The 56,621-nt window shown below is 70.7% G+C and carries 49 protein-coding genes and 1 pseudogene (1 of these 50 running past the window's edge); 21 read left to right on the top strand and 29 right to left on the bottom strand.

Annotated elements, in window-relative coordinates:
* On the bottom strand, positions 1–1,476 hold the 5' portion of the coding sequence (gene cmdF, locus ACFYON_RS07640) for a tyrosine 2,3-aminomutase (protein WP_355047238.1). Its footprint begins 144 nt before the window's first position; the window shows 1,476 of its 1,620 coding nt (coding positions 1–1,476); it begins with the start codon at positions 1,474–1,476; its stop codon lies off the left edge, out of view.
* Between the two features lie 288 nt (positions 1,477–1,764).
* Here cmdF (ACFYON_RS07640) and ACFYON_RS07635 point away from each other — a divergent pair, with 288 nt between their 5' ends.
* Both ACFYON_RS07635 and ACFYON_RS07630 read left to right on the top strand, forming a co-directional pair.
* Complete coding sequence (locus tag ACFYON_RS07635) at positions 1,765–2,670, top strand: putative sugar O-methyltransferase (protein ID WP_354864352.1); 906 nt, start codon at positions 1,765–1,767, stop codon at positions 2,668–2,670.
* 11 nt (positions 2,671–2,681) lie between these two features.
* The gene (locus tag ACFYON_RS07630; RefSeq protein ID WP_354864354.1) at positions 2,682–3,635 is read left to right on the top strand and encodes an NAD-dependent epimerase/dehydratase family protein; all 954 of its coding nucleotides are present in this window, start codon (positions 2,682–2,684) and stop codon (positions 3,633–3,635) included.
* A 37-nt stretch (positions 3,636–3,672) separates the two neighbouring features.
* Here the strand turns inward: ACFYON_RS07630 and ACFYON_RS07625 are convergent, their stop codons facing one another.
* A complete protein-coding gene (locus ACFYON_RS07625) occupies positions 3,673–4,905 on the bottom strand; it encodes a cytochrome P450 (protein ID WP_354864356.1) in 1,233 nt (410 codons plus the stop codon).
* Between the two features lie 214 nt (positions 4,906–5,119).
* Between ACFYON_RS07625 and ACFYON_RS07620 the strand changes: the two genes are divergently transcribed.
* Genes ACFYON_RS07620 through ACFYON_RS07610 form a run of 3 tightly spaced genes read left to right on the top strand, consistent with a single transcriptional unit; the run spans position 5,120 to position 8,656 of the window.
* Positions 5,120–6,376 (top strand): class I SAM-dependent methyltransferase, encoded by a 1,257-nt coding sequence (locus tag ACFYON_RS07620; RefSeq protein ID WP_355093974.1) that lies wholly within the window; start codon positions 5,120–5,122, stop codon positions 6,374–6,376.
* Positions 6,376–7,719: an NDP-hexose 2,3-dehydratase family protein gene (locus ACFYON_RS07615; protein ID WP_355093976.1), complete on the top strand. Its 1,344-nt coding sequence runs from the start codon at positions 6,376–6,378 to the stop codon at positions 7,717–7,719. The genes ACFYON_RS07620 and ACFYON_RS07615 overlap by 1 nt, the downstream gene beginning before the upstream one ends.
* 7 nt (positions 7,720–7,726) lie before the next feature.
* Positions 7,727–8,656, top strand: coding sequence for a Gfo/Idh/MocA family oxidoreductase (locus tag ACFYON_RS07610; protein WP_354864362.1), 930 nt, complete (start codon positions 7,727–7,729; stop codon positions 8,654–8,656).
* Between the two features lie 27 nt (positions 8,657–8,683).
* Here ACFYON_RS07610 and ACFYON_RS07605 read toward each other — a convergent pair whose 3' ends face one another.
* Positions 8,684–9,277, bottom strand: a complete 594-nt coding sequence (locus tag ACFYON_RS07605; RefSeq protein WP_354864364.1) for a dihydrofolate reductase family protein — start codon at positions 9,275–9,277, stop codon at positions 8,684–8,686.
* 73 nt (positions 9,278–9,350) lie between these two features.
* Here ACFYON_RS07605 and ACFYON_RS07600 point away from each other — a divergent pair, with 73 nt between their 5' ends.
* Positions 9,351–9,875, top strand: coding sequence for a helix-turn-helix domain-containing protein (locus ACFYON_RS07600; protein WP_355047242.1), 525 nt, complete (start codon positions 9,351–9,353; stop codon positions 9,873–9,875).
* A gap of 180 nt (positions 9,876–10,055) precedes the next feature.
* Here the strand turns inward: ACFYON_RS07600 and ACFYON_RS07595 are convergent, their stop codons facing one another.
* The 4 genes from ACFYON_RS07595 to ACFYON_RS07580 are packed head-to-tail and all read right to left on the bottom strand — an operon-like array spanning position 10,056 to position 13,998.
* Entirely contained in the window at positions 10,056–10,937 is an 882-nt protein-coding gene (locus ACFYON_RS07595; RefSeq protein WP_354864368.1) for a phytanoyl-CoA dioxygenase family protein, read from the bottom strand.
* A 5-nt stretch (positions 10,938–10,942) separates the two neighbouring features.
* Positions 10,943–11,185 (bottom strand): phosphopantetheine-binding protein, encoded by a 243-nt coding sequence (locus ACFYON_RS07590; protein ID WP_354864370.1) that lies wholly within the window; start codon positions 11,183–11,185, stop codon positions 10,943–10,945.
* A gap of 21 nt (positions 11,186–11,206) precedes the next feature.
* A complete protein-coding gene (locus ACFYON_RS07585; protein WP_354864372.1) occupies positions 11,207–12,388 on the bottom strand; it encodes an acyl-CoA dehydrogenase family protein in 1,182 nt (393 codons plus the stop codon).
* 50 nt (positions 12,389–12,438) lie between these two features.
* On the bottom strand, positions 12,439–13,998 hold the full coding sequence (locus tag ACFYON_RS07580) for an amino acid adenylation domain-containing protein (RefSeq protein ID WP_354864374.1): 1,560 nt from the start codon (positions 13,996–13,998) through the stop codon (positions 12,439–12,441).
* Positions 13,999–14,188: 190 nt separating this feature from the next.
* Between ACFYON_RS07580 and ACFYON_RS07575 the strand changes: the two genes are divergently transcribed.
* Positions 14,189–15,568, top strand: a complete 1,380-nt coding sequence (locus ACFYON_RS07575) for an extracellular solute-binding protein (protein WP_354864376.1) — start codon at positions 14,189–14,191, stop codon at positions 15,566–15,568.
* A 276-nt stretch (positions 15,569–15,844) separates the two neighbouring features.
* On the opposite strand, the gene ACFYON_RS07570 is transcribed toward ACFYON_RS07575, so the two are convergent.
* The 4 genes from ACFYON_RS07570 to ACFYON_RS07555 form a co-directional block, all read right to left on the bottom strand.
* Positions 15,845–17,083, bottom strand: coding sequence for an acyl-CoA dehydrogenase family protein (locus ACFYON_RS07570; RefSeq protein ID WP_354864378.1), 1,239 nt, complete (start codon positions 17,081–17,083; stop codon positions 15,845–15,847).
* Between the two features lie 11 nt (positions 17,084–17,094).
* Positions 17,095–18,432: a condensation domain-containing protein gene (locus ACFYON_RS07565; RefSeq protein ID WP_354864380.1), complete on the bottom strand. Its 1,338-nt coding sequence runs from the start codon at positions 18,430–18,432 to the stop codon at positions 17,095–17,097.
* Positions 18,433–18,444: 12 nt separating this feature from the next.
* Positions 18,445–20,040 carry a tyrosine 2,3-aminomutase gene (gene cmdF, locus ACFYON_RS07560; RefSeq protein WP_354864382.1) on the bottom strand — a complete coding sequence of 532 codons (1,596 nt, stop codon included), beginning with the start codon at positions 20,038–20,040 and terminating at the stop codon, positions 18,445–18,447.
* Positions 20,041–20,120: 80 nt separating this feature from the next.
* Entirely contained in the window at positions 20,121–20,918 is a 798-nt protein-coding gene (locus tag ACFYON_RS07555; protein ID WP_354864384.1) for an AraC family transcriptional regulator, read from the bottom strand.
* A 1,219-nt stretch (positions 20,919–22,137) separates the two neighbouring features.
* On the opposite strand from ACFYON_RS07555, the gene ACFYON_RS07550 reads away from it, so the two are divergent.
* Positions 22,138–22,758, top strand: coding sequence for a MerR family transcriptional regulator (locus tag ACFYON_RS07550; RefSeq protein WP_354864386.1), 621 nt, complete (start codon positions 22,138–22,140; stop codon positions 22,756–22,758).
* Positions 22,759–22,848: 90 nt separating this feature from the next.
* On the opposite strand, the gene ACFYON_RS07545 is transcribed toward ACFYON_RS07550, so the two are convergent.
* Positions 22,849–24,450: an MFS transporter gene (locus ACFYON_RS07545; RefSeq protein WP_354864388.1), complete on the bottom strand. Its 1,602-nt coding sequence runs from the start codon at positions 24,448–24,450 to the stop codon at positions 22,849–22,851.
* 210 nt (positions 24,451–24,660) lie between these two features.
* On the opposite strand from ACFYON_RS07545, the gene ACFYON_RS07540 reads away from it, so the two are divergent.
* A complete protein-coding gene (locus ACFYON_RS07540; RefSeq protein ID WP_354864390.1) occupies positions 24,661–25,218 on the top strand; it encodes a dihydrofolate reductase family protein in 558 nt (185 codons plus the stop codon).
* 62 nt (positions 25,219–25,280) lie between these two features.
* On the opposite strand, the gene ACFYON_RS07535 is transcribed toward ACFYON_RS07540, so the two are convergent.
* A complete protein-coding gene (locus ACFYON_RS07535; protein WP_354864392.1) occupies positions 25,281–26,699 on the bottom strand; it encodes a class I SAM-dependent methyltransferase in 1,419 nt (472 codons plus the stop codon).
* Complete coding sequence (locus ACFYON_RS07530; RefSeq protein ID WP_354864394.1) at positions 26,696–29,818, bottom strand: amino acid adenylation domain-containing protein; 3,123 nt, start codon at positions 29,816–29,818, stop codon at positions 26,696–26,698. Before ACFYON_RS07530 ends, ACFYON_RS07535 begins: the two co-directional genes overlap by 4 nt.
* A 269-nt stretch (positions 29,819–30,087) precedes the next feature.
* Here ACFYON_RS07530 and mtnA point away from each other — a divergent pair, with 269 nt between their 5' ends.
* The 6 genes from mtnA to ACFYON_RS07500 are packed head-to-tail and all read left to right on the top strand — an operon-like array spanning position 30,088 to position 35,037.
* Positions 30,088–31,122 (top strand): S-methyl-5-thioribose-1-phosphate isomerase, encoded by a 1,035-nt coding sequence (gene mtnA / locus ACFYON_RS07525; RefSeq protein WP_354864396.1) that lies wholly within the window; start codon positions 30,088–30,090, stop codon positions 31,120–31,122.
* The gene (mtnB, locus tag ACFYON_RS07520) at positions 31,119–31,739 is read left to right on the top strand and encodes a methylthioribulose 1-phosphate dehydratase (RefSeq protein ID WP_354864398.1); all 621 of its coding nucleotides are present in this window, start codon (positions 31,119–31,121) and stop codon (positions 31,737–31,739) included. The genes mtnA and mtnB overlap by 4 nt, the downstream gene beginning before the upstream one ends.
* A 27-nt stretch (positions 31,740–31,766) precedes the next feature.
* Positions 31,767–32,351: a cupin gene (locus ACFYON_RS07515; RefSeq protein ID WP_354864399.1), complete on the top strand. Its 585-nt coding sequence runs from the start codon at positions 31,767–31,769 to the stop codon at positions 32,349–32,351.
* Entirely contained in the window at positions 32,348–33,034 is a 687-nt protein-coding gene (gene mtnC, locus ACFYON_RS07510; RefSeq protein WP_354864401.1) for an acireductone synthase, read from the top strand. The genes ACFYON_RS07515 and mtnC overlap by 4 nt, the downstream gene beginning before the upstream one ends.
* Positions 33,035–34,258, top strand: a complete 1,224-nt coding sequence (locus ACFYON_RS07505) for a pyridoxal phosphate-dependent aminotransferase (RefSeq protein ID WP_354864403.1) — start codon at positions 33,035–33,037, stop codon at positions 34,256–34,258. It begins immediately after the preceding gene.
* Entirely contained in the window at positions 34,231–35,037 is an 807-nt protein-coding gene (locus ACFYON_RS07500; RefSeq protein ID WP_354864405.1) for an S-methyl-5'-thioadenosine phosphorylase, read from the top strand. The genes ACFYON_RS07505 and ACFYON_RS07500 overlap by 28 nt, the downstream gene beginning before the upstream one ends.
* Before the next feature lie 79 nt (positions 35,038–35,116).
* On the opposite strand, the gene purD is transcribed toward ACFYON_RS07500, so the two are convergent.
* Positions 35,117–36,433 carry a phosphoribosylamine--glycine ligase gene (gene purD, locus ACFYON_RS07495; RefSeq protein WP_354864407.1) on the bottom strand — a complete coding sequence of 439 codons (1,317 nt, stop codon included), beginning with the start codon at positions 36,431–36,433 and terminating at the stop codon, positions 35,117–35,119.
* 25 nt (positions 36,434–36,458) lie between these two features.
* Positions 36,459–38,075 (bottom strand): PLP-dependent transferase, encoded by a 1,617-nt coding sequence (locus ACFYON_RS07490; RefSeq protein WP_355047434.1) that lies wholly within the window; start codon positions 38,073–38,075, stop codon positions 36,459–36,461.
* A gap of 209 nt (positions 38,076–38,284) precedes the next feature.
* On the opposite strand from ACFYON_RS07490, the gene ACFYON_RS07485 reads away from it, so the two are divergent.
* The gene (locus tag ACFYON_RS07485) at positions 38,285–39,559 is read left to right on the top strand and encodes an MFS transporter (protein ID WP_355047435.1); all 1,275 of its coding nucleotides are present in this window, start codon (positions 38,285–38,287) and stop codon (positions 39,557–39,559) included.
* Positions 39,560–39,569: 10 nt separating this feature from the next.
* A complete protein-coding gene (locus ACFYON_RS07480; protein ID WP_354864413.1) occupies positions 39,570–39,947 on the top strand; it encodes a RidA family protein in 378 nt (125 codons plus the stop codon).
* Between the two features lie 88 nt (positions 39,948–40,035).
* Here ACFYON_RS07480 and ACFYON_RS07475 read toward each other — a convergent pair whose 3' ends face one another.
* Positions 40,036–41,364: an FAD-binding oxidoreductase gene (locus tag ACFYON_RS07475; protein ID WP_354864415.1), complete on the bottom strand. Its 1,329-nt coding sequence runs from the start codon at positions 41,362–41,364 to the stop codon at positions 40,036–40,038.
* An 11-nt stretch (positions 41,365–41,375) separates the two neighbouring features.
* Entirely contained in the window at positions 41,376–42,977 is a 1,602-nt protein-coding gene (locus tag ACFYON_RS07470) for a PLP-dependent transferase (protein ID WP_354864417.1), read from the bottom strand.
* A gap of 162 nt (positions 42,978–43,139) precedes the next feature.
* Between ACFYON_RS07470 and ACFYON_RS07465 the strand changes: the two genes are divergently transcribed.
* The 3 genes from ACFYON_RS07465 to ACFYON_RS07455 all read left to right on the top strand — a co-directional run bounded on the left by ACFYON_RS07465 (position 43,140) and on the right by ACFYON_RS07455 (position 46,315).
* Complete coding sequence (locus tag ACFYON_RS07465; RefSeq protein WP_354864419.1) at positions 43,140–44,171, top strand: GNAT family N-acetyltransferase; 1,032 nt, start codon at positions 43,140–43,142, stop codon at positions 44,169–44,171.
* Positions 44,168–45,400 (top strand): MFS transporter, encoded by a 1,233-nt coding sequence (locus ACFYON_RS07460; RefSeq protein WP_357708359.1) that lies wholly within the window; start codon positions 44,168–44,170, stop codon positions 45,398–45,400. Before ACFYON_RS07465 ends, ACFYON_RS07460 begins: the two co-directional genes overlap by 4 nt.
* Positions 45,401–45,526: 126 nt before the next feature.
* The gene (locus ACFYON_RS07455) at positions 45,527–46,315 is read left to right on the top strand and encodes a methyltransferase domain-containing protein (RefSeq protein WP_354864423.1); all 789 of its coding nucleotides are present in this window, start codon (positions 45,527–45,529) and stop codon (positions 46,313–46,315) included.
* A gap of 54 nt (positions 46,316–46,369) precedes the next feature.
* Here ACFYON_RS07455 and ACFYON_RS07450 read toward each other — a convergent pair whose 3' ends face one another.
* From ACFYON_RS07450 to ACFYON_RS07410, 9 genes are all read right to left on the bottom strand, one after another.
* Positions 46,370–47,524 (bottom strand): aminotransferase class I/II-fold pyridoxal phosphate-dependent enzyme, encoded by a 1,155-nt coding sequence (locus ACFYON_RS07450; RefSeq protein ID WP_357708357.1) that lies wholly within the window; start codon positions 47,522–47,524, stop codon positions 46,370–46,372.
* A 240-nt stretch (positions 47,525–47,764) separates the two neighbouring features.
* Positions 47,765–48,478: a transglutaminase domain-containing protein gene (locus ACFYON_RS07445; protein WP_354864427.1), complete on the bottom strand. Its 714-nt coding sequence runs from the start codon at positions 48,476–48,478 to the stop codon at positions 47,765–47,767.
* Positions 48,475–49,656 carry an acyl-CoA dehydrogenase family protein gene (locus ACFYON_RS07440; RefSeq protein ID WP_354864429.1) on the bottom strand — a complete coding sequence of 394 codons (1,182 nt, stop codon included), beginning with the start codon at positions 49,654–49,656 and terminating at the stop codon, positions 48,475–48,477. The genes ACFYON_RS07445 and ACFYON_RS07440 overlap by 4 nt, the downstream gene beginning before the upstream one ends.
* An 11-nt stretch (positions 49,657–49,667) precedes the next feature.
* Positions 49,668–50,045 carry an ectoine synthase gene (locus ACFYON_RS07435; RefSeq protein ID WP_354864431.1) on the bottom strand — a complete coding sequence of 126 codons (378 nt, stop codon included), beginning with the start codon at positions 50,043–50,045 and terminating at the stop codon, positions 49,668–49,670.
* Positions 50,046–50,064: 19 nt separating this feature from the next.
* A complete protein-coding gene (locus ACFYON_RS07430) occupies positions 50,065–50,325 on the bottom strand; it encodes a phosphopantetheine-binding protein (protein WP_354864433.1) in 261 nt (86 codons plus the stop codon).
* Positions 50,322–51,785 carry an AMP-binding protein gene (locus tag ACFYON_RS07425; protein ID WP_387188724.1) on the bottom strand — a complete coding sequence of 488 codons (1,464 nt, stop codon included), beginning with the start codon at positions 51,783–51,785 and terminating at the stop codon, positions 50,322–50,324. The genes ACFYON_RS07430 and ACFYON_RS07425 overlap by 4 nt, the downstream gene beginning before the upstream one ends.
* 597 nt (positions 51,786–52,382) lie before the next feature.
* The gene (locus ACFYON_RS07420) at positions 52,383–52,682 is read right to left on the bottom strand and encodes a DUF2277 domain-containing protein (RefSeq protein WP_354864437.1); all 300 of its coding nucleotides are present in this window, start codon (positions 52,680–52,682) and stop codon (positions 52,383–52,385) included.
* Between the two features lie 632 nt (positions 52,683–53,314).
* On the bottom strand, positions 53,315–53,518 hold the full coding sequence (locus tag ACFYON_RS07415; RefSeq protein ID WP_016815249.1) for a cold-shock protein: 204 nt from the start codon (positions 53,516–53,518) through the stop codon (positions 53,315–53,317).
* A gap of 439 nt (positions 53,519–53,957) precedes the next feature.
* Positions 53,958–54,254 carry a helix-turn-helix domain-containing protein gene (locus ACFYON_RS07410; protein ID WP_354864439.1) on the bottom strand — a complete coding sequence of 99 codons (297 nt, stop codon included), beginning with the start codon at positions 54,252–54,254 and terminating at the stop codon, positions 53,958–53,960.
* 841 nt (positions 54,255–55,095) lie between these two features.
* Between ACFYON_RS07410 and ACFYON_RS07405 the strand changes: the two are divergent.
* A pseudogene (locus ACFYON_RS07405) lies at positions 55,096–55,212 on the top strand (RICIN domain-containing protein); the annotation flags it as partial.
* A gap of 98 nt (positions 55,213–55,310) precedes the next feature.
* Here ACFYON_RS07405 and ACFYON_RS07400 read toward each other — a convergent pair.
* The gene (locus tag ACFYON_RS07400) at positions 55,311–55,895 is read right to left on the bottom strand and encodes a hypothetical protein (protein ID WP_354864441.1); all 585 of its coding nucleotides are present in this window, start codon (positions 55,893–55,895) and stop codon (positions 55,311–55,313) included.
* 217 nt (positions 55,896–56,112) lie between these two features.
* Positions 56,113–56,621, bottom strand: a 509-nt coding sequence (locus ACFYON_RS07395) for a cellulose binding domain-containing protein (RefSeq protein ID WP_387320665.1), incomplete at its 5' end; no start/stop codon positions are given.

Genomic DNA, 56,621 nt, shown 5'->3' with positions numbered 1-56,621 from the left:
CCGGGCGGTCGGGCTGAGCCGGTCCCGGCGGCCGGACACGTCCACGGCCTGCGCGGCGGCGAGGAACTCCAGGGCCAGGATGATGTGGTTGTTCCGCAGCACCCGGCGTGCGTTGCGGGTGGCGATCAGGCCCATGCTGACCACGTCCTGGTTGTCGCCGTTGGACGGGACGCTCTGGGTGCTGGCGGGGCTGATCGTGCGGTTCTCCGCGACCAGCGCGGTGGCCGGGTACTGCGCGCCGGCGAAGCCGCTGTTGAGACCCGGCTCGCCCTTGACCAGGAACTCCGGCAGACCGTAGCTGAGGTGCCGGTTGAGCAGCCGGTTGCTGCGCCGCTCGGAAAGGACGCCGAGCTGGGTGAGCGCGATGGTCAGGAAGTCCATCACGAAGGCCACCGGCTGGCCGTGGAAGTTCGCCCCGTGGAAGATCTCCTTGCCGGTGAAGAACAGCGGGTTGTCGTTGGCCGAGTTCAGCTCGATCTCGAGCTTGAGCCGGGTGTGCGACAGGGTGTCCCGCACCGCGCCGATGACCTGCGGGATGGCCCGCAGCGAGTACGCCTTCTGGAGGTAGACGTCGGAGCGGTAGACGTTGCCGCCGTTGCCGTTGCCGTTCTCCTTGCTGGCGGCCACCTGCTTGCGCAGCTCGGCGTGCTCGACGGTGAGCTGGCTGCCGGCCATCAGCGCGCGCATGTTGGCGGCGCTCGCGATCTGCCCGGCGTGCGGCCGGGCGATGTCGTGGCCCTCCGGCTGGAACGGGCTCATCGAACCCTGCAACGTCTCGATGACCAGCGCGGCGGCGATCTCGGCGTGCCGGGCCTGGGCCAGCGCGTACTCGGCCAGCAGGGCGCCGACACCGGTCATCGCCGAGGTGCCGTTGATCAGGGCGAGGCCCTCCTTGAAGCGCAGCCGCAGCGGCTCGATGCCGAGTGAGCGCAGCACCGGCCCGGTCGGCGTCTTGACGCCGTCGCGCAGCAGGTAGCCCTCGCCGATCAGCGTGCTGGCGATGTGTGCCAGCGGGGCCAGGTCACCGCTCGCCCCCAGCGAGCCGATCTCCGGCACGGCAGGGGTGAGGCCCTCGTTGAGGTAGAGCGCGAGGCGCTCGAGCACCTCGGGACGGACCGCGGAGTGCCCCTTCGCCAGCGCGTTCAGCCGGGCGGCGACAATGGCGCGCGCCTCCGCCTCGGCGAACAGCGGGCCGACGCCGGCGCTGTGGCTACGGACCAGGTTGGTCTGGAGCTCGGTCTCCTTCTCGGTGTCCACCAGCATGTAGATCATCTCGCCGTAACCGGTGGTCACCCCGTACACCGGGATGTTCTGCCGGACGGTCTCCTCGAACTGTTCGCGGCTCTGCGCCGCGCGCCGCAGGACCTCGGGGCCGAGCCCCACCGGCGCGTGGTCCTCGGCGACCCGGCGGACGTCCGGTACGCCGAGCGTCTCGCCGTCGAACTCGACGCGAACATCGCTTCCGACCATGGTCATGTGCGCTCCCGAAGGGTGTGACGGCCTTTGCGCATCGATTCTCATCACCGGGCGGTGGGCCGCGGCACCTTCCTGGTTGCCCACCGCCCTCGCGGCACGGGCGGTGTCGCACGGCGGAAGACGCCGGCCCGCCGGAGCCGGAGCGCGACGGCGACCACGGGCCGGAGCCGAGCGGACCTCCCTCCCGCGGGCCGCAGCACCGTGGGAGATGACGTGCCGGTTCGCGGCGGGCAGCATTGACACGTCGGGGCGGTCGGCGGCCCGGCACCACATACCGAGGCGGGGCACATGGGGCAGCAGTACCGAGCCAGCCGGCAATGGGAACGGATCCAGGACCGTTGGATCACCGAGGAGGCGGCCGTCGATCTGACGAACCTCAAGTCCGATCCGAGGAACTTCAAACTGGCCCTGTGGGACCCGTCGGCGAACGGCGTGCGGTACCTGAAGGCGCTGATCTACCACCTGGGCATGGAGCTGGGCGACGAGGACCGGGAGCGGATCGCGCGGACACCCAACCGGGCGCTCGGCGACCCGATCTCGGTCCGGTGCCGGGGCGAACACCTGTCCCTGGACGACCTGCAGTCGACCTTCGAGCTCGGCGCCATCGAACGCGACGTCAGTCTCGACGGCGCCGACGTACTGGAGATCGGCGCCGGCTACGGGCGCACCTGCCACATGATCATGTCCAATCACGACGTGGCCACGTACCGCATCGTCGACCTGCGCAACACCCTGCGGCTGAGCCAGGCCTACCTGCGCGGGGCCCTCGGCGAGAAACAGTTCAACCGGATCCAGTTCGTCCAGGTCGACGAGGTGGAAGACGCCCTCGACGGCCAGCGCTTCGACCTGTGCATCAACATCCACTCGATGACCGAGATGAGCCCCGGCACCGCACGCGCCTACCTCGACCTGATCGACCGCACGTGCGCGGCGTTCTACGTGAAGAACCCGGTGGGAAAGTTCCTGGACGAGAGCCTGGATGGCACCGCCCCGAGTGAGGAGGCGGTACGGCTGGCGCTGGAGAACGGACCGCTCCGGCAGTTGGTCGACATCCACGACAGCCAGGCCGTCGAGGCTGCGGTGCCCGGTTTCCTGGAGGGCTACCGGCCGGGAGACGACTGGGAGTGCGTCAGCGACGGAAGGGCCCTGCCGTGGAGCTATTTGTGGCAGGCCGTGTACCGGAAGCGCCGGTAGGAGCGCTTGCCGTGCCGGCTGATCGACCTGCCGATCGGCCTCTTGCCGTCGTGCTCGGTGCGGCCGGGTTCGTGGGCGCCGCGGTCTCCGCGGCGCTCGCGTCCCGCTCGGCGCGGCTGCGCCTCGTCATCCACGAGCAGCGGCTCCCGTTGCCGCCGTCCGCGACCCACGTCGAGTTCCACGCCGCGGATCTGACCCGGGCGGACGAGGTGCGCGAGGCGGTCGCCGGCGCCGACGCCGTCATCCATGTGGCGGCCCAGATCGGCGGGCAGGCCGCCTGGCGGGTGCCGGGCAGCTCCTCCGAGCGGCTGGGCGCCGATCTCGTCGACACCGTCGCCGATGCCCTCCGGACCCCGCTCGCCCCGCCTCCCATCTTCATCCTGGCCAGCACGACTCAGCTGAACTCCGCGCACCGCGCCAACGAGTACGTACGGCACAAGGCCGCCGCCGAGGCATGCCTGCGTGAGTCGACCGAGAGAGGCTGGATTCGTGGCATCACGCTCCGGTTGCCCACCGTCTACGGGCAAAGTCCCCTGTCCGGCTCGGCCGGACGCGGCGTCATCGCGGCCCTGGCGCGCAAGGCGGTCGCGGGCGAGCCGATCACCATGTGGCACGACGGCTCGGTCCGCCGGGATCTGTTGCACGTCACCGACGTGGGGCTGGCCTTCGTCGCGGCGCTCGACCACGCCGACCTGCTGAGCGGTGGATGCTGGACCATCGGCACCGGGACGAATTCGCCACTCGGCGACGTGCTCCGTCGCCTGGCCCGGCGGGTGGCGGCACGCACCGGTACGCCGGCCGTGTCGGTCGTCTCGGTGCCCGCTCCGGAGTGGGCGGACGCCGGTGACTTCGACGACGCCCGCGTCGATCCGGCGGCCTTCGCGGCGGCCACCGGTTGGGCGTCCGACATCGGGCTGGAACGAGGGCTGGAGAGCGTCGTCGACGCCGTCCTGGCCGAGAGATGAACGGCGGCGGGCCGCGGGCCCGCCGCCGTGCCGGCGTTCAGAGGTGGACTGGCAGGGCGAGCCGGCCGTTCATGACGAACGTGCCCTGTCCGGCCAGTTCCTTCGGCTCGACCGCGAGCCGCAGCCCGGGAAAACGGGTGAACAGCGCCTGCACGGCGATGCGCCCCTCCATCCGGGAAAGGGCCGGGCCGACGCACCGGTGCACGCCGTGCCCGAACGCCAGGTGCCGCTTGTCCGCGCGTTCGACGTCGTACTCCCCCGCGGCGCTGCCGTGCAGCTCCGGATCCCGGCCGGTCGCGACGTAACCGACCAGCACCGGGTCACCCTTGGCGATGGTCACGCCGGCGACCGTGACGTCCTCGGTCGCGAAGCGGAACGGCAGGTGCGCGACCGGTGCGTCGGCGCGCAGCGTCTCCTCCACCACGTCGTCCCAGCCCACCCGGCCCTGCAGGGCCAGGGCCAGCTGGCTGGGCCGGGTGAGCAGCGCCGCCACCGTGTTCGTGATGAGGTTCCGGGCCGGCTCGGTGCCCGTGTTGAGCATCAACTGCGCCAGGCCGACCACCTCGGCATCCGATCCGGCGCCGGTGCCGGTCACCGGGCATCCGCCCGGCTGTGCCGCGACCAGATCGCTGATCAGATCCTCCCCCGGCTGCTGGCGCTTCACCGCGACCAGATCCTCGATCTTGCTCCGCAGGCGGGCGAACTCCTCAGCCGCCTTCTGCGGAGTCGACTCGATGTAGCCGGCGCGGTCCAGGATGCCGTCCGGGTCACCGTCGGGCACGCCGAGCAGTTCGCCGATCACCCGTGAGGCGACCCGGTGCGCGTAACGCTCCTTGAGGTCGACCGGTTCACCCCGCCGCTCGGCTGCGTGCGCGGCCAGGTGGTCCAGCGCCTCCTCGATGACCCGCTCCACCCGTGGCCGCAGCGCCGCGATGCGCTGCGGGCTGAACGCGCCGGCGACGAGCCGCCGTTGGCGGGCGTGCTGCTCACCGTCCGCGGTCGACATGTTGTCCATCCGGGCCCAGGCCATCAGCGGGAAGTTCGGGTCGAGGCTGCCGTCGATGTAGGCCGGCCAGTGCTGGCGGGCGTTCTTGGCGAACCGCTCGTCCGCCAGCACCTGCCGGGCAGCGTGGTAGCCGGTCACCGACCAGGCCGCCACCCCGCCGGGCAGCAGCACCCGGACCACCGGACCACGGGCCCGCAGCCGCGCCGCCTCGCCGTGGATGTCGGTACCAGCGGGATCGATGACAAACGGGGAACCATCGTCCACGTCTACCTCCTCTGAAGACAGATCGGTGCAGGTCGCTCCCATCGTCGCCAGCCACCACCGCCGCGGGCGTCTTCCACGGTGCGCTGCCCGCCGGCGGGCGGCGGCGCGGCCGTGCACGCAATCCAGGAGATGCCCGGGATCAGGCAGAACGCGAAGACTGACCCCGGAGCGTCCCGGGCCGCACCCGTCCCGATCGGACCCACTTGGAGGCGTAGTGACCATCCGCGGAGACATCGCCGTCGTCGAGTGCACCCAGTGTCGGATCTGCGGCAACCGCAGCCTGCTCCCGGTGCTCGACCTCGGCAGCCAGGCACTGACCGGGATCTTCCCCCGGCCGGGCGAGGACGTGCCGGTGGCGCCGCTGCAGCTCGTGCGGTGCAGCCCGGACGGGTGCGGGCTGGTGCAACTGCGGCACACGGCCGACCTGTCGCTCATGTACGGCGCGCACTACGGCTATCGTTCGAGCATCCGGCCGTTCATGATCAACCACCTGCACCGCAAGGTGAAGCAGCTCACCGGCACGGTGGATCTGAATTCCGGGGATCTGGTGCTGGACATCGGCAGCAACGACGCGACGCTGCTCAAGGCCTACCCGGCGGGGACCACCCGAGTCGGCGTCGACCCGACCGGCGAGAAGTGGCGCGAGTTCTACCCCGACGACGTAGACCTCATCGCCGACTTCTTCAGCGGTGCGGCCTTCACCGAGCGGTACGGCGACCGGAAGGCGAAGATCGTCACCGCGATCGCGATGTTCTACGACCTGCCCGACCCGCTGGGCTTCATGACCGAGGTGCGCGACATCCTGGCCGACGACGGCGTGTGGATGATCGAGATGAGCTACGCGCTGCCGCTGCTGGAGATCCCCGCTTACGACGCGATCTGCCACGAGCACCTGGAGTACTACCAGCTGCGCCAGATCGAGTGGATGGCGGCACGGGCCGGGCTCACCCTGACCACCGCCGAGATCACCGACGTGAACGGCGGCAGCCTCTGCGTCACCCTGGTCAAGGACCCGTCGAAGCACCGGATCGACCACGCCGGCATCGAGCGCGTACGGCAGCGTGAGGCGGCGCTGCGGCTCGACACCGACCAGCCGTACGAGACGTTCGCCCGCCGCGTCGCCGAGCACCGCGACCAGGTACGCGCGTTCTTCGACCGCTCGCGCCGGGCCGGCCTGCGCACCTTCGGGTACGGCGCGTCGACCAAGGGCAACGTGATCCTCCAGTACTGCGGTCTGACCACGGACGACCTGCCGTGCATCGGCGAGGTCAGCGAGGAGAAGCACGGCTCGGTCACCCCCGGCACCGGAATCCCGATCGTCTCCGAGGAGGAGGCCAAGGCCCGCCGCCCCGACCAGTTGTTCGTGCTGCCCTGGGTGCACCGGGAGGGCTTCCTCGAACGGGAGCACGAGTTCGTCGCCGCCGGCGGAAAGCTCGTCTTCCCGCTGCCGTCGCTGTCCGGGCCGGTCTGATGCAACCCGGGTTCCTCGCCTCGGCGCTCGTCACCGACGGGCCGGTCGACGCCGACCTGTTCCTCAAGCAACGGTCCGCCTCCGCCACGTACGACGTGACGGAGGTGCCGCTCTCGGCGCTGCCCGAATGGCGGCTGACGGACCGGCTGGCGCACACATCGGGTCGCTTCTTCAGCGTGGAGGGCCTGGCGGTCCGCACCAACTTCGGTCCCGTGCCCGCCTGGCACCAGCCGATCATCGTGCAGCCCGACATCGGCATCCTGGGCATCCTGGTCAAGCGGTTCCACGGCGTGCCGCACTTCCTCATGCAGGTCAAGATGGAGCCCGGCAACAGCAGCCTGGTGCAGTACGCCGCGACCGTGCAGGCCACGCAGAGCAACTACCAGCGCGTGCACGGTGGGCGGCCCACCCCGTACCTGGAACACTTCCTGCGCCCCTCGCGCGGCCGGGTGCTGGTCGACCGGCTGCTCTCCGAACACGCGTCGTGGTACCTGCACAAGCGGAACCGCAACATGATCGTCGAGATTCCGGCGGACGTGGACGTGCCGCGCCTCGACGACTTCGCCTGGCTCACCCTCGGGCAACTTCGGGAACAACTGGCCGCGGGCCACGTGAACATGAACGCCCGCACGGTGCTGGCCTGCATCTCCTACGCCGGCAACGGGCCGGACCCCGAGAACGACTTCCACGCGGCCGTGGTCGCCTCGCACCGCCGCAGCCGCTCGGACGCCGACCTGGCCGACGCCATGAGCTGGCTGATCGACCAGAAGGAGCTCTACACGCTCGACATCCGCCGCACCGCCCTCTCCGACCTGGACGGCTGGATCGCCGACGACGAGGGCATCCGGCACCGCGACGGCGGCTACTTCCGCGTCGTCGGCCTCAAGATCACCGCGACCAGCCGTGAGGTCACCAGCTGGACCCAGCCGATGCTGGAGCCGGTGCCCGGCAACCTGGTCGCGTTCCTCTGCCGGCGCCGGGACGGCGCGCTCGAGTTCCTGGTCCAGGCGTTGGTGCAGCCCGGCCTGACGGACCGGCTGGAGCTGGCCGCCAGCATCCAGCTGGCCCCCGGCTACTACCGCACCCCGTCCGATCTCCCCCCGCTGGTGGAGCATCTCTCCGCCCCGGCGTCACAGATCCGGCACAGCTCGGTGCAGTCGGAGGACGGCGGCCGCTTCCTGCGGGCCGACACCCGCCACGTGGTCATCGAACTGCGGCCCGGCCAGGAGGTGGACGTGCCGCCCACCCACCGCTGGATGACACTGGGCCTGCTCGACCGCCTGGTGTCGGCGGGCTACTACGTCAACGTCGAGGCCCGCAGCCTGATGGCCTGCCTTCTCTAGGAGTCGCGTGGACTTCCTCCTGATCGGCCGGTCGCGCTTCGCGCAGCGGCGGGTCCTGCCCGCCGCTGCGGCGCTTCCCTTCGACTCGATCACCGTGGCGAGCCGCCGGGACGGCACGGACTGGCGAAACCTGACCGGCCGCAGGCCCGGCCTGGTCTACGTCTCCCTGACCAACGGCGAGCACGCCGAGGCCGTCGCGTGGGCGTTGCGCTCGGGACACCATGTGGTGGTCGACAAGCCCGCGTTCCCGACCCTGACCGAGGCGAGGACGGCCGTCGCACTGGCCCGGCAGTCGTCGCTGGTCCTGGCCGAGGCGACCTGCTACTCGTACCATCCGATGTTCGCCTGGGCCGGCGCGCTGGACGCGACGTTTACCAAGGCCGTCGCGGTCTTCACCCCGCCGGTGCCCGCCACCGACTTCCGCCATGACCGTTCGCGGGGTGGCGGAGCCCTTCTGGACACCGGGCCCTACCTCGCGTCCCTGGGTCGGGTCCTGTGGGACGCCGAGCCGGACCGCCTCCAGGTCATCGTCGGCGACCGTGCTCCCGACGGCCTGGAACTCGCCTACAGCGTGCTGGCCGGTTATCCGGGCGACCGCACGGTCGTCGGCCAGTTCGGTTTCACGACGGGCTACCGTAACGCCCTTCACCTGCTGGGCCCCGACGTGGGTGTGGACTTCGAGCGCCCGTTCTCGGCGCCGCCCGACCTCGCCCCCACCGTGCGGGTGGACGCCGGGGGCACGTCCGAGTCGCACCGGCTCCCGCCCGCCGACAGCATGCTCCTGTTCCTGGACCGGGTGCTGGCGGCTGTCCGTTCGGGTTCCCGGGAGTTCGACGGGCCGCTTCTCAGCGACGCCCGGACCCGGGATCAGCTCACCCGCGCCGCCGACCTCGATCTCGCCACGAGAATGGTTCAGCCGGATGGAACGTGCGGTTGATCGACCGGCGGGCTCGGCGCAGCCCTGTCACGGACTCGTCTCGCTCGCGTCGCAGACGGCGTAGCGATGCATCGTGACGCCCTGCTTGAACGACTGCTGCTCGATCAGGTCGAGGTCGACGGGCATGTCGTAGTCGTCGAAGAGCGGCCGGCCGTAGCCGAGGATCGCCGGGTGGGTGAAGAGCAGCAACTCGTCGAGCAGCCTCGCCCGCAGCAGCTGGGTGGCCAGCGTCGCGCCGCCCACCCCGAGACTGCCGGCGGTGGTGGCGCGGAGGTCGGCGAGCTGCTCGATCGCGTCGTCACCGCCGATGATCCGGGTGCCGTGGTCGGCGTGGCGGCGGGTGCGGGAGACCAGCACCTTCGGCGCGGCGGTCCAGATCTCGCCGTACTCCCGCAGGAAGTCCGGCAGCGACTCGTCCCCCCGCGCGCGCGGCCAGTACTCCTCCATGATCTCGTACATGATGCGACCCTGGACCATGATCGAGAGGGCGCGCGCCCGCGCGTTGAACTCCCGGTGCAGCTCCTCGTCGATACGCAGCCACTCGCCGGCGCCGTTGTCACCCGGCACCTGCTCGATCCGCAGGTCGAGGGACACGTTCATCCAGTACACGAAGCGGCCCATATCGTCTCTTCCCGGTAGCGATTGCGTTCCGCAACCACTATATGTAGAGCGACACACCTGTCAAGGAGGAAGCGTGGAACAACGATCCGGGTGTCCGATCAACGCCGCCGTCGAGCTGCTCGGAGACCGGTGGTCGGTGCTCGTGCTTCGCGACATCATCTTCGGCGACCGACGTTACTTCCGAGGGCTGCTCACCGGATCGGTCGAGGGCATCGCGTCGAACATCCTCGCCGACCGCCTGGTGCGGCTGGTCGAGGCGGGGATCCTCACCCGCGGCACCGCGGCGCGGGGGCAGCGCGCTCTCTACAGCCTCACCGAGAGCGGCATCCAGACCCTGCCGATCCTCTACGCCCTCGGCGACTGGGGCCTCGACTGGCGCCCCGGCGACGACGCGCTCCGCAGCCGACAGCAGTTCATGCGCGACGCGGGCCCGGCGTTCCTCGACGAACTCATGGACGAGCTCCGGGTACGCCACCTGGGCGCGCCACCGAAGCAGCGGCGCGGCCCGGGCGCCTTCGAACGCCTCGACGCCGCGTACGCCGCCGAGCGGGAACGCACCGCGTGCGAGAGCGTGACGGGTACGCCGGCGGGCCGGTGAGCCGAGCCCCGCGAGCGGCCCCGTCCGACCCGTCGGGCGGGGCCGCGCCCGGCGGGATCCGCGGGCTCACACGCCGCAGCCGGTGCGCCTGCTCTCGCAGAGCGCACCGGCTGCGTCCGGTGACGCCACGGACCGGCTCATGTCCGGTACGCCACCGGTTCGGGTGGGACCCGTCCGGCCCTACATCAACGGATTCGCACCACGCGGCCGGGCCGTGAGCTCCTCCAGCGTCCGCCCCAGCAGCAGGTGCGGGTCCTGGGTCGCGACCTGGCCGAGACCCGGCGGGCAGCGGTCCCAGCCGAGCAGCCGCTGCACCTCCTCCGGCAGGGTCTGCACGGTCTCCCGCGGGACCGCGAGGTACTGGTTCTCCTCCTGCCGCAGGTTGCCCAGGTCGAGCGCGACGGAGAGGCTCATCCGCGAGGAGTCAGTGGTGTTGGCGCCGCCGCCGTGGTAGACGCCGCCCGGCCAGAGCAGCGCGGAACCGGCGGGCATGACGGCCGGGACCGTCTCGGCGTACGTCGGGGCCCGCTCGTCGTCCCAGTGGTGACTGCCGGGGATGACCAGGGTCGCGCCGTTCGCCGCGGTGAAGTCGGTCATGGCCAGCATCAGCTGCAGCCGGCACGGCGGGCCCGGATGCCGCCACAGATGCATCGCGTCGTCGCGGTGCAACGGCTGCCGGCCCTGCCCCGGATCGATGCGGATCGCCTGGGTGAAGCTGACCTGGATGTTCGGCGTCACCTCCATCCGGACCTTGCCGATCCACATGTGCGTGGGCTGTTGCAGCAGGCGCCGGGCCGCACCGAGAAACTGCGGCTGGGTGACCACCGTGGACATGTGACGCGGCGACCAGTGGAACAGGCTGGACAGCCGCTTGGTCTTCTGCCCGTCGTAACCACTCTCGCTGTAGCCGGCCGCGTCGAGGCCGGACTCGAGGTCCGCCCGGAGCCCGGCGAGGGTCTCGCCGTCGACGAAGTCTTCGACGATCACCGCCCCGTCGCGTTCCAGGACCGCCACGACGTCGTCCAGCGGAGCGGCCGGGGTGACATGGGTCAGGTCGGCCATTCCAGTCACCCCTCGACGCGGGCCAGGATGTTACGGGTCAGGGTCTCCAGATCCGGGTCCTCGAACAGGTCACCGATGTCGAGAGTGACCCCGAGCTGCTCCTCGACCGCCGCGGCGATCTGCACGGCGGCGATGGACTGCCCGTTGAGCTCGAAGAACGTGCCGGACCGATCGCCCAGGACATCCGTCCAGATGGCCGCGACCCGTTCGGTGACGTCCGCGGTGGCCGGCTGCTGCTGAGTGGTCATGTCGCTCCTCCTGGCAGGAGATCAGAGGTACTGGGTGTTGGGGGCGAGCCCGCAGGCCACCCGCCCGTACAGTTCGAAGTTGGTGTCGGGGTGCATGATCGCGTGCAGGTTCAGCGCCTTGATGTCGCGCTCGATGCGCTGGATCGGCACGTCGAGCTGGAGCGAGCTGCCGCCGCTCGCACCGGCCAGCAGGTCGACGGCCTCCTTGGCGCGCAGGCACGCGGCGCCCAGGTCGAGCCGGGCGAGGACTCGCTCCTCGATCGTCCACGGTTCGCCGGTGGCCGCCTTCGCGTCGATCCGGTCGGCGGTCCGCAGGATGTGGAAGCCGGCCTCGTCCACCCGGAGCGTCGCGCCGGCCACCTGGAGGTGGGTCAGCGGCGCGGCGCTCTGCTCGTCGTAGTCGGTGTAGGTGATCTTGCGGCCCGGCAACCGGGTGAGGAACGCGTCCCGTGCCGCCTGCGCCAGCCCGTAGGCGACTGCGCCCACCGTCATGCAGGCGATCGGCATGAACGGCGCCCGCCACATGGGCGCCGAGGGGTCCTGCTGCAGCGGGTGCGCCCCGCCGATCACCGGACCCATCGGCAGCACCCGGTCCTCGGGCACGAAGACGTTGTCCGCCACCGTGGAGACGCTGCCCGAACCGCGCATGCCGGTGGTGTGCCAGTCGTCGATGACCTGCAGGTCACTCATCGGGACGAGGACCATGACGGGCTCGAACTGGCCGTCCGGGGTGGGCCGGACAGCGGCGTTGACGTTCCAGTCGCTCTGCAGGCAGCCCGTGTTGAACGACCACTTGCCGTTGACCCGGTAGCCACCGTCGACCGGCGTTGCCATGGCGGTCGGGCTGAGGATGCCGCTGATCCGCACGTCCGGATCGGCGAACACCTCCTCGCGCACCGAATCGGGGAACAGGCCGACCATCCAGCTGCTGATCAGCCAGACGGACGCGGTCCAGGCCGCGGAGCCGTCGCCGCGTGCGAGTTCGGCCAGCACCTCGGCGACGGTCCGCATGTCGGACTCGTAGCCGCCGTAGCTCCGCGGGACCCGCATACGCAGCAGGCCGGAGCCGCCCAACGCTTCGAGCGTCTCGATGCTGAGCCGCCGCTGCTCCTCCGACGCCTGCGCGTTGTTGCGCAGCAGCGGGCCGAGCTCGGCCGCGCGCCGCAGCAGCTCCGCTCGTGGCAGCGTGGTGACTGTGTCCATTGATTCTCCTCGAGTCCGAACGCCGTTATGTGTGACTCTGGCCGCTCAGGTCACCGCGACGCATCTCCTGAGCTGCTGTCTCGTCCGTCGGCCGGCGCCGGCGGCTGGTCCGGTCCGGTCAGCCGGCGGCGGTCGACCTTGCCCGTCTCGTTACGGGGCAGCGCGTCCGGCACGACCCGGAAGATCATCGGGAGCATCACGTCACCGAAGCGCTGCCGCATGTGTGCGCGCCACTGCGCCGGGCTCGGCTCCCCACGCGGCACCACGTACGCGGCCAGCTTGGTGACGATGCCGTCGGGGCCGGTCACGGCGAGCACGGCGCACTCGGCGATGGAGCCGTGCTCGATCAGCATCGACTCGATCTCGGCCAGTTCCAGCCGATGCCCCTGGATCTTCACCTGCTGGTCGCGGCGGCCCCGGAACTCCAGCAGCCCGTCATCGCGGCGCAGGCCCAGGTCGCCGGTCCGGTACCAGGGCCCGGGACCACGGCCGGGCACGGCGCGGAAGGCCGGCCCACCGGGGTCGTCGCCGAGATAGCCCGGCGTCACGTACGGGCTGCCGACCACGATCTCGCCCACCACGCCGGGCGGGCAGTCGCGGTCGCGTTCGTCGAGGACCAGCACGTCCCGGCCGGGAATCGGCCGCCCGATGGGTACGGTGCCCCGGAACCCGCGCGGAATCCGGTGCCAGGTCGCGGCAACCGTCTCGGTCGGGCCGTAGATGTTGGCCAGGTCCATCCCGGGCGCCGCGGCCTGGAGCCCCTGGACCAGGCTCTCGGGCACGGCCTCGCCCATGAGCAGCAGGCGGCGCAGGAGCAGGGGCACCCGGGACCGTTCGGTGCTCTCGGTCAGCAACTGCCGGGCGAAGCTGGGCACGGTCTGCAGGACGTCGATCCGCTCCGCCGCCAGCCAGGCGAGCAGGCGGCCGGGATGGGCCCGGACCGGGTCGGGCACCGGGCAGAGGACCGCGCCGGCCACCAGCGTCGCGAACGTCTCGCACAGCGCGGGGTCGTGGTCCGGGGCCACCCACTGCGCCACCCGTACGCCGGGCGCCAGCCCGAACTCGCTGGCGAACCAGGTACTGAACTGTGCCAGTGCGGCATGCGTCTGGGGCACGCCCTTGGGCCGGCCGGTCGAGCCCGAGGTGTGCGCGAGGTAGGCCCACGCGTCGGGCGGAACGGACGGCTCGGTCCCGGTCGCGTCGGGCAGGGCTGTCACATCGATCTGCGGAACGCCGGTGCGCCCGGCGTGCCAGTCGCTCAGCTCGTCACCGGCGCCGCCGGTCAGCACGGCGGCCGGGCGCACCGCGTCGAGGATGGCGCGACCGCGCTCGCCGGCCGCCCCGGTGCCGGACCACAGCAGGACGGCGCCGGCGCGCAGCACCCCGAGCAGCGCCGCGTACCGGTCCGGTCCGGCGGGCACCCGTACGGCGATCGGGCGGCCGGAGAAGCCGGCCAGCGCGGCGGCGATCCGTGCGGCGTGCCGGTCGAGGTCGCGCGCGGAGACGGCGGCGTCTCCCCAGGAGACGGCGGTGGCTTCCGGCGCGGCCTCGGCGCGGCGCCTGACGAGCAGGTGCACCGGCGCGCCGGGCGCGAGAACGGGTGCGGTCATGGCGGACTCCTCCACTTCAGGTCCGGCCTCCGGATCTGAAGTCTGGCCCGCCGTGCCGGGGAGGGTCCTCTTCCCGCGTGCCCGCCTGCGGACGACCCGGGGCAAGCGAGGAGATGCGACAGGCTGCCGACGGCGCAGAGCATGAGAACCCTATGAATATCCCCGGCGCCGACCTGAGGTGGCAGGACTGATGCATGAATCAGCCGACAAGATCACGATCAAGCTCTGGCTGAACCGCTGGCCGATGTGGCAACAGCTCGTCGACCCGATCCGGAGACAGACGGAGGAGTTCAACCGCAGGCACCCGCAGTACCGGGCCGTCGTGGAGGCCGTCAACGTTGGCGCCTTCCCCCGGGAGATGGCCCGGGCCGCACGCGAGGGCACGGCGCCGCACATCGCCTCGTACCAGTACACGTATCTCCGGGAGGTCCAGGACCTCCGCGACCCGGAGGGCCGGCCGTTCTTCACCTCGGTGACCGAGGCGGTGGGCGGGCGGGACGAGATCCTCGGCGAGCCCGTGGTCCTCGACGACATTGTGGCCAACATGCGGGCGTACCACACGTTCGGCGGTGAGCTGCGGTCGATGCCACGCAACACGTCCACCCTGCTGCTGTTCTCCAACATGGACGCGCTGCGCGCCGCCGGGATCACCGAGCCGCCGGCCACCTGGTCGGAGGTGGAGGCCGCGTGCGCCGCCGTGGCCGGCCGCGTCGGCGCCCGCCGCGGCGGGATCACCTGGCCCAATTTCGGTTGGCTGTTCCAGCAGTCCGTGGCCCAGCAGGGCGGGCTGATCGCCGACCACGACAACGGGCGGTCGGGCCGCAGCGAGAAGATGCACTACACGTCCCCGGAGATGCTGGCCTACGCGACCTGGTGGCGGGACCTGCACCGGGCCGGCCACTACCTCTACACCGGCAAGTCGTCGGACTGGTGGGGCTGCATGGAGACGTTCGCCGCCGGGGACACGGCGATGCTGGTCAGCACCTCGGTCGAGGCCGGTCCCATCGTGCGGGCGGCCCGGAGGGCCGGCTTCCACGTGCAGGCGAGCCCGATGCCGTACAACGACGGGGCCGGCTACGCGGGGAGCGTGATCGCCGGTGAGTCGCTGTGGCTGCGCGACGGGCTGGACGAACGGACCCGGGACGGCGCGCTGGCCCTCATGCAGTTCCTGAACAACCCGCGCAACGCCCGGGCCGTCTACGACCACGGGCGGGCGTTCATCCCCTCCACCGAGGCGTCGATCGCCCTGCTCGCCAGCGAGGGCTGGTACGACCGGAACCCACACGAGCGGGCCGCCGTCGACCAGCTCCGCAGCAGTCTCGACTCCCCCGCCACGCGCGGGGCGGTGCTGGGCAACTTCCTGCCCATCCAGAGCGCGGCCGTGCAGGCCATGCACGACGTACTGGTCGGCGGCGCGGACCTGGTCGCGCGATTCAGCCAGGCCAACGACCAGGCCCAGCAACTGCTCGACGAGTACGCGCGTCGCGTGGATGCGGGCGCCGCCAATGACGGCCAGGCCCCGCAGGTGCTGCTGCAGTCGGAGCCGGAGCGGCTCCGGCTCGGCGCCTGACCGACCGTCACGGTCGGCCCGAACCGGCCGCTGCCTTCCTGACTGGAAGGCAGCGGCCGGCGCCTTTTCCGGCCGGTGCGCCGGCTCTCGGCAAGGGGCACCCCCTGAGACGCACACCACGGCTGGGCCGCGCCGTCCGACCGGGGAAACGGGGGCGCACCGGGCGATGACACGAATCCGTGTCACCGACCCGGTGCGCCCCGGCCGGTCGCCGTCAGCCGGCGGACGGTGTCCGCGGCCGGCGACGCCGGCCTGGCCCCAGCGCCGCGATCACCGTCACCCGCGCTCGCGCTGCAGCCGCATCTGCGTGTACGCGCGGTTGGCCATTGTGGTGAGCAGCACGGCGGAACTGACGTGCGTGCGACCGGTGGAGAGGTCCCGCCAGACCCGTTCGAGGCGCTCCCCCTCCCGTACGGACGTGCTGCCGCCGGTCGGCTGGATGATCTCGTCGACGGCCCGCCAGGCCAGTGCCGTGGCCTCTCGGCAGGTCAACGCGATCCGCAGGTCCTCCTCGGCGGTGAACGCGCCGAGCGGCTGCTCGGACAGTTCGTGCCAGCGCCGCGCCGTGGCGAGCACGAGCGTCTCGGCCGCGTCGATCATGCTGCTGGCCTGCCCGTACCAGAGCTGGAAGTCCGGGTCCTCCACCCGGGGTGGGAACGGCGGCAGGATCGTGGGACGGGAGAACATCAACTCCGTGTACGCGTCGAGCGCGCCCTGACACATGCCGACCGCGATGTGTGCACCCTCCAGGGCCATCGAGCTGGCCGGCGCGCCGCCGTACTGCGGGTGCTCGTGCAGGTCACGCCCGGGGGTGCCACCGGTAACCGAGATCTCGTTGAAGTCCAGCTCCAGACCGAAGTGGCCGGGGATCCGCCCGTCGGAGATCCGGATGCTGTGCGACCCGCTGCCCTTGAGGCCGAGCTGCCAGCCCCAGTCGTCGAGCATCTCCCACTGGTCGCGGGGCGCGATGAACAGCAGCGGGCGCGGCGGCTGCCCGTCCTCGACGATCATCGTGTTGCCGATGAGGTGGGTCGCGTACGGCGCGCCGGAGCAGTACTTCCAGACGCCGTTCAGGATCCAGCCGCCGTCCGCCGCGCGCCGGGCCGTGCCGTGCGGGGCGTTGACGAGCGGTGCGATGAAGTCACCGCCCTTGAAGATCTCGGCCTGCGCCTTCTCCCCGAACATGGTGCCGACGAACAGCGAGTGCGCCGCGCCCAGGCAGTACATCCAACCGGTCGACGCGCAGGCCCGGGTCAGGATCATCACGACCTGCAGGAAGGTGTCGAAGCCGAACTCGTAGCCGCCGTAGCGCTTGGGCACCGTGATGCGGTAGAGGCCCGCGTCCCGGAACGCCCGGTGGGTGTCCTCGGCGTAGTACGTCCGCTCCTCGGTCTCCCGCTGGCGGGCCACCAGGGTGGACGCCAGCGCCCTGGCCCGCTCGATCAGCACGGCCGGGGTGACGTCGGACTCGGATGACAGGGCCACGCCCTGCACGTCGTTTGCGGTGACGGTCATGGGTCAACCTCTCAGATCGCCGCGTCCGGGTCGGCCGCCATCTCGCCGATCACACCGAGATATCCGGCCACCTGCTCTTCGATCTGGGCGCGATCGAACAGGTGGCGGCTGAAGCTGAGCCCACCGACCACTTCGGTCTTGCCCAGGTGCATCGACCAGATGATGCCGTCCGGGGTCTCGGAGCCGACCGGCTGCGGCTTGACCCGCCGCCAGATCGCCGTGTACTCCAGGTCGCCGATTCGCTTGCCCTGCATGAGGTACGGCGGCTGGACGGCCTGGAACAGGCACGGCACCGCGTCGGGGCTCACCGAGGCCATCAGCTCGGGCGCCTCGGCGAGCACGTGCAGCAGCGGCAGCTCGTGCTTGAAGGCGCCGACGCAGGCCGTCCTGGTGCGGGTGACGACATCCCGGAAGGAGCGGCAGTCGCGCAGGTCCACCCGGAGCGGAAGGAAGTTGAAGAACGACCCGACCGTGGCCTGGAAGCCGCGCTGGCGACCCGGGGCGAACGTGGGCACCGTGATGTCGGTCGCCTGGGTGCGCCGGTGAACGAAGACGGCGAACGCGGCCAACAGCACCATGAACGGCGAGCTGAGCGTCTCCCTGGCCAGCCGGGACACCTCGGTGCTGAGGTGCGCGTCGGTGGTGAAGCGGTGGTAACTCGTCGCCGGGGCCTGCTCGTTGCGGTGCGTCGGCTCGACCAGGATCCGGGCGCCGCGCAGCGTCTCACGCCAGTAGGTCCGTGCGGCCGCCACCGTCGGGCCCGCGGCCTCCTCCTGCTGCGCGGAGACGTAGTCGCGGTACTGGGTCGCCTCGGGCAGCTGCGGCTCGTCCCCGGCGACGCGCGCCGCGTAGCACTCCGCCAGGTCCCGCAGGATCACCTGGAGCGACCAGACGTCCGCGGCGCTGTGGTGGGTGCAGAGCACCAACACCGAGTCCTGCTCGTCGAAGCGACCGAGCACGGCCCGCAGCAACGGAACCTCGTCGATCGGGAACGGCCGGGTCTCCATGTCGATCATGAGCTCCTCGGCGCGCTGGTCCCGGTCCACGCCGGGCGAGCCGTCCAGCTCCACCTCTCGCAGCTCGGGCGGTCCGGCCGGCAGCACGCTCTGGGTGCCGCCGCCGTTCTCCAGGTGCAGCACCGTACGCAGGGCCTCGTGCCGTTGCACCACGTCGGCCAGTGCCCGGCGCAGGAGCTGGCCGTCGACGCTTCCGTGGATCCGCCACCCGCCGACCTCCACGTAGTGCGGCCCGAACGGCCCGGCCTCGAAGCCCTGGGCGAACAGGCAGAGGAACTGCTGCTGCAGCGAGAGCGCGCTGGGCGCCTGCTGAGCTTCCGAAGTGATGGTCATGGGAACTTCTCCTTACTGGAGGTTGATGCCGGCGTCATCGAGGGCGTCGAGCAACGTGCCGCGTGCCAACTCGTCGGCGACCGACTGAGCGTCGTCGGCCAGATAGCGGTCGCCGGCGAGGGTGGGTACCAGCGACCGGACGGTGCCGTAGGTGACCCGGGCAGCCGGGCTCAGGCGGTCGAGGCACCCGGAGACGTCCACCGCCTGAGCGGCGGCGAGGAGTTCCAGAGCGAGGATGAGGAAGTTGTTGCCCAGGACCCGCCGGCAGTTACAGGCGGCGACCAACCCCGTACTGGCCGGGTCCTCGTCGTCGTCGCCGGGCGGATCGCCAGTGCTGGCCGGACCGATCGTCCGGTTCTCCGCGACCAACGCGGTGGCCCGGTACCGCGTGCCGGCGGCGCCGGGACGCGCGCCGGGACCGCCCTTGATCAGGATCTCCGGCAGGCCGTCGTCGACCCGCCGGTCGAGCAGCCGGCTGCTGCGCCGGGCGGAGGACACGCCGAGCCGGGTGAGCGCGATGGCCAGGAAGTCCATCACGAAGGCGACCGGCTGGCCGGTGGGCGCCTCCCGGTCCGGTGGGAACAGCGGACTGTCGTCGGCCGCGTTGAGTTCGATCTCGAGCGTGCGCCTGGCGTGCCCGAGGGCGTCCCGGACCGCGCCGATCACCTGCGGGACGCAGGGCAACGAGTACGCCTGCTGAAGCACGACGTCGGCGCCGAACACGGCCCCGCCGCCGTTGCCGCCCGTCATCCTGGCAGCCACCCGCCGACGGCGGTCCGCGTGGTCGCTGATCAGTCGGCTGCCACCGGTCAGCGCGCGCATGTTGGCGGCGCTGGCGATCTGGCCGGCGTGCGGGCGGGCCTCGTGGCCGGCCGCCTGGAACGGGCTCGGCGAGCCCTGCAGCACCTCGACGACCAGCGCCGCGGCGATCTCGGCGTGCCGTGCCTGCGCCAGCGCGTGCTCGCCCACCAGGGCGGCCACGCCGGTCATGGCCGAGGTGCCGTTGAGCAGCGCCAGGCCCTCTTTGACGTCCAGCCGCAGCGGCTCGATGCCCAGCGAGCGCAGCACCGGCCCGGCCGGCGTCCGCACCCCGCCCCGCAGCAGGTGCCCCTCCCCGAGCAGCGCGCCGACCAGGTGGGCCAGCGCGGCCCGGTCCCCGCCGGCGCCCAGCAACCCGGTCTCCGGCACGGCCGGCGTCAGACCCTCGTTGAGGTGGAGCGCGAGACGTTCGAGCACCACTGGCCGCACCGCCGATGGCCCCTTGGCGAGGGCGTTCAGTCGTGCGGTGGTCACGGCCCGCGCCTCGGGCTCGCTGAGCAGCGGTCCCACGGCGGCGCTGTGCCCGCGTACCAGGCCGGTCCGCAGCTCGGTCTCCCTGGCCGCTTCGGTGAGCAGGTGCACCATCTCGCTGTAGCCGGTGGCCACCCCGTACACCGGGAGGTGCTGCCGCACGGTCTGCTCGACCTGTTGCCGGCTCACGGCCGCGCGCTCCAGCACCCGGGGGGCGAGCGCGACCGGCACGTGGTCCTCGGCGATACGGCGCAGATCGGGAAGGCCGAGCGTCGCACCGTCGAGAGCGACGTGGACGTCGGTTCCGACCGTGGTCATGACGCTCCCTCGTGGTGTGGCGGAACGGATGATCGCTGTCCCGACTGCCGGACCGCGTCCGATCGGCGGAGTGACGCCGGTCAGGCGGCGCTGCGCTCGAACTCCGGCTGGGCGTCCTGCGCCTCGCCCATCCGCTCCATCGCGTACTTGCGTGCGTCGAGCAGGGCGAGCAGCACCGGCGGGTCCAGGTCCCGGGTCGGCCGCAGTTCGAGGTCCGCCATGATCATCGAGTCGGCCCGCACCGTGAAGGGGCCGTAGGTCGCGACCGACACGGGCCGGTCGGCGATGTCCGCCCCGGTTCCGGCTCCGTCCAGCGACACCGACTGCGCGAGCAGATACCAGGTACCGACGGGCACCGAGTTGAAGACGACCCTGCCGGGTTGCTCCAGCACCGCGCAGCGCGCCGGTCGGCCCTCTGGGATCCGGTGGGCGAACATGCCCAGGAAGATCACCGCGTCGTCCGACTCGGGCAGCCGCAGCCGGCAGGACAGCCGGGCGTTCGATCGGCGGCTCGCGCTGTCGGTGGCGGCCTGGATGGCGGCGGCGTAGCCGGCGCGACGGCGGTACACCGTCGGCGACATGCCGACGCTGCGGCTGAAGCGCGAGCTGAACGTGCCGACGCTGTTGTACCCGACCCGCACGCTGATGTCCGCGACGTTCATCGACGTGGAGACCAGCAGCTGCTTGGCCTTCTGCAGGCGCAACGCCGACAGGAAGCGGCCGGGCGAGACGCCGGTGAACCGCTGGAAGATCCGCGTGAAGTGGAACTTGCTGAACATCGCGGCGCGAGCCAGGTCGTCGACGGTCAACTCATCGCCCAGCCGCTCGTGCATGGCTTCGATCGCCCGTAGCACGGCCCGTTCGGCAACGTCCTGCATGGTCTCCCCCTGATGGCAGTTGACGAATCTAGAGTGGCGGCGCAATTCTGACGACAATTTACGGCCGCCTGCACAAACGGCATAAAAATGGTCGCCTGAATTGCTCTCGGGACATCAGTAGCATCGATCGATGTGGAACTCCTTGATCCCCGGTGACAGGCTAGCCGACCCCTTGTGAGCGATCAATACCCTCCACTTACCACCCGAGTGCGCAGCGCACACATGAAGTAGTTCTGGATATTGAAACTATCTGCTGCCGCCAGAATCCCCAGCCTAGAGCGCATCCGCGGGATTAGATACCGATACTCGCCAATGCTTGCACCTTAAATCGACCCCGTTGATGCGGTGTTCATTCATGAAGCGCTCGAATGCGGACGTTTCACACCATTAGCAGCCAGTGCGCCGACTCTTCTCAGAAACGACTTCGGCCACCTGGACCGGCCAGGCCTCGCCGGTATTACAAATCGGTACAGAACGGTCAGCCGCTGCCGCCCGCCCGCGCCCGCCGGTCCTCGCCGCGAACGGACCCACCCACGGCGTCGGCCGCGCCGGCGTCCGACGCGACCCTCACGCGCCGGCCGCGCCGCCGCCGGACCACCCTCGGCAGGCCCTGGACGCCGCGCGGCCCCGGTTCACCACCGACCCGAGCACTCCGACCTGCGGTCGGCTCGCCCGGCGGGTCCGCCGGCAACCCGGCCCCCGGGCCGCCCCCACCCGGCCGCGGCGTGCGCCGCAGCCCTGGATGGCGCAGGGCCGAGTGCACCAGACCCGCTACGGAGCGTGCCCACTCCACTACCTCGCACGGATTGAGAAGACATCGGATACACGCTGCCTCGACAATATCCATGCCCGCACAATCCATCCGCACGAGGGAGACCCTTGTCGACGCGACTCACTGGGGTTCTGCCAGGCACCGTCACGGTGCCCGTAACGCACCACGCTGGGCAGCGATCTGAGGCGCGTACCGCCGGACTTCACGCCCTCGACGCCGTCCGCGAATTGGAACCACCTCAATTAACCGCTATTACTCGACGGTAGAAACGACAGTGATAATCGGCTCCGGGCACCGTCCGGCCGGCGAGTTCACGATCCGTCACAGTTACGTAGTGCGACCGGAAGTCATCCGGCTCCGGTCGGCGTCGATTCCAAAGTACAATCACACCGGGCTCGCGGGACGAACTGATCCAGGAAGAGATGCGCGCGGGATATGGGGGTTTCCATGCGAATATCGGATCTGAGCAAGCAGGCCGGCGTGCCGGTTCCCACGATCAAGTTCTATCTGCGTGAACACCTGCTCCCGCCCGGCGAGCCGACCGGCCGCAACCAGGCCGTCTACGGCGAGGCGCACCTGCGTCGACTGCGACTGATCCGCGCGCTCACCACCATCGGCCAGCTCGACCTCACCACTGTCCGAACCCTGCTCACCGCGATCGAGGACGAGACGCTTCCCCTCGCCGGGCTCTTCGACGTCGTCAACCGCACGCAGGTGCCCCAGGAGGACACGCGGCCGGACAACGCCGACGTGTTGCGCGCCGCGCGTGAGGACGTCGCGAGCCTGATCAAGGAGCACGGCTGGCGGGTCGATCCGGATTCGCCGGTCAGCAGCCACCTGGCGCAGGTGCTGGCGACCCTGCGGCAGCTGGGCTGTGACTGCGAGGCGGACTTCTTCACCGCCTACGCCGAGGCGACCGAGCGGCTCATCGTCCGGGAACTCGACCTGCTCTCGCCCGAGAAGCCCAACCGCGGGGCCGCAGCCGCGCGCAGCGTCCTGCTCGAAGTCGCGCTGACCGCGATCCGCAGGATGGCTCTGGAGCACCACGTCGCCGTGCGGTTCGACTGACGGCCACCCGCACCGTCCCCGGCTCGCCCCCCGCCCTCCACAACGGAGACGCCACCCCCCGATGGGGTGGCGTCTCCGTTCGCGGTGGCGTCAGATCTCGGCCGGCGCCTCCCGGGTCACCGCCGGCCCCGCCGTGGGAGCGCCGTCGCCCGTGGCATCCGGCGTCCCGCCCGTGGGCGGGAACCGGCGCAGCACCGTGACAGCCACGACCGCCAGCATCGTGGCGATCACCGCGGAGATCCCCGCGACGCTCTGCAGCGCCGTGGTGAAGGCAGCGCGTGCGCCGTCGAGCAGGGCCGCACCGGTGGCACTTGGAAGGTCGGCCACCGCGGCGACCGCGCCCGTGACGTTCTCCCGGGCCGTCTCCGCAACGCTCTCCGGCACGCCCGCCGGCACATCCAGCAGGCCACGGTAGATGCTCGTGCCGATGGTTCCGATCACCGCGATGCCCAACGCGACGCCCAGCTCGCCGCTCATCGACGAGACCGACGACGCCGAGCCGGCCTTCTCCGGGGGCACCGAGCTGACCACGAGACCAGTGGAGATCGACGCGAAACCGCCGGCGCCCAGCGACACCAACGCGATGGCGACGATCGGCAGGGCCAGCGGGCCGGTCTTCTGTACCTGCGTCATCAGCAGGAAGCCGGCCACCGACCCGACCAGGCTCATGGCGATGACCACGCCGGGGCGGATCCTCCGCGCCAGGATCGGCGCGGTCATCGAGCCGGAGACGAGCGCCGCCGCGGCGACCACGCTCCAGAGCCCGGTCTCCAGTGGCGTCAGACCGCGCACCGACTGGAGGAAGAGCGTGAAGATCAGCGACATGCCGGACATCATCACCGAGCCGATGATCATGATCATGAGGGCGCCGGTGAAAGCCTGATGCCGGAAGAGCTTCAGGTCGAGCAGAGGATCCCGCCGGCGCTTCTGCCGCTGCACGAACAGGAAGCCCATCACCAGCCCGGCCGCCAGGACCAGCGCGGGCGAGGCCGCCCACCCGTCGCGCGCCAGCTTCTTGAGGCCATAGATGACCGGCAGGATCGCGCCGAGCGACAACACCACGCTGACCAGGTCGATCCTACCGCCGTCCGGGCCACGGTACTCCGGCAGCAACGCCGGCCCGGCCAGCACGATCACCAGCATCACCGGCACGTTGATGAGGAAGATCGAGCCCCACCAGAAGCTGGTCAGCATGGCGCCGCCGACCACCGGGCCGACCGCCGCGCCGCCCATGAAGCAGCCGATGAAGACCGCGATGGCCAGGCCCATCTGCTGCGGGTCGCGGAACATGTTGCTGATCAGGGCGAGCGCCGACGGCATCACGGTGGCGCCCGCGACACCCATCAGGGCCCGCGCGAGGATCAGCATCTCGGGGGTGGTCGAGTACGCCGCGAGCAGGGACATGAGCCCGAAGGCGGCCGCGCCCACGAGCAGGATCCGGCGCCGCCCGATCCGGTCGCCCAGGCCGCCCATGGTGATCAGGAACCCGGCGGTCAGGAAGGCGTACACGTCGATGATCCAGAGCTGCTCGACACCGGTGGCCCCCAGGTCGGTGCTCAGTTGCGGGAGGGCCAGGAACAGCACGCTGGCGTCGACGGACAGCAGCAGCGCGGGAAGGGCCAGCATCGCCAGCCCGATCCACTCGCGTCTGCCGGCCCGGCCAGCCGGCTCGATGTCGTCAGTGGGTCGCATCAGGCATCCCTCCTGGTCCGTTCCGTCACCGGTGGACCCGGGACGGGCCTCCAACAGGGAGCAAGGCTATCGAAGTCGATGTCCGTTATGTTCTTCGAGCTTGCGTAGGTGGCGCCCGGCGACTCCGCCACCACCCCGAACTGATTGCGATCCGACCCTCTTTGACATATGGTGCACCGATTGCAAACCGCAACCAGGCTGGGGGTCAGCATGTACGATTTCACGCCACAGACCGCCGACGGCAAGGTGCTCTGGCATTTCTCCATGTCCCTGGACGGCTTTGTCGCGGGACCGGACCACTCGATGGACTGGCTGGACGGTCTCTCCGACACTCCGGGGCTCATCGAGCCGTACATCGAAACCCTCGGCGCCGTGCTCGGCGGTCGGGACGGCTACGACAGGTACGGCGACACCAAGCCCTACGGTGACTGGGACGGACCGGTCTTCATCCTCACCCACCACCCCGAGGACGCCACACCGTCGCCCGGCGTCACGTTCCTCACCTGTGACGTCGCCGAGGCGTTGCGCATCGCCGTGAAGGCCGCCAACGGGAAGAACGTCGAGGTCCACTCCGCCTCGATCGGCCGGCAGCTGCTCCAGCTCGGCCTCATCGACGAGATCGACCTGCACGTCGCACCGGTGCTGCTCGGCGACGGTATCCGACTGTACGACAACCCGGGCGGCACCCCGATCCGGCTGCGCGCGACACTGCAGGAAGACCCGCTGGCCGAGCTCACCGTCCGCTACCGGCCAATCCGCGATCTCTGAACGCCCGTGCCGGACGTGCCGCCCCTGGTCGTCCGGCCGGCCGGTCCGACCTGGATCCGCCGTCATGGGCGCGACCGGTCGTGCCGTCCGAGGGCGCGCAGCCGCGTCTCGACGGCCGGCGGCAGCGCGCTGACGACCTTGATCGGGGCGACGTCGGACTCGGGCAGTCGTTCGGCGGCGAAGCGGCGTATCTCCTCGGCCAGCTCCGCCGCTTGTGGGTGGTTCAGGTAGTGCGCCGCCGACTCGATCGGTTCCCGCACCTCGTAGAGGTCGGTCAGCGGCTCCGCCGCGTCGGTGCCGAGGAAGACGGCGTCCATCTCGTCTGGACGCGCCGATGCCGTCACCACAACCCGACGGCCGAGGTGCTCGGCGAGTAGATGCAGATCTTCCGGCAGCCAGCCCCATGCCTCCCGGGGCGGGACCGGCTCGACGCGCTCGATGGCGGCCGCCGCGGCCACGAGTGCGGTCAGCGCCCGGTTCGGGATACCGGTCACCCGCAGGTCTTCGCCCGCCCGCTCCGTGAGCCGGCGGGTGAGTCCGGTGAGGTCGGTCCCGTCGGGCAGGTCGCCGAACCGCAGCCGGGGCACACCGGCGAGTGAGCGGACCGGCGCCGGTCCCTTGTGCAGGACCGCGTCGAACCGGAAGCTGGTCAGTTCGTTGACCGCGGAGCTGCGCTTGAGCTGGATGTCGACGCCTACTACGTCCGGCAGTTCCCGCGCCGTGGCGACGAAGTACTCCGGGGCGAGCAGCATCCACTGCTGGGTGACGGCCGCCTCGCGTACCCGGTCACGGATCTCCGCCGGCGGGGCCGCAGGGTCGCGTGTGCGCTGCACCTCGGTGAGGAACTGCGGCAGCAGGCTCAGGTTCCGGTTGTCACCGACGAACAACCGACCGCCCGGCGCCAGCACCCGCAGCGCCTGCTCGATGAACCGGCGCAGATACCCGTGTCCGGGGAAGTGCATCGTCACCGAGTTGAGGATCACGGTGTCGAAGTACCCCTCGGGGAAGCGGTCGGTCTCGACGGCCTCGGCCGCCCGCAGGTGCACCCGGCCCGCCCAGGGAACGCCCGCGTTCCGCAGCCGGGCCCGCAGCTTCGCGATGGTGACCGGGGAGAAGTCGGTGGCCCGGTATTCGACGCAGTCGGGGGCCAGGTGCCAGAGCAGCAGTCCCGACCCGACGCCGACTTCGAGCACCCGCGACGGCTTGAGGGCACGGACGCGGCGGACGGTCGCCGCGCGCCACTGTTCCATCTGGTCGGTCGGGATGAGCTCCCCGGTGTAGCTGCTGGTCCAGCCGCTGAAGTCGGAGGTGTGCCCAGCCGCCTCGGAGTCGGCGGAGTAGAGGTCGTCGTAGAGCCGGCGCCAGCGCGTGACGAACTCGGGCTGCCGCACCTCGGCCGGCACCACATAGATCACGCCATCGTCCACGGCCGCGCGCTCCACCCGGGGGTGCGTGCCGAGGATGCTCTCGAGGCCGGTCATCGCCCGCTCCCCATGGTCACGGCCTGCGCGGCCAGCGCCCGCAGGTCGACCTTGGCGTTCCTGGTGAGGGGGAATGCCTCGATGAAGGCCCACAGCTCCGGCACGGCCCATGCCGGAAGCGTCTGACCGACCCAGGCCCGCAACTCGGCCGGCGACGGGGCCGGGCCCTCAGGAATGACCCCGGCGATCAGCCGCTGGTCGGCGACCTTGCCCTCACCGACGACCACCGCGTCGCGCACCCCCGGGTGCTCGCGCAGCCGCCGCGCCACCGCCTCGGGCTCGACGCGAAACCCGCGTACCTTGAGCTGCTGGTCGAGGCGACCGACAAACATGAGGCGGCCACGGCCGTCCCAGCGCACCAGGTCTCCGGTCCGGTAGAGGCGCTCGCCCGTGTCCGGCGCCTTCGCGCCGAAGGCGCGGGCGGTCTCCTCAGGTTGGTCCAGATAGCCCTCGGCGAGCGCGATGCCGCCGACGCAGAGTTCACCGACCGCTCCTGGCGGCACCGGGTGACCCTCGTCGTCCAGTACGATCAACCGGGTACCCGCCAAGGGCCGGCCGATCGGCAGCGGGTCGCTCACCTCGGCCGGCGAGTCGAAGTGGTGGATCGTGGTGAAGGTCGTGCATTCGGTCGGGCCGTAGGCGAGGCTGATCCGCAGTCCCTCGTGGCGTTCCAGCACCCGCCGCACCTGCTGTGGCGGCGTGACCTCGCCGCCGGTGATCACCTGGCGCATACGCGCGAACGCCTCGGGCCGGTGGTCGGCCATGAGCCGGAACAGGCCGGTGGTCAGGAACGCGACCGTGACCTCACGCTCGATCAGGAACCGGGCCAGCTCGGTCGGGGCGACCGGTCCGTCCGGCAGGATCTGCAGGCCGGCGCCGGACAGCAGCGAACCGAAGATCTCGAAGGTGGACGCGTCGAACGCCAGGGGCGCGGCCCGCAGGAAGCGCTCACCGGGGCCCTTCTGCGCATAGTCGGCGTCGCGGATCAGGCGCACCACCGCGCGGTGCGGCACGGGGACGCCCTTGGGCCTTCCGCTGGAGCCGGAGGTGAAGGCGATGTACGCGAAGCGGCCCGGGTCGGCCGGCGCCGGCTCAGGCCCGGGCTCCAGCGGCATCGCCGGCGTCCACGGCTCGATCGACGGCCGGCCGGCCAGCTCGGCCACCTCGGGCGCGCCGATGACGGCCACCGGCGAGACCTGGCGGAGGATCTGGGCGAGCCAGTCACGTGGGGCGGCCTGGTCCACCGCCACGTAGGCCGCCCCTCGATGCAGCACCGCCAGCACGGCCACGACCTCGGCGACACCGCGGGGCACGGCCAGCACGACGCGGTCGCCCGGGCGGATCTGGGCCAGGGCGGCGGCCTGGGTACGCACGGCGGCGAGCAGCTCGTCGTACGTCAGGTCATCGACCGCCACCTCGTCCGGAAAGCGCTCGGCGGTCTCCTCGAAGAGGTGCCACAGATCCGCCTCGCAGTCGGTGGCCGGCCCGTCGGAGAGCGCGTCCAGCCACCGCCGCTGCTCCGCCGAGACGGCCCGCACCGACGACACCGGCGCGTCCAGGTCCGTGACCAGCTCCTCGAGCGCCGCGGTAAAGCCCTCGATCAGGGCGATCGCCTCATCCGGCCGGAAGACACTCGGCTGGTACTCCAGCTGCAACGACGGCCGCTCACCCCAGTTGGTGAGGAACAGCGTCGTCTCCATCATGGACGAGCCGCCGTATCCCTCGTGCAGCCGCAGGTCCAGGTCACCCGCGCGCAGCCGGTCGCCCACCAGCTCGTCGTGGGCCTCGAACACGGCCTGGATGACCGGCGTCCGATCGCGGACCTCCTCCTTCCCGAGCGCCCGGATGATCTCCTCGAACGGCAGCTCGGAGCGGCCGGTGGCGGCTGACCAGGAGGCGGCCCAGGCGCGCAACTGCTCGGCGACCGTACGGGCGCCGTCGATCTGAAAACGCACCGGCACGATCCGCACGCACAGCCCGAGCACGTCGTGCAGCTGAATGGCCTCCCGCCCGGACATCGCGACGCCGATGGCCAGGTCCCGCAAACCGGCCCGGCGACCCACGGCCATCGCCCAGGCGCTGCACACCACAACTGTGTGGGGCACGCCGAGCTGCTGCGCGGTCGCCTCGACGCGGTTCCGCAGCTCGGCGCTCAGGCCGAACGGCAGGTGCACGCCCATCACGTCGGGAACCTCGGGCCGCTTGCGGTCCACGGGCAGCGGCACCGTCTCGGGCAGCCCTGCGAGGTCTTCGACGGCGAGGCGGGTCAGCTCTGCCAGCCGCCCGTTCTCGCTGATCTCCCGGTGCCAGGCCGCGATCAGGTCGGGCGAAGGCCCCGGCTCGGCGACGCCCGTGGTGTACGCGTGGGCGAACACGTGCCAGAACCGGCCCAGCGCCCACCCGTCCATCAACGCGTGGTGGAACAGGACACTCAGCAGATCGGGCCCACCCTCGACCCGGGTGTGCACGAACAGGATCGGCGGCTCCTCGAACGGCCGCAGCAGCCCCGGCGCGGCCGAGAGCTGACTGTGGACGATGGCCACCACGTCACCGCCGGCCGGCGGAACCAGCCGCTGCTCGATCAGCCGCGGTTCCCAGCTGGACAGCACCCGTCGGCTGAAGTCGTCGCCCGGAGACCCGGCGACGTACCCGCCGTGGGAGGACGCGAGGGCCTCGCGCTCGGCGCGCGCGGTGGCGCCGGAGGTGAAGATGGTGCGCAGCGCCTCGTGGTTGCGGGTGAGCGCGGCCAGCGTCGACCGCAGCCGTTCCGGATTCAAGGGCACGGCGCTCTCCGCCGTGTAGATCACCCGCACCGGGCGGCCCTCGATCATGTCCTCGGCCAGGAGCATGCCGGCCTGGCCGGTCAGCAGCGGCCGGTCCACCGCGGTGCTCTCGTCACCGGCCGACACCGGCCGGTACTCGGTCGCCTGCGCCATGGCCTCGGTGAGCGGTACGGCCGCCCGCAGTGCGCGCAACGGTGGCGCGACGCCCAGCCGGCGCTCGACCCGGGCGGCGAAGTCGGCCGCCCGCAGGGAGGTGCCGCCCAGATCGATGAAGGAGGCGGTGTCGGCGCGCTCCTCGATCGTCTCGGTCGCGCACCCGAGCACCTCGGCCGCCACTTGGGCCCATTTCCTGCGGTCGACTCCGCCGGGTCCGACTGGCACACGGTCGAGTTCGTTCGTGGTCATCGCCACCCCTACCGGTCTCGGCATCCTTGTCGATGCCGCCATGCTTCTCGATCCCGGAGACGGCATCACCTCCCGCCTTGCTCAACCGCCACGGCCGCCCCGCGTGGGCCGAACCGTCCGCACGGTCGAAGATCTCCCCTCGGCACTGTCCGCACGATCGAAGATGCCCGCCCGCCCGGCCGGTTGCGAGACTGACGCGCATGAGTCTCTCCATCGCCTGGCGGGACGGAGTCGTCGAGGCTGTCGACCAGTGCGCGCTGCCGCACGAGTACCGGCTGCTGCGGCTCACCACGCCGGGCGAAGTGATCGACGCCATCCAACGCCTGGCCATCCGCGGGGCCCCGGCCATCGGAGTCGCCGGCGCGCTCGCGGTGGCGATGTCGGCGCGGGCGCACACACGCGACGGCGTCTGCGACGAAGGCGCCGTCCGCGCCGACGCCCGGCGGATAGCCGACGCGCGGCCGACCGCCGTGAACCTGAGCTGGGCGGTGCGCCGGGTGATCGGCAAGCTCAGCAGTGGCGCCGACGCCGTGCTCGCTGAGGCGAACGCGATCCTCGTCGAGGACGAACAGCGTAATCGCGCGGCCGCTGACGAGGCCGCCGACCTCGTCCGGCGGTTGTGCGGGCGGAAGCCGTTGCGGCTGTTGACCCACTGCAACACCGGGCGTCTCGCCACGGTGGCGTGGGGCACGGCGCTCGGCGCCATCCGCGTCCTCGCCGACGCCGGCCACGTGGCCGAGGTGCTGTTCGGCGAGACCCGGCCGCTGTTGCAGGGCGCCCGGCTCACCGCGTGGGAACTGGCCGAGGCCGGCATCCCGCACCGCATGCTGGTCGACTCGGCCGGGCCGGCCGCTCTGGCCTCGGGCATGGTGGACTGCGTCCTGGTCGGGGCGGACCGGGTGTGCGCGAACGGAGACGTGGCCAACAAGATCGGCACCTACTCGCTCGCGCTGGCCGCGCACCGTGCGGGCGTCCCTTTCATCGTCGTCGCACCCGAGTCGACCCTGGACATGTCGCTGGCCAGTGGTGCGGAGATCCGCATCGAGGAGCGCGCGGCCGGTGAGGTCACCGCGTTCGGCGGGGTGGAGGTCGCGCCGGCGGGCACCGCGGTGTTCAATCCCGCGTTCGACGTCACGCCCGCGGAGCTGGTGACCGCCGTCGTCACCGAATCCGGGCCGTTCCGTCCGCTGACGACATCGCTGTCGGCACCGCCCGTGGTTGAGCCGGTCTCATGACCTGGTCCGTCGACGGCGCGGGTAACGCCCTGGCCGAGACCGCCGCCGCGCTCTACGCCCGCGGCTGGCTGGAGGGCACCGCGGGCAACCTCTCGATCCGGATGCCCGGTGGTCAAACCGCGCTCATCACCGCGAGCGGCGTCAGCAAGGGCTCGATCACCGCCGCCGACGTGGTCGAGGTCCGCATCGACGACGCGCGCCCGGTGAACGCCGACGCCCCGCGGCCGTCGGCCGAGACCACCATCCACGCGGCGCTGTACCGGTTGTCCGCCGAGTCCCAGGCGGTCGTCCACGCCCATCCGCCGTACGCCACCGCGACCGCGATCCTGGCGGCGCGGCGCGGCGCCGACAGCGTGACGTTCACGGACCTGGAGATCATCAAAGGACTCGGACTCGCCGACCCGTCCAAGGTTGTCGTTCCGGTGTTCGACAACCACGCCCAGGTGCCCCGCATCGCCGACGACGTCCTCGATCGCATCGCCGCGGATGCGCCGCCGGTGATGCTGATCGGCAATCACGGGGCGACCACGTGGGGGCCGACGCTGGACATCGCGCGCAACCGCATGGAATGCCTGGAGGCGATGTGCCAGCTCACGTTGTTGGTCGACCGCTCATGACGTGCCATCAGTGACAAGGAGATCCCGATGACCCTGCTACAGGTCATGCCCAAGGACGACGGTACGAACGTGTTGACGCGCACCGAGGACATCGCCGAGATCGCCGCCGAGCTGGCGCCGCACGGCATCCGGCTCGAGCGCTGGGCGACCGTCCCGCTGGCCCCGGACGCCGGGCAGGAGGAGGTGCTCGCCGCCTACGCCTCCGAGGTGGAGCGGCTCTCGGCGGAGGGCCCGTACCCGCTCGTCGACGTGGTCCGGATGGTGCCGAACGACGCCGACCCGGAGTGGCCGGCCAAGGCGGAGGCGGCCAGGACGAAGTTCCTCAACGAGCACACCCACGACGAGGACGAGATCCGCTTCTTCGTCGAGGGCAGCGGATGCTTCTACCTCCACCTGGATGACAAGGTATACGCCGTGGTCTGCACGGCCGGTGACCTGATGTCGGTCCCGGCGGGCACGACGCACTGGTTCGACATGGGCACCCGGCCGCACTTCTGCGCCATCCGGTTCTTCCAGGAGGAGGACGGCTGGGTGGCCGAGTTCACCGGTTCGGAGATCGCGTCCCGGATCCCGACCCTCGACGAACTGCTCGCTCCCGCGCCCACCTCATGACCGGTGCAGTCGTCCTCGACATCGAGGGCACGGTCAGCCCGCTGTCGGCCGTGCACGACGTGCTGTTCCCCTACGCCCGCGATCGGATCGAGAGCTGGGTGCGGCAGGACCGTCCCGGCACCCGCGAGGTGGTCGCCGGCGTTCGCGGCCTGCTCGGCGACGGGTCCGACCTCGACGACGTGGTACGGACCCTGCTCGACTGGCACGACCAGAACGCGAAGCACAGCCCGCTCAAGACACTGCACGGGCTGATCTGGGAGCAGGGTTTTCTGGCCGGTGAGTTGTCCGGTGTCTTCTACGCGGACGTGCCGCCGGCACTCGCCGAGTGGCACCGGCTCGGCACGCCCTGCTGGATCTACTCCTCCGGTTCCGAGCTCGCCCAGAGGCTCTGGTTCTCCCGCAGTGACCAGGGCAATCTGCTCGGGTACCTGACAGGGCACTTCGACACGGTGACCGGCGGCCCCAAGCGGGAGCCGGCTTCCTACCGGAGGATCGCGCAGGCCATCGGCGCGGCCGACCGCGACATCCTGTTCCTGTCCGACAGCCGGGCCGAGCTGGACGCCGCCCGGACGGCGGGCTGGCAGGCCGTGGGCGTACGCCGGCCCGGCTGCGAGACCGATTTCGGCACCCACCGGGTGGTCGACGACCTCGCCGGGTTCGGCGCGAGAACGGAGGTGGCCTGAGTGAGCAACGACGTGCTCGTCCCCAAGTTCGCGGCCTTCCGCAGCACGATCTTCGCCGAGATGACCGCGCTGGCGAACCGAACCGGCGCGATCAACCTCGGTCAGGGCTTCCCGGACAGCGACGGTCCCCCCGAGCTGCTCAAGGCCGCAGCGGATGCGGTGCTCGCCGGGCGTAACCAGTACCCGCCGCTGCCGGGTGTGCCCGAGCTTCGCCGCGCGATCGCCGAGCAACGGTCGGCCGACTACGGCACACCGTACGACCCGGACACCGAGATCCTCGTGACCGCGGGCGCCACCGAGGCGATCACCGCCGCGATCGCCGCTCTGGTCCCGGCGGGCGACGAGGTGCTGGTGTTCGAGCCCTACTACGACTCGTACAGCGCGGCGATCACCATGGCGGGGGCCCACCGGCGCACCGTGCCGCTGCGTCCGCAGCACGACCGGTTCACCTTCGATCCCGACGAACTGGCCGCGGCGGTGACCCCACGCACGCGCGCGGTGCTGGTCAACACGCCGCACAACCCGACCGGTACCGTGTTCTCGGCGGCCGAGCTGGCCCACATCGCCGCCGTCTGCCGGCGGCACGACCTGATCGCCGTCACCGACGAGGTCTACGAGCACCTGACCTTTGACGGGATCCGGCACGTCCCGCTGGCCTCGCTGCCCGGGATGGCGGAACGAACGCTCACCATCTCCTCCGCGGGCAAGACCTTCAACGCCACCGGCTGGAAGATCGGCTGGGCGTGCGGGCCCGAGCGGATGGTCGCCGCCGTGCGGACGGTGAAGCAGTACCTCACCTTCGCCGGCGGCACGCCGTTCCAGTACGCCGTCGCCGCGGCGCTGCCCCAACGGCACGGCTGGCTGAGTGAGCTCCGGGCACGCCTCATGACCGCCCGCGACACGCTGCGGGACGCGCTCACCTCGTCCGGATGGCGCTGCTTCTCCTGCGAGGCGGGCTACTTCCTCCAGGTGGACGCCCGGTCGGTCGGATACCTCGACGGCACCGCGCTGTGCCAGGACCTGGCCACCAAGGCGGGGGTGGTCGCCATCCCCAGCTCGGCGTTCTACGCCGACACCGAGGCCGGGCGGCACCTCGTCCGGTTCGCGTTCTGCAAGAGTCACGCGGTGATCGCCACCGCCGCCGGCCGGTTGGCCGAGTTCGCCAGCACCACGAAGCAGCGGGAAGGAGCGGCACCATGGCGGGAAGCACGCCGGTCGGTGTGATCGGTGGCAGCGGGCTGTACTCGCTGCTGGAGGAAGCCGAGCAGGTCAGCGTCGAGACTCCCTACGGGGAGCCATCCGACAGTCTGGTGCGCGGCGTGGTCGGCGGCCGGGAGGTGGTCTTCCTGCCCCGGCACGGCAAGGGCCACCGGCACCCGGCCCACGTGATCAACTACCGTGCCAATCTCTGGGCCCTGCGGTCGCTCGGCGTACGCCAGGTGCTCGGCCCCTGTGCGGTCGGCTCGCTGCGCCCCGAGCTCGGGCCGGGCTCGTTCGTCGTGCCCGACCAGGTGGTCGACCGCACCAGTGGGCGCGCCGCCACCTTCTTCGACACCGGCGCCGTGCACGTCGGCTTCGCGGATCCGTACTGCCCGGACGGACGGGCCGCAGTGGTGAAGAACGCGGCCGAGTTCGGGCAGCCCGCCGTCGACGGTGGGACGATGGTCGTGATCAACGGTCCGCGGTTCTCCACCCGCGCCGAGTCGCAGTACTACGCTCGGCAGGGCTGGTCGCTGATCAACATGACCGGGCTCCCGGAAGCGGCGCTGGCTCGCGAGCTGGCCATGTGCTACACCTCGATCGCTCTCGTCACGGACCTCGACGCCGGCATCGACGAGGAGAGCGCGGTGGCGCAGGACGAGGTCTTCCGCGTGTTCTCCGAGAACGTCGAGCGGCTACGCGAGCTGGTGTTGCGGACCGTGGCGAGCCTCGGCGACCAGGGGGAATGCCGGTGCGCCCACGCGCACGACGGGCTCACCCTCCCCTTCGCCCTGCCGGGCTGAAGCCTGCTGACATGACAGGGGGACCGTCCTCCCGCAGGACGGTCCCCCTGTCGTCACCGGCGCCGGGCCTGATCCGGCGTCAATCCCACGGCATGGCCTTCGCGATGTCGTTGCGGTATCGGATGCCCTGGAAGCTCACCTCGGCTATCGCCTGGTAGGCGTGCGAGGCCGCCTCGTCGAGCGTGGCGCCGCGACCCACCAGGTTGATGCTCTTGCCCCCGTCGGTGACCAACTGGCCGTCGGGCCGGGTGCGGGCGGCACCGTAGAAGACGAGGCAGCGGTCCCGGTCGACGGCGTCCAGACCGGTGATGGGGTAGCCGCGGCCGTATTCCCCGTAGGGCCAGCCGGGAAAGGACCGGCCGGGTTCCCTGGTCGGCCCCTGCGTGGCCACGACGTTCACGAAACACTCGTCGGTGACGACCAGCGGCGGCTGCCGGTCGAGCGTGCCGTCCAGGATGGACGTCGCCACCTCCGTGAAGTTCGTCGTGATCCGGGGAAACACCACCTCGGCCTCCGGGTCGCCCATCCGGGCGTTGATCTCGATGAGGTGGAGCTGGTCTCCGACGAGCATGCAACCGACGTAGATCACCCCGGTGTAGTGGAGGCCCTCGGCGTCGATCGCGGCAAGCAGCGGCCGCAGCATCTGGCGCTCGAACCTCTCGATCTCCTCGGGCGTGTCGTCCGGGCTCGGCGAGAAGGCGCCCATGCCGCCGCACATGACGCCGCGGTTGCCGTCGTCGGACCGGGGGTAGTCGACCGCCATCGGCAGCATCAGGTGGTGTTCCCCGCCGACCAGCGCGAAGTACAGCAGTTCCCGGCCGACCAGCTTCTCCTCGATGATGATCGTCCGTCCGCCGGGCCCGAAGTCCCGGGAGACCATCAGCCGGTTGATCGCGTCGATCGCCTCGGCCTCGGTCTCACAGATGAAGACGCCGTTTCCCTGGCACGACTCGTTGCCCTTCACGACGTGCGGGCCGTCGGCCGAGCGTACGTACGCGATGGCGGCCGCCGGATCCTCGAAGTACCGGTATCCCGCGGTCGGGATGCCGTACTTCACGCACAGTTCCTTCGTGAACCTCTTGCTGGACTCGAGACGGGTCGCGGACCGGTCCGGGCCGATGGTGGGGACCCCTGCGGCGCGCAGCTCGTCGACGAACCCTTCGGTCAGTGATCGGGGATGGGCCGGCATGGCCAGGTCCGCGCCGATCTCCCTGGCGTACTCCACCACCGGGCCGGGGTGATAGATGTCCAGCCAGGGCGCCGAGACGATGCGATCGTCAGTTATCGCCGCGCAACCGGGCGCGAGGTGCACGGTGACGTCCGGGTCGGTTCTCACGAACAGGTCGGCGAAGGCGTGCCCCCGGCCGGCGTAGTCGATGATGAGCACATTGCGCATCCAAGGGCTCCCGTTTGGGCGACAGTTACGAGACTCGGGAAATCCGGGGTGAGTCGTCACCTGCGAGATCGCGGGGCGACGCGCCGACGTGGTCGGCGAGGGCCTGGGCGAACGCCTCGGTGAGCGCTTCGACCTGGTCGGCCCGATCGCCCGCGTAGAGCCGCAGGAAAGGGGGCTCGCCCTCGGCGAACGCGTCCGCCGCGGACAGTCGCGGGATCGAGAAACCGAAACTGGCTCCCTTGGTCACCTGCACGTCCGAGACCCGGGCGTTGGCGAAGATCCGGTCGAACAGCAGGTTGAGCTCAGCCTTGGTGTTGCGGTCCCGTTCGTGGAACAGGAACGTCACACACCCACCCGCGTACGGCAGCCGCTCGGCGATCCGGACGTCGGGGTGGTCGGGCAGGCCGGGGTAGAAGACCGCACCGGCGTCGGTGACCCGGTGGTCGCCGCGCAGCAACTCGGCGATCCGCAGCGCGTTCGCGCCGATCCTCGTCATCCGCCGGCGATAGAAGGATCGCTGATACCGCGGGAACAGGTCCGAGCCGTGCCGGTAGAGGATCAACCCCGTGTTGCGGCGTTGCCGGTCGAAGGCCTCCCGCAACTCGATCGGGTAGGCCACCATGCCGGCCATTCCGGCGTCCATGCCCAACTGGAGGTACTTCGAGCCACTTTCGTAGTACAGCACCTCGACCTTGTCGTCGCTGTCGAGCAGGTCGGCTGGCATGCCACCGGAGAGCATGGTGCCGTCGATCACGACCGTGGTCCGCTCGATGACCACCGATCGCAGCCGGGCCAGCAGGCCGGACAAGTCGATCATGCGCTGCTCGGCCGTGTTGGACAGCGGGTCCACGAAGAGGGCTCGCGGCCGGTAGTGCACGACATCGGCGATGATCTCCTCGACGCCGTACCCGGAAGCCCGCTCGACCCGGACGAACGGCAGGGTGACCAACTGCTCGGACGCCTCGAAGTAGATGTACGGCGCCATCAGGACCATGTCGCCGTTCCGCAACCGCTCCCGCAGCAGGAAAGCCTCGACCAGGGTGTAGGCGGCGACACCGGACGAGGTGGCGCTGATCGAATGACGCTCCGGTGACAGGCCGAGAACGTCGAGCAATTGCGCCTCGACCCGGTGCACCGGATCGTGCACGTAGCGCTCGTAGTTCACGATTGGTGAGCCCTGCGCCCGGAGGTCGAAGAATTGCACGGCCGCAGACTGGTCGAATGCGGCCGAACGCCATTCCAACGCACCGCGGACATAAGAGAGCGTGGCCAACCCGAAGCGGAGCGCCAACTCGCTCGCCGACAGCTGGCCCGCGTCGATCGCGGACTGCGTCAGAAGCAGGTGCCGCTGCTCGGCGATGTGTTCCCCGGCCGCGTGGGCCGCGGCGACCAGGGCGGCGACGACCGGCTCGTCCACCGGTAGCGTGTTGCGCTCGCAGTACCCGACGAACTCGTCGATGTCGTGTCGTGCCGTGCTCAGCTCCCAGGCGCAGCTGTCCAGTGCTCTGACCAGATCCGTCACCTGGCCGAACGCCTCGGGGCCGGCCTCGCCGCCGGCCGGCGCCGTGGTTGCCGGCGGGCCGCCGGAGAGGACCCGCGGCTCGCCGCTTTCGTCGGCCGTCGACCGCGTGTGCTCTGGCAACGTGCTCCTCCAACTCGGGCCGGCGGCTGTACCGGGAACGCCGCTCCAGCGGACATCGTCGTGCCAGCTCTGATGCTACTTTGTGGCCACACCGCGAAATCTTGTTCCAAATTGCTCAATTGCCGGATCACGTCGACCTGATCGGTGGGCATGGGCACACTTGTCACGAATATCGGGCTACATTGACGGTAAGGGGATACGACGCTGTCATGGATGTCGACCCGCAGGCGCCACCCGTGAAGCAGGCGCGCACCACGAGAGCGGCCGACCCCTCGAAGCGCCAGGGGCGCAGGCCCACTCCGACGCCGATCCTGAACCGTCCGATGGTCCTGTTGCTGCTGGCCGCGTTCGGCGCACTCACGAACTTCTTCCTGCTCCTGTCGGTCGTCCCGCTCTATGCCGGGGGCTCGGACGCGGGCGACGTCGGCGCCGGTCTGTCCACCGGCGCGATGATGCTGTCCACAGTGCTGCTCGAGATTGCCGCACCGAAGTTGCTGGCGAGGTGGGGATATCGGACGGTGCTGACGCTGGGGCTGCTCCTGCTGGCGGCGCCGTCACTGTTGCTGACCCTCTCGGCGGCGGTGGAGCTGGTCATCACGGTGTCGCTGGTGCGTGGCGCCGGATTCGGCATCTTCGTGGTCGCCGGCGGCGCTCTCGTCGCCGAACTGGTCCCGCCCGAACGCCGCGGGGAAGCGCTCGGGCTGTACGGGGTCATCTGCGCGATACCGGCCGTCGTGGGGTTGCCGGCCGGGGTGTGGCTCACCGACCACGTCGGGTTCTCGACGATCTTCACGGCGATGACGATGATCGGGTTGGCCGGGGTGCTCGCCGTGCTCTTCCTGCCGTCCAGGACCGGCCGGGTCGAGCAGGAGCCCAGGGTCTTCAAGGGAATGACCGGCGCACTGGCCCGTCCGACGCTGATCTTCACGGCGCTCGCGGTGGCGTCGGGCGTGTTCGCCACCTTCCTGCCGCTGGCGGTGTCGGCGGAGTCACGCGGCCTGGCCGCGCTGGCTCTGCTCATCCAGTCGTGTCTGGTCGCGTTGGCGCGCTGGGCCGCGGGCTGGATCGCCGACCGTCACGGCGTGTCCCGGCTGCTGGTTCCGGCCGTGCTCCTGTCGGCCGTCGGCACCTTCTGCGTGGTCTGGCTGGACAGCCCCATCGCGGTGATCGCGGGAATGGTGCTGTTCGGCATCGGTTTCGGTGCGGGGCAGAACGTGACGATGGTGATGCTGTTCGAGCGGGTCGACAAGGCCGAGTTCGGCCGGGCGAGCGCGCTGTGGAACTTCGCCTATGACGCCGGGCTCGGAATAGGCGCCGTGGGATTCGGCTTCGTGGCCGACCTCCTCAGCTACCCGGCCGGTTTCGCGCTGACCGCGGCGCTGCTGCTGATCGCCGTCGTCCCGGCCGTGCGGGACCGGAGCGCCCGGTTGCCCGCGGGGCAACTGAGCACGCACGAGGATGACACCCGGGTTGTGACTTCTTAGCATCGCTGGCATGAACTTCACCAACGTGGATCCCCCGCATCTCGTCGACCCGGGGCTCTCCCAGGGTGCGCTCGTCACCGGCGCGCAGCGGCTGCTGTTCATCACCGGTCAAGCGCCGTTGACCGCCGACGAAGCGGTGCCGGAGGGCTTCGAGGCCCAGTGCCGGCTGGTCTGGAGCAACGTGCTGGCGGTCCTGCACGAGGCCGGGATGACCGTCGAGAACCTCGTCAAGGTCACCACCTACCTGGCCGATCGCTCCGACCGGGAGGTGAACTCCAAGATCAGGCAGGAGATGCTCGGCGGTCACCGTCCGGCCCTGGGGATCATCATCACCGGATGCTGGGACGAGTCCTGGCTGCTCGAGATCGAGGCCATCGCGGCGGCCTGATGCCCGTGAACCTCCCGGGCCCGCCAGGTCGCGTCCCCTCCGTTGGACGCGACCTGGCGGGTTTCCGCTTTCGCAGGTCGGCGACGGGTCAGGGTGCCGGCTCGATGTTCTGGTTGAGGTGGAACACGTTGTCCGGGTCGTAGGCCCGCTTCACCTCGGCCAGCCGGGCCAGCTTGGCGGGCGGGTAGGCGCGGCGGACACCGTCGGTTCCGTCGTCACTGAGCATGTTCACGTAGACCCCGCTGGCGAACGGTTCGAGCGCCGCCGCCACCTGCTTCGTCACCGCGATCCGGTCGGCGTCCTCGGCGGGATCGGTCCACGACGAGCGGACTCCGAACTCGAAGAGCGTCTGCCGGTGACCGAACGCGGTCTCCTCGTCCGCAACCTCGGCGATCGCCCCGCCGTACGCCTCCAGCCAGCCACCCGGCAGTCCCTCGCCGTTCCCGCCCTGCGCTCCACGGGACAGGTACGCCTCGATCGCCGCGTCCGGGAACGTCGACAGGTAGTGGTCCTTGGAGTACTGGCGCAGACCGTGCCGATCCGCCTCGTCGTCCCTGGTCTGCAGCTCCCGATAGCTCAATTCGTACACCCGCTCGCGTACCGTCCGGCCGAGCCCGCACAACTCCGGCACGAGACCCTTGCCCTGGTCGGGCTCGCCGACCCAGACGTATCCGACGGTGACCTCCGCGCCGGAGACCGACGCGGTGAACGTGGCCTGGCGCGGCGCCATGGCGCTGAGATCCCGCCAGCCACGGAGCACCGCCGGACCGGCGTCGAGCGGGAAGGTCAGCTCCACCACCAGCGCCCGCGGATCGACCGCGTGCAGCCGGAACTCGAACTCGGTGACCACGCCGAAGTTCCCGCCACCGCCGCGCAGCCCCCAGTACAGGTCCGGGTGCTCGGTCCGGCTCGCCCGCAGCACCTCCCCCGTCGCCGTGACCACCTCGAACGACAGCACGTTGTCGCAGCCCAGTCCGTACTGCCTGGCCAGCCAACCCATGCCGCCGCCGAGCGTGAAACCGCCGACGCCGGTGTGCGAGACACTTCCGGTGGTGGTCGCCAGACCGTGCGGAAGCGATCCGCGGTCCACCGCGCCGAGCAGTGTGCCGCCCTTGACGACGGCGGTGCGACGTGCCGGGTCGACCTGGACGCCGTGCAGCGGCCGGAGATCGATCAGCAGACCGTTCTCCGGCACGGCCGGCCCGAGTGCGGCGTGTCCGCCGCACCGCACGCCGATCTCCAGCCCGGCGTCGCGCGCGGTACGTACGGCAGCCACGACGTCTCGCACGCTCGCACATTTGACGATCATGCGGGGCCGGTGTTCGACCATCCCGTTCCAGGCGGCGCGTGCGTCGTCGTAGTCGCGGTCGCCCGGCCGGAGCACCCATCCGTCCAAACCGTCAATCAGGTCACCCATACTGACTCCTGTCATCCGACGATGGCTTCGGCAATGGCCTCGACGAGACCGTCCACCTGATGCATCCGGTCCCCCACGTAGAGCCGGAGGAACCGCGGCTCGTCGTCGGGGATCGGCACGTACCTGTACTCCTCCTCGCTGGTGCTGACGCTCTGCGCCCACACCCTCGGTACGGAGTAGCCGAAGCTCACGCCCTTTGTCACCTGGATGCCACGCGTCCTGGCCCGTACCAGGATCTGGTCGACCACCGTGTCGAGATTGTCCCATTCGTTGCGTACGCGGTCGTGGTACAGAAACGTCACGATGCCGCTGCCGTAGGGCAGTTCGGCGGCCAGCCGCCGGTCCGGGTGGTGCGGCAGCGCCGGGTGGTGCACCACCCCGGCCGAGCTGACCCGAGGGTCGGCGTGCAGGAGGGTCGCCACCCTTTCGGCGTTGGCCCAGATCCGGCGCATCCTCCTGCGGTGCACCGAGACCTCGTAGCGCGGGAACAACTCGGCGTTGTGCCGGGCGAGCACCAGGCCGGTGTTGCGGCGCAGCATGTCCATGCGCTCGGCCAGCTCGATCGGGTACGCCACCAGACCCGCGAGCGCGAAGTCCATGCCCAACTGGAGGTACTTGGTGCAGCTCTCGTAGTACAGGACCTCCAGCCGGTCGTCGGAGGCGAGCAGTGCCGGCTGCAGTGACGCGCCGGTCATCGTCCCGTCCACGACCACGGTGCAGCGTTCGGTAACCACCTCGCGCAGCCGCCGGAAGAGCTCGGGGAAGTCGAGCATCCGCTGCCGCACGTTGTTCGCCAGCGGGTCGAGGAAGATGACCTTCGGGCGGAGCCGGACGACATCGGCGATGATCTCCTCGACGGAGTACCCGCTCGCCCGCTCGGCCCGCGCCTGGGGCAACGCGTGGAGCTGCTGCGCCGCCTCGTAGTAGATGTAGGGCGCCAGGAGCATCGTGTCGCCCGCGCGGAGCCGGTCCCGCAGCAGGAACGCCTCGATCCAGGTGTACGCCGCCATGCCGGAGGAGGTCACCCCGATGCCGAACCGGTCAGGCGGGAGGCCGAGCAACTCCAGCAGCTGGCGCTCGACCCGGATCACCGACGCGTGCGTGCCGTTGCGGTCGTAGTGGATCGTCGGCCAGGCCTCGGACTGGGTGCCGAAGAACTGCACCTGGGCCGACTGCCCGTAGGACTTCGCGGACCAGTCGAGCGAGTGCCGCACATAGGCCAGCGTCGCCACGCCGAACCGGAGGACCGCCTCGCTCGCGCCCAGCAGGTCCGCCGCGTCCGCGGTGGAGGCGGCCAGCAGGGCCTGCTGCTGCCGGGCCATCCGCATACCGACCTGATGCGTCGCGGCTACCAGCTGCGCGAGCACCGGCTCGTCCACCGGCAGCTCGTTGCGCACGCAGTACGTCGCGTACTCGTCGATCTCGCGCCGCGCGGCGCGCAGCTCGACGAGGCAGCCGTCGAACTGCTCGCTCAGGTCCTTGACCTGCTCGGGCAGCACGTCGTCGAGCGGGGCGGCGGCGCCGAAACCCGGTGCCCCCACGGAGCCCGCAGGGCCGCCGAAGCCGTGGTCCCCGCCCGTCATGCCGTCATGCCAGGCGATGGATCGCGTCATGACCGCCATCGTCGCAACCACCCGACGCGATGAGCATCTTCGATCGTGCGGGTGTTCGGGCATCCATCTCGGAAAATGCGGTCTTCGGAAACGGCTCTCGCCCGCGGGCGCCGTCCCGGCCTAGTTTGAGAGGTGGAATGTCCGCGGTACGGAGGAGTTCTCATGACCGTCACGCCGTCCTCTGAGGTGCTGTCCCACCGGCCGACGGTGTTCGACACCGAGGAATGGCTTGACGCGTGGACACGGGCGACCATCGAACGACGACGGGTCATCGACCCGGGTCGGGCCCCCCGCTATCTGTTGGAATACTCGCCGTTCTGGCAGGGCCTCGAGAACGACACCGGCAGCGGCGTCGTCTGGGACCGGCCGGTACTCACTGTCGGCTCGATCTACTCCGTCTACGGCCCGGCCTATCTGGCCGGCGACGAGTCGGCGGTGGCCGCCCTGGTCGACGAGGCCCGCGAGCAGGCGCGAGACCTCGGTGCGGCCGGGGTCCTGGTGCTCAACCTGCCACCCGGTCCGGCCCGCCAGTGGGCCGCCGTCCGGCCGCCCGACGTCTTCGCCCGTCTGGACACCGCCTACTACAAGAACCCGGGGAGCGGACCGGACCCGGTGATGGGCGAGGTCAAGACGAGGAAGCGGACCGACTGGCGACGCCGGTGGCGCCGGGCGACCGAGAAGGGCGTCAAACTCGTCGAGGAGACGGGCCCCGACGCGGTGGCGCAGATCGACCGGGTCCTCGAGCTCACAAACGGCTCGTCGGTGAAGCACGGCTGGCCGGCGCTGTACGACCGCGCCACCCTGGAGGCGGTGCTGTCCACGCCGTACGCCAGTCTGATCCGGGCCGTCTGGGAGGACCGGACGATCGGTGTGTCCGTGTCGCTGGAGCACGACCGCCGCCTCTACATCTGGGGAGCCGGCACCGACGCCGAGGTCTATCACGAGGTGAGCCCCTATCCGTTCATGCTGTACGAACTCCTCGCGCAGGGTGTGGAGCGCGGCTGGGACGTCATCGAGTTCGGTCGGGGCAACGACACGTTCAAGAAGCAGCACGGCTTCAAGGGCACCCACCTCTGGGGTCTGTGGTACGCGGCCGACCCGAAGGACGTCGACATCTACCGCCCGCGGTTGACGACCGTGCACGAAGGCCTGCTGACCGTGGCCGGTTACGAGGGACTAGCGCAGCATCCATGACCACCGGCAGACGGACCGGGATCGCGGCCCTGCTGCTGTCCGCGGTGATGATGAACATCGCGTACACCATGCTGGTGCCGCTGGTGCCGGAGCTGACCGAGCGGTTCCAGATGTCCGCCCTGGAGGTCGCCGCCGCGTTCAGCGGCTTCGCCGTGGCCAAGGCACTGACGCAGCCGATCGGCGGGATCCTGGTCGACCGCACGCCACGCCCGCAGGTGCTGGGCTTCCTGGGGATGAGCCTGACGGCAGCCGCCGTGCTCGGTCTGGCCTTCGCCGCCGCGGGCTGGCAGGTGCTGGCCTGGCGGCTCGCCTGGGGCGTGGCCGAGGGCCTCACCATGCCGGTGCTCTACCAGCTGGCCAGTTCGTTGGGCGCCCATTCGCGCCACGGATCAGCCCGGGTGCTGGGCTGGTTCGGTGGCTGCTGCACGGCCGGCATGGTGCTCGGTCCCGCCGTGGTCGGTCTGCTGCACCCCGTGCTCGGCTTCACCGGGGTGTTCCTGGCCGGCGCGGTGGTGACCGCCGCCGGCGGAGTGCTGTTGCTCGGCCTCCGGGTCGACCCGGTGGAGGCTCCGCCGCCGGCCGCCGAGGGAGAGCGGTGGACCACGGGAGCCGTTCGCCCGCTCGTTCTCCTGGTGGCTCTCTTCGCGGTGCTCGACCTGATCAACAACGCGCTGTTCTCGGCGTTGGAACCGGTGGTCCCCCTGCACCTCGACACGTTCACGAGCAACGGGGTCGCCTACACCTCGGTGATCTACACAGCCGGGCTGGCGATGTTCATGGTCGTCGCCATGACCTGCGCCGGGTTCGTGGAGTCCCGGCCGTTGCTGGTGATCGCCGCGTACGCCCTCGGCGCCGAGGCGATCGGTCTCGCCGCAGTCGGCCTGTTCGACGGCGTGGTGGCGATGGGTGCCGGCCTGCTGCTGTTCATGACGGCCCAGCCGGTGCTGTACCTGGTGACCCGGCAAGGGGTGAACCGCGTGCCGCGGCATCTGCTCGGGCGCGCTTTCGGGGCCTTCGGAATGGTGTCCGACACCGGAATGGTCGTGGGTCCTCTGCTGGGTGCTCTCGCCTACACCCGGCTCGGCATCTCTGCCTTCCTCGTCATGGCCGGCGTCGCCGCCGCCGCGGGACTGGGTGTCGCGCTCCTCCGGGTCGTCCGGAGCGACTTCGTGTCCGAGAAGAGCGTCGCGAGTCCTGCCGGCGGCGAGCCGGTGCGGGCGGAGCGATAAGCCGCGCCGAGGGGATGCGGACGGGACATCCCGTCGTGCCGTCATGAAGCAACATGGGAGATGACGGGTCGATCTCCGGCGGGCAGCATTGGCCTGACCAATCGCCGGGCCGACCAGGAGAGTGACGTGTCGACCGTTTCACCCAAGGTCATGGAGAACTACGCCTCGCAGGCCTTCCTCGGTAGCTACCTGTACACCGACTGGGGGGACGTGGTCCTGCCCGAGGCCCTGCCGGACCGCCGCCTCGCGCGGGCCGAGCCGCCGGTCGCGGGGCGTTTCGCCCGCGCGACGGCCGACCTCGTGGCGCAGTGGTGGCCGTCCGCGGAGCCGCCGGCCCGGGTCTTCGACGTGGGTGGCGGCACGGGCCGATTCCTGTACGAGATGGCCCGCCGCGGCTTCGGCGACGAGGAGCGCGTGCTCTCGGAGCCGGCCGACATGTTCAACGTGTGGGCGCGGCGCCTGCTGTGCGGCGAGCCGTTCGACGGTTGGTTCCCCATGCCACCGCGTGATTCCGAGCGGCCGGAGTTCCGCCAGGTGGACGCCGCGGACATCCCGAAGCCGGACGACAAGGCCACCGTCTACCCGGTGCCGGCCGAGCAGGTTCCACGGCCGGCCGGACACTTCGACCTCGTCAGCGTGCTCAACGTCGTCGACCGGGTGCCGGACCCACGCCAGGTCGTGTCGGCGGCGGCCGGGCTGCTCCGCCCGGGCGGCCTGCTCGTGCTCTCCAGCCCGCTGGCCTTCGAGAGCCAGTACACCGACGAGGCCAACTGGGTCAGCGACCTGCACGAGCTGGTGGACGCCGACGAGTGGTCGGAGGTCGGCCAGCACGAGGGCGTGCCCTATGAGTTCCTCTACTACGACCGGCACCTCACCCGCTACTACAGTCAGGTGCTCGCCGTGACGAAGCGGTGAGGCCGGCCGGCGGGAACGGCTGCGCCGGCGGCCCCGGCCGCCGGCCCGGCCCTGTCACAGGACCCCGTTCGCCAGTCTCGTGACGACCTCGGCGATCACGTCGTTCGACAGGGAGAAGCACACGCGCACGTACGGACGCTCCGGCGGGTTGAGGTAGAACGCCTCGCCGGGCACCGTGCCGATGCGGGTCCTCTCCAGCAGGACCTCGGCTGCCTCCACCCCGCTCGCCACTCCCATGGCGGAACAGTCGACCAGCAGGTAGTAGGCCCCCTCGGGCTCGTTGGGCGACAACCCGGCGGCTGTGAAGCCGGCCGCCAGGGCACGGCGCTTGCCGTCGTACGTGGCACGCAGGTCGCGGTAGTAGTCGTCGCCCATCCGCAGCGCCCGTGCGCCGAATTCCTGCAACGGGGTGGCCGCGCATCCCACCAGCGCGTCGGCGGCGAGCCGGACCGTACTCATCAGGGGGGCCGGGCCGCACACGTAGCCCAGCCGCCAGCCGGGGATGCTGAACGACTTCGACAGCGAGGAGATCGTCAGCGTCCGCTCGCCGAGGCCGCCGACGGTCGCCGGGGCGAGGTGCGGGTCGGAACCGAAGTAGATGTCCGCGTACACCTCGTCGCTGATGACGAGCAGGTCGTGTTCCTCGGCGACGGCCGAGACGATCATCAGCTCCGCCTCGGTGAACCGTCGCCCGCTCGGGTTGTTCGGCGTGCAGACGATCATCGCGCGGGTGCGGTCGGTGATGGCGGCCCGCAGGCCCTCCTCGGTGATCTCGAACGTCGGCGCGGCGAGCCGCACCGGTTCGGGGCGCAGGTTCAGCACCTTCAACGCCGACAGGTGGTAGCTGTAGAAGGGCTCGAAGACGAGCACGCCGTCGCCGGCATCCAGCAGCGCCGTGAGCGTCGCCAGAAGACCGCCCGTCGCGCCGATCGTGGTCACGACCTCGGTGGACGGGTCCACGCTGAGCCCGCTGTGCCGCTTGAGCCGGTCGGCGACCGCGTCCCGGAAGACGCCCAGGCCCTCGGCGGGGCTGTACGAGTGGTCCGCCTTTCCGAAATCACGGGCGCCCTCGACCAGCAACGACGGCGGCGGCGGCACCTGGCACAGCCCCTGCGCGAGATTGATGGCATCGAGTTCTTGACACCGCGCGGTCATCGCCCTGATCGAGGACTGCTGCATGCCGCGCATCCTCGTGCCGATCTTCGCCATGGTTGGTCTCCGACCTCTGGTAGCTGACGCTGCCGGCAGTGAGGGAACGGTTCAGCTGACCGCACGGCTCGTGGCGTGCGTCGCAGCGGCCGGCGCTGCTTCCATGATCGCCAGGCCGGGCCACCGTTGTCTTCTCTCACGTTGCCGGCCCGGCCACCACGCCATGAGGCGGCGCGGTGGCACGCTGAACGGCGGACCCGCGCGGGAACACCGCGCGGATCCGCCGTTCGGGCCCGGTACTCAGGCGGGGACCTGATCACCTCCGGCACGGGAGCGGTCCGGTGCCGTCGCCTCGGCCACCAGCGATCCCGCGGCGGTCGTGTGCGAGCTGGCGAACAGCAGCGGATGCGCCGAACGGATGCCCTCCACCACGAGGTCGTAGGGGACGTCGTCGAACTCCCCCCGCATGAGCAGGAACTCCATGTGCTGCCGGCCCTGCTCGTCGAAGGGGTGGTACAGGCTGTCGGACAGCCCGTCGAACTCCAGCGGCTTGATCTGGTAGAGCTTGCAGAGCATCTTGTTGAACACCGGAGTGGCCTTGACCCAGGTGCCGTTCAGGTGGACCGAGGTCAGGCTGTGGAAGCGGAAGACGTCGCCGCCGACCAGTTCCCGCAGTCGGGGCGAGGCCAGGTGGTTGCGGACGTCGCCGTAGACGATCCGGCTCGGCACGCCGACCGAGCGCAGCGCCGCCGCGTACAGGATCGACTTGTGTACGCAGAAACCGAAGCCGCGCTCGATCACCCCGCTGGCGGTGAGCCCGTAGCGGGAGAGGTCCGCCCCGTACACCTCATAGCGGATTCCGTCACGCACGGCGTAGTACAACCGGACCGCCTTGTCGACGTCCGACCCGCCCGCGTCGTCGCCGAGGGCCTTTCGGACGAACCCGCGCACCACGGGTGAGTCGTGGTCCAGGAACTCGGTGGCCCGCACCAGTGCCGGGTCAATGTCACTCATGCCGTGCGCCCTCCTGTCGGGCCGGCCGCGGGGGCGGGCCGACCCAGCCCCATCAGGGCCGCGACCCGCTGACGTTGGATCTCCGAGGTACCGGAGTAGATGGTCCCGGACACCGCGTTGCGCAGGTCCTTCTCCAGCCCGTACTCGGTGGTGTAGCCGTATCCGCCGAACACCTGCACGGCGGCGAGTGCGGACCGGACGTTGCTCTCACTGACGACCAGCTTGGCGATCGCCACGTCGGTGGCGACGTTCTCCCCGGCGGCCATCCGCTCGGCCGTGTCGTAGAGCCACTTGCGGGAGGTCTCCAGGTCGATGCGCATCTCGACGATCCGGTTCGACACCGACTGGTAGGAACCGATCGCGGCCCCGAACTGGACGCGGGTGCGGGCGTACTCGACGCACCGCTCCAGGCGGTGCTGCATCTCCCCCAGCACCCCGGCGAAACCACACAGGATCTCCCACCGCATCACCGCGTCGAGCACCAGCAGGCCCGCGCCGACCGATCCGACGACATGATCGCGCGGCACCCGCACGTCATCGAGGAACAACTCCGACAGCGGGGACGTGCGCAGCCCCATCTTGCCGATCGGCCCACCGACGCTCAGTCCGGGCGAGTCCCGCCGGACCAGGAACGCGGTGACCGCGGTCGGGCTGCCGGGGCGGCCGGTACGGGCGTAGACGACTATCAGATCGGCGATCGGGCCGTTGCTGACGAACGCCTTGCTGCCGCGCAGCACGAAGTGGTCGTCCTGCGCGGTCGCGGTGGTGGCCATGTTTGTCACGTCGGAGCCGCCGGCCGGCTCGGTGATCGCGTGCGCGCCGATCAGCGTGCCGGCGGCGATCTCCGGCAGGTACCGCTCCCGCAGCGCCGGAGAGCCGAAGCGCTGCAACGGGACGCCGGTGCTCACCAGGTGAGTGCAGGCGGAGAAGGTCAGCCCGGCATCGCGGCAGGCGTAGCCGAGCCCTTCCAGGACGTACATCGTGGTCGGCAGGTCACGGCCGAGGCCGCCGAACGCCTCGGGAAAGGGCAGTCCGAAAAGCCCGATCGCGCGGAGCCGCTTCCACCCGTCCCAGGAGAACTCGCCGCTGGCGTCCCGCTCCAGATGGTCCGCGCCGACCTGCCGGCCGACCTGCTCGGCCGCGTCGCGCAAAGCCCGCTGTTCGTCGTTCCAGCGCATGCCCGGCCGCCTCAGTACTGCGAGAATTCGACGGAGTCCAGGTTGTGTCGCTCCGTGCCGACGAGCGGCGGATTGAAGACGCTGATCAGTTCGAGATCGGTGTCGGGCGCGGCGATCAGGAAGTGGGCGTCGTGCTCGTTCAACGCGTAGAGCACCCCGGGCCGCAGCTCCCAGGTCTGGGAGCCGTCCGCGGTCACCACCGAGCCCCGACCGCCGACGCACAAGCATGCCTCGAGATGGCGACGGTACTCCAGTCGCGACTTGGTCCCGGCGCGTACGACCGTGTGGCACACAGTGAAGCCCATCTTGTCGGTCGTGAGCAGGTACCGGTAGCTGAGACCGTTCCCCCACTCCACTGGCTCGATCTGTTCCCTCGTGCGAACGATCATCAGTTCAGTCCTCGTCCGGTCAGCCGGTGGCGGCGTGGGTACGGGCGGTGGTGACCAGCGCGGTCATGGCGTCGACCGACCGGAAGTTCTCCGGCGAGATGTCCAGGTCGTCCATGGGGATCCGGTAGCGCTCGCCGACCCAGGCGATGAGCTGGAGCAGCCGCAGGCTGTCCACCACACCGGTGTCGAGCAGGTCGTAGCTGGAATCGAGTTCCTCGGGGGCGGTGCCCGGAAGGTACTCCGACACCACGTACCGCGTTATCTCGTCGGCGACGCTCACATCAGCTCCCTCATCAGGTGGTCACAGACCCGACGGCGGTCGACCTTGCCGGTCGGTCCCACCGGCAGCGGCTCGGTGACCAGGTGGAAAATCTCGGGGATCGCCACCCGGGTGAGCCGGGCGGCGCAGTACGTGCGCAGGGCGAGACCACTCGGGCCGTCGCCCCCGGTCCGTACCACGGCGTGCAGCCGGGTGCCGGACGCCGGGTCGGGCAACGCGACGACGACCGCCTCGACGACCCGGTCGTGGGTCTGGATGACCCGTTCGATCTCCTCAAGGTTGACCCGTACGCCGCGGACCTTGACCTGGAAGTCGTTGCGACCGGCCAGGGTGAGCCGGCCGTCGGCGCCCCGCTGGACCAGATCCCCGGTGCGGTACCAGGTGCGCTCGCCCCGGTCGGTGACCCGGCGGAAGAACCGGTCCCCCGGCACCTGGTCACCGAGGTAGCCGTCGGCCTGGAAAGGCGTGGCCACCACCAGCTCGCCGGTGCCGGGGCCGGTCAGTACCTGCCCCTGGTCGAGCAGCGCGACCTCCACGCCGGGGATCGGCCGGCCCAGGGGCAGCACGTCGTCCGTCGCGGCCCTTTCGGGGCCGAAGGTGTACAGGAAGCTGTCGTTGGTCTCGGTGCATCCGTACACGTTGTGGAAGGCCGCCCGGGGGAACACGGCCGGCAGCCCGGCACGGACCCGGCGTGGGGTGTGGTCGCCGGTCAGCAGGACGTGCCGGACCTCGGGGAAGGCGGTGCCGTCGCCCGCCTCGGTGAGCAGCCGGAACAACATCGGCACCGCCTGGACGACCGTCGGCCTGGCCTGCGCGAACAACTCCAGCAGGTAGCGGGGCTGGGCCGCCCGGGCCGGGTCGACCAGCACCACCTCGCCGCCGTGGCACAGGGTGGCCCACACGTCCAGCAGACAGAGGTCGAAGTTGAGCGGCGCGTAGTTGAGCACCCGGGTGCCCACGGTGATGCCGAACTGGCCGGCGGCCCAGTCGACGAACCGGCCCACGCCGGCGGCCGGCAACGGGACGATCTTGGGCAGCCCGGTGGATCCGGAGGTGGTCAGCAGCAGACAGGTGTCCGGCGGGAGCACTGGCGCCGTCCGAGCGGCCTGGACCGGCCGGACCCGCAGACCCTCGTCGTCGATCGCGATGACCGCGGCGCACCCCGCCCGGTCGACGAGCGCGTCGAATACCTGTGCGCCCAGGTCGCTGGAGAGCAGCAGCACCGGCTGCCCGGCGGCGAGGCAGGCCAGCACCGCCGCCACCGTCTCCGGTGACTTGGTGGCGCGCACCGCCACCGGGGCCTCGCCCGTCGGCACGCCGGCCAGATGGGCGGACGCCTTCGCGGCCAGCTCGACCAACTCGGCGTAGCTGACCAACCGGTCCCGCCAGCGCAACGCCGTCGCCGTGGGCGTCCGCTCGGCCTGCTCGTGAATGCGGGACGCGATGGATCCGTTCGACACCGCTTCCCCCCTCTCGCATGTGCCGACCGGCTATCTCCCCCCGACCGACCCGACGCACCGATCTTCGAGTCCGCCGGGGAGTTGTGCATCTTCCAAAATGCGCAGGGGCTGCGGCTTCGTCGACAGCCACCTGGCATCGGCGCGACATGCTGGCATTTCTTCACGTCGATGGGTTCGATGCCCAGCACGCGGGTCCGGGACGACCGACCCGGCCGAGCCGGCACGGGGCCACCCGCGCTACGCGGGACACGACGGCACGGGCGCGACGTGCGTGGACGGACGGCCGTCGGCGTCGATCCAGGACGCCAGCGCCGGTGACGGGGGTGGCCGCCACCGCGGTGAGGGTGGCGGCGGGCGGACGCCGAAGGGCCGGCCCGCCGCTCGTCGCCGGCTCCTACACTCCCCGGGCCGACCGGGCGACGTCTCGGAGTGCACCCGGTCGGGTCAGATGTCGCTCATCGATCACGAGGAGCGCGAGGCCACGAGAAGCGCGAGGCCACGACGAGACGGCGAGGCCGAACACGTGACCGGGAAGCAGCACGTCGGTCGCACTCCGCCGAGATCATCGACTCGGCCTCCTCCGCGCCACGAAGGCGATCAACCTTCCAGGACGGGACCGTCGCCCTCTCGACGCCCGTACCTCTCGGCCGCGCGCGCCTTCGCCTTGGCGGCCTCGACCTCCCGGTCGCGGGGCGGCGCCTTCGTCACGAGGCTGTCGAGGAGGGTCCGGGTGGCCGCCGCGACGACGCGGACCGCCTCGGCGAACGCCTCCTCGTTGGCCGCCGACGGCCGGGTCGCACCGCTGACCTTGCGAACGTACTGGAGGGCAGCGGCTTCGATCTCGTCGTCGGTCGTGGGTGGTTCGAAGTTGTGAAGCACGCGAATGTTCCGGCACATGCCTCCACCATGCCAGGCCGGGGCGACAATCGGCAGACTTCTCTCCGCTCACCGGGCGCGTCCCGGCCCCCTGCGGCGACACCACCGGCTTCTCGTGCAGCTCGCCGGGGTCAGGGCCGGCCTGCGGGACTGGCAGAAGAGCACCCGCCTTGCGCGGCAGCTCTGCACCGCCCCCATCCGCCGCAACAGGCATTTCCGAGCAGCCACACCGCCGGCGCGGCTGAACCTGCGTCAAACGCACGGCGCGTACAGCGTCCTAGGAGGATGGTCCGGGGGTGCCTTGGGATCGTGGTGATGCCAGCCTCAGGTCGGTCAAGGCCGGCCTCTGCCGTCTGTGGAGACGCGGCCGCTCGGCGATGGTCGACAGCCGGAACGGTACGACACGGCCCACAGTTCCGAACCCGGCCACCGGCACGTGAGTGGCAGTTACAGGCCGGCCAAGACCGGGACAAGCCTGGTGTCCTGCCCGGCGCCGACCTGGCGCGGAGCTGTCAGGGGCAACGCTGAGCTGGCTCCACACCGAGATGGCCGGCCTCTTGCCGACCAGACGATTTCGCGATGCCGCGGTAGGCGCATGAAACGCCGAACGGCGGCCCGCTGAATCAGTCGGGCCGCCGTTCACAGCATGTGGATCAGAGCGGGCGGATGTTCTCCGCCTGCGGGCCCTTCTGGCCCTGCGTGATGTCGAACTCCACCTTCTGGTTCTCGTCGAGGCTGCGGAAGCCACTCGCCGAGATCGCGGAGAAGTGGGCGAAGACGTCGGCGCCGCCGCCGTCCGGGCTGATGAAGCCGAAGCCCTTGTCGGCGTTGAACCACTTCACGGTACCTGTAGCCATGTCTGCTCCTTCGCAGGCTGTTCGAGACCGCACTGTGCGGACCTCTACGCCGCCGCGTTGATCACCCGCGTCGAAACGACACGAAAAACGAAAAGCGCCTGGAGGGGTTTCAGATCCCCCATCAGGCGCCGGAAAACGTCTACGGAAATCAAAACTGCAACGTGGATACGGTAGCACATGATCCGTCGTCGGCCCCGGGGCGGGGCGCCCGTCAACCGCGCTCAGCCTGGCGGGGCGGAGCGGAGTTGCCGATCATGAGTCCTTCGGTCAGTTGCTGCGCCAACCACAGTCCCCGGGGGCCGGCCTTCCCCGGCGACGGCAGCGCGACGTCTACCTCACCCGACCCGGGCCCGCTGTCGCTGACCTGGCGGGGCGGTCGGCTCATCACCCGAGGGCGCCACCCGAGATCGGGCCGGCCAGTCCGCCGCGGTGGTCCACGCTACTGCTTCTCGTTCTGCCGCAGCGCTTCCTCGAGTTGGTCTTCCAGGATGATGATCCGGCAGGCGGCTTCCAGGGCGGTGCCCTGATCCACCATCTCGCGGGCCCGGGCGGCCAGACGCAACTGGTAGCGGGAGTAGCGGCGGTGCCCGCCGGCAGAGCGGCGCGGGTTGATCAGTTTCGCCTCGTCCAGGCGACGCAGGAAGTCCTGCGTGGTGCCGAGCATCTCCGCGGCCTGACCGATCGTGTAGGCCGGAGTGTTCTCATCGCCGAACATGTCATCGGGGTTCCGCCCCATGTCACCTCCACGTCGAGGGCCCCGGCGCATAAGCGCCGGGGCCCAGGGTTAACGGGTCAGAACACCATCTACCGGCAGGAAAGCCGGCTTGTCATATCCGCACCAGCCATCGAAGGCTTCGGGTGCGAGGATCGCATATGCGTGACCGGAGACCACCTCTCGTTCGATGGAAACTGCGGTGTCCGCCGAGCCTGGAATGACGGCTGCCGGCGGGCGATCCAACGGTGTATGGCCCTCCCTTTCCTCTGCTACTTCTTACCCCTTGCGGTCGTACGGTCGCCGACGTCGGAACCCACGCGACTTCATGGCCCCGACATGTGCGGCGAACATCAACTGGAGCCCTGAGCGAACCCTGGCCCCACCTGCGTGCCCCATCGCGCATCACGCGTTGAGGCTGGCGTGCTCTTACTGCCGTTCTGGCGGAACAAGTTCCGCGTCTTGCCGCCCGTCGTGACCTCACGGTCGGGCGTTCCGTCTGCGTCTTGACGGGATCTTCTCTCTCGACTCGAGGAACATTATTCCACGCTGCCGAGGATGTCTAGTCCTTCCGACCCAGATTCTCTGGTTGTTCGCCGCCAGGGTCAGCGGCGTGGCCCAGCAGGCACGGCGAGGGCCGCGCCGACATGGACCCGACACCGGTACCGCGTGCCGGCCGATGATTGCCCCTGCACGGTCCGCGCCTGGCGCACCGGTGGTTACCTGCGCCACCCTCGCGGAGCCCTGACCGACCGTGGCGTGAGGTGCGCGTGCGCGCCGTCGACGGGTGGGGTGACCAGGATTGCGCCGGTCACGACCTCGACGTGCAGCATGAGGCCCGGGTGTCCAGCCCAGGGGCCCGCAGCTGATCCGGTACACCTGTGGCAGTGGCGCCAACCAGCAGTTCCAGATGGTCGCCAACGGCGGCTACTTCCGGCTGCGGGCACGACACAGTGGCAAGTGCGTGGACGTGCCGGCCGCACCGACCGCGGCGGCTGTCGCCAACGCGAAGATCCCGCGTCGCATCATGCCCCCATGTATCGATGTCATCGCGTCAAGCAGCCTCAGCGGTCGGCGTGGTCAGAGGCCGGCGGCGGCGTCGTACCGGCGCCGCAGGTCGGCCATCTCCGATGGGGGCAACGCTTCCCTGAGTGCCAATTCCTCGTACTTGTCGGGGAACATCTCCCGTAGCCGGTCGACGAACCTGACGCCGGCGGTCGCCTCGACCACCTGAATGCCGGGAGGTTGGGTGGTCATGTCCATGATCACCGGGCCGGCGAGTTTGACCGCTCCGTCCCAATGGCGCTTCTGTTCCGCGACGCCGCAGAGGTGGAAGCCGTAGACCGTCTGGACGTCGGCCAGTGTGGTGGCACCGGTGGGCTCGTGGCCGTAGACATGGACTCCGCAGATGACCGCCGGCGCGGCCTGCTCTCCGGCTGGTACCTGTGGAGCGGTGTGCCCGGCGTGCTGGTGCTGTGTCGGGTCCGCCTGCTCGAGGGTCGTACGCATCCGGGTCAGGATCTCTTCGCGGAGAGCTGCCGGGTCCGTCTTCGGGGTGATCGAGGTGACCACGGTGGCCAGCCCGAGCGACGCGACCAGCAGGCACACCTCGATCCACACGAAACGGCTTCGGTACCAGCCGCTGACGCCTACCCGGGAAATCATGGTCGTTCCTCACCTCATCGCGGTTCCTGATGGTGGCGGAGGGCAGCGGACGGATCGCTGCCCGGAGGTCGGGTTCGTCCGCAGAGTCATCCCCGGCGCAGGGCCTTGCCGACGGTGGGGGGGGGGGGGGGGGGGGGGGGCGCCCCCCCCCCGCCGGGGGGGGGGGGGGGGGGGGGGGGGCGGCCCCCCCCCCCCCCCCCCCCCACCGCAGATGCTGTTACCGGGCGGTGCAGGTGAGGTTGGGTGTGGAGTTGGTGCCGTTCCAGGAGGCGTTGAAGCCGAAGCTGGTGGTGGCGTTGGCACTCAGGGAACCGTTGTAAGCGACGTTCGACGCGGTGACCGACGAACCGCTCGAGGTGACCGTCGCGTTCCAGGAGTTGGTGATGCTCTGGCCGTTGGGCCAGGTCCATGCCACCGTCCATCCGGAGATGGCGGCGTTGCCGGCCCGGACGGTGACCTCGGCGCCGAATCCACCGGACCACTCGTTCGTCTTGCGGAAGGTGGCGGTGCAGGCGCCGTTTCCGGCCGGCGGCGGCGTGGTGGGCGGCGGGGTCGTGGGCGGCGGGGTCGTGGGCGGCGGGGTGGTGGGCGGCGGGGTCGTGGGGGGGGGGGGGGGGGGGGGGGGGGGGGGGCCGCCCGGGCGGGGGGGGGGGGGGGGGTGGGGGGGGGGGGGGGGGGGGGGGGGGGGGGTGTGTGTGGAGCGCGGCCCGGGGGGGGCGGGGGCAG

It is taken from the genome of Micromonospora sp. NPDC005686 (assembly GCF_042871665.1).
GTDB lineage: Bacteria > Actinomycetota > Actinomycetes > Mycobacteriales > Micromonosporaceae > Micromonospora.
This window is presented reverse-complemented; position numbering and strand designations above follow the sequence as displayed.

Bases quoted from the DNA above. Each gene is read 5' to 3' on its own strand.
- ACFYON_RS07635 (WP_354864352.1), top strand. From the start codon at position 1,765: ATGGGGCAGCAGTACCGAGCCAGCCGGCAATGGGAACGGATCCAGGAC.
- ACFYON_RS07615 (WP_355093976.1), top strand. From the start codon at position 6,376: ATGCAACCCGGGTTCCTCGCCTCGGCGCTCGTCACCGACGGGCCGGTC.
- ACFYON_RS07605 (WP_354864364.1), bottom strand. From the start codon at position 9,277: ATGGGCCGCTTCGTGTACTGGATGAACGTGTCCCTCGACCTGCGGATC.
- ACFYON_RS07595 (WP_354864368.1), bottom strand. From the start codon at position 10,937: ATGGCCGACCTGACCCATGTCACCCCGGCCGCTCCGCTGGACGACGTC.
- ACFYON_RS07590 (WP_354864370.1), bottom strand. From the start codon at position 11,185: ATGACCACTCAGCAGCAGCCGGCCACCGCGGACGTCACCGAACGGGTC.
- ACFYON_RS07585 (WP_354864372.1), bottom strand. From the start codon at position 12,388: ATGGACACAGTCACCACGCTGCCACGAGCGGAGCTGCTGCGGCGCGCG.
- ACFYON_RS07580 (WP_354864374.1), bottom strand. From the start codon at position 13,998: ATGACCGCACCCGTTCTCGCGCCCGGCGCGCCGGTGCACCTGCTCGTC.
- ACFYON_RS07575 (WP_354864376.1), top strand. From the start codon at position 14,189: ATGCATGAATCAGCCGACAAGATCACGATCAAGCTCTGGCTGAACCGC.
- ACFYON_RS07570 (WP_354864378.1), bottom strand. From the start codon at position 17,083: ATGACCGTCACCGCAAACGACGTGCAGGGCGTGGCCCTGTCATCCGAG.
- ACFYON_RS07565 (WP_354864380.1), bottom strand. From the start codon at position 18,432: ATGACCATCACTTCGGAAGCTCAGCAGGCGCCCAGCGCGCTCTCGCTG.
- cmdF (WP_354864382.1), bottom strand. From the start codon at position 20,040: ATGACCACGGTCGGAACCGACGTCCACGTCGCTCTCGACGGTGCGACG.
- ACFYON_RS07555 (WP_354864384.1), bottom strand. From the start codon at position 20,918: ATGCAGGACGTTGCCGAACGGGCCGTGCTACGGGCGATCGAAGCCATG.
- ACFYON_RS07550 (WP_354864386.1), top strand. From the start codon at position 22,138: ATGCGAATATCGGATCTGAGCAAGCAGGCCGGCGTGCCGGTTCCCACG.
- ACFYON_RS07545 (WP_354864388.1), bottom strand. From the start codon at position 24,450: ATGCGACCCACTGACGACATCGAGCCGGCTGGCCGGGCCGGCAGACGC.
- ACFYON_RS07540 (WP_354864390.1), top strand. From the start codon at position 24,661: ATGTACGATTTCACGCCACAGACCGCCGACGGCAAGGTGCTCTGGCAT.
- ACFYON_RS07535 (WP_354864392.1), bottom strand. From the start codon at position 26,699: ATGACCGGCCTCGAGAGCATCCTCGGCACGCACCCCCGGGTGGAGCGC.
- mtnA (WP_354864396.1), top strand. From the start codon at position 30,088: ATGAGTCTCTCCATCGCCTGGCGGGACGGAGTCGTCGAGGCTGTCGAC.
- mtnB (WP_354864398.1), top strand. From the start codon at position 31,119: ATGACCTGGTCCGTCGACGGCGCGGGTAACGCCCTGGCCGAGACCGCC.
- ACFYON_RS07515 (WP_354864399.1), top strand. From the start codon at position 31,767: ATGACCCTGCTACAGGTCATGCCCAAGGACGACGGTACGAACGTGTTG.
- mtnC (WP_354864401.1), top strand. From the start codon at position 32,348: ATGACCGGTGCAGTCGTCCTCGACATCGAGGGCACGGTCAGCCCGCTG.
- ACFYON_RS07500 (WP_354864405.1), top strand. From the start codon at position 34,231: ATGGCGGGAAGCACGCCGGTCGGTGTGATCGGTGGCAGCGGGCTGTAC.
- purD (WP_354864407.1), bottom strand. From the start codon at position 36,433: ATGCGCAATGTGCTCATCATCGACTACGCCGGCCGGGGGCACGCCTTC.
- ACFYON_RS07485 (WP_355047435.1), top strand. From the start codon at position 38,285: ATGGATGTCGACCCGCAGGCGCCACCCGTGAAGCAGGCGCGCACCACG.
- ACFYON_RS07480 (WP_354864413.1), top strand. From the start codon at position 39,570: ATGAACTTCACCAACGTGGATCCCCCGCATCTCGTCGACCCGGGGCTC.
- ACFYON_RS07475 (WP_354864415.1), bottom strand. From the start codon at position 41,364: ATGGGTGACCTGATTGACGGTTTGGACGGATGGGTGCTCCGGCCGGGC.
- ACFYON_RS07470 (WP_354864417.1), bottom strand. From the start codon at position 42,977: ATGACGCGATCCATCGCCTGGCATGACGGCATGACGGGCGGGGACCAC.
- ACFYON_RS07465 (WP_354864419.1), top strand. From the start codon at position 43,140: ATGACCGTCACGCCGTCCTCTGAGGTGCTGTCCCACCGGCCGACGGTG.
- ACFYON_RS07460 (WP_357708359.1), top strand. From the start codon at position 44,168: ATGACCACCGGCAGACGGACCGGGATCGCGGCCCTGCTGCTGTCCGCG.
- ACFYON_RS07450 (WP_357708357.1), bottom strand. From the start codon at position 47,524: ATGGCGAAGATCGGCACGAGGATGCGCGGCATGCAGCAGTCCTCGATC.
- ACFYON_RS07445 (WP_354864427.1), bottom strand. From the start codon at position 48,478: ATGAGTGACATTGACCCGGCACTGGTGCGGGCCACCGAGTTCCTGGAC.
- ACFYON_RS07440 (WP_354864429.1), bottom strand. From the start codon at position 49,656: ATGCGCTGGAACGACGAACAGCGGGCTTTGCGCGACGCGGCCGAGCAG.
- ACFYON_RS07435 (WP_354864431.1), bottom strand. From the start codon at position 50,045: ATGATCGTTCGCACGAGGGAACAGATCGAGCCAGTGGAGTGGGGGAAC.
- ACFYON_RS07420 (WP_354864437.1), bottom strand. From the start codon at position 52,682: ATGTGCCGGAACATTCGCGTGCTTCACAACTTCGAACCACCCACGACC.
- ACFYON_RS07415 (WP_016815249.1), bottom strand. From the start codon at position 53,518: ATGGCTACAGGTACCGTGAAGTGGTTCAACGCCGACAAGGGCTTCGGC.
- ACFYON_RS07410 (WP_354864439.1), bottom strand. From the start codon at position 54,254: ATGGGGCGGAACCCCGATGACATGTTCGGCGATGAGAACACTCCGGCC.
- ACFYON_RS07400 (WP_354864441.1), bottom strand. From the start codon at position 55,895: ATGATTTCCCGGGTAGGCGTCAGCGGCTGGTACCGAAGCCGTTTCGTG.